The sequence below is a fragment of the Streptomyces fractus genome (genome assembly GCF_049844455.1).
Taxonomy (GTDB): domain Bacteria; phylum Actinomycetota; class Actinomycetes; order Streptomycetales; family Streptomycetaceae; genus Streptomyces; species Streptomyces fractus.
In genome coordinates this window covers 4,097,956-4,155,104 of the sequence record NZ_JBMYHI010000002.1, presented here as the reverse complement: position 1 = coordinate 4,155,104, position 57,149 = coordinate 4,097,956, and the positions used below count along the sequence as shown (strand labels likewise).

At 70.5% G+C, this 57,149-nt stretch carries 51 protein-coding genes (2 of these 51 only partly in view); 39 read left to right on the top strand and 12 right to left on the bottom strand.

Annotated elements, in window-relative coordinates; genetic code table 11:
* A protein-coding gene (locus ACP4E5_RS20640) for a dicarboxylate/amino acid:cation symporter (RefSeq protein ID WP_425830800.1) crosses the window boundary here: on the top strand, positions 1 to 850 show its 3' portion. It extends 470 nt beyond the left edge of the window; only the last 850 of its 1,320 coding nucleotides appear in the window; the start codon falls outside the window, past its left edge; its stop codon occupies positions 848 to 850.
* A gap of 196 nt (positions 851 to 1,046) precedes the next feature.
* A complete protein-coding gene (locus ACP4E5_RS20635) occupies positions 1,047 to 1,700 on the top strand; it encodes a TetR/AcrR family transcriptional regulator (protein ID WP_425841503.1) in 654 nt (217 codons plus the stop codon).
* Here ACP4E5_RS20635 and ACP4E5_RS20630 read toward each other — a convergent pair.
* Positions 1,689 to 2,549 carry a MaoC/PaaZ C-terminal domain-containing protein gene (locus tag ACP4E5_RS20630; protein WP_425830798.1) on the bottom strand — a complete coding sequence of 287 codons (861 nt, stop codon included), beginning with the start codon at positions 2,547 to 2,549 and terminating at the stop codon, positions 1,689 to 1,691. The genes ACP4E5_RS20635 and ACP4E5_RS20630 overlap by 12 nt on opposite strands.
* Positions 2,550 to 2,779: 230 nt before the next feature.
* Positions 2,780 to 4,111: a 3-oxoacyl-ACP reductase gene (locus ACP4E5_RS20625; protein ID WP_425830796.1), complete on the bottom strand. Its 1,332-nt coding sequence runs from the start codon at positions 4,109 to 4,111 to the stop codon at positions 2,780 to 2,782.
* Positions 4,112 to 4,199: 88 nt separating this feature from the next.
* Here ACP4E5_RS20625 and ACP4E5_RS20620 point away from each other — a divergent pair, with 88 nt between their 5' ends.
* On the top strand, positions 4,200 to 5,513 hold the full coding sequence (locus ACP4E5_RS20620; protein ID WP_425830794.1) for an acetyl-CoA C-acetyltransferase: 1,314 nt from the start codon (positions 4,200 to 4,202) through the stop codon (positions 5,511 to 5,513).
* 31 nt (positions 5,514 to 5,544) lie between these two features.
* Here the strand turns inward: ACP4E5_RS20620 and ACP4E5_RS20615 are convergent, their stop codons facing one another.
* Positions 5,545 to 6,429: a helix-turn-helix domain-containing protein gene (locus ACP4E5_RS20615; RefSeq protein ID WP_425830792.1), complete on the bottom strand. Its 885-nt coding sequence runs from the start codon at positions 6,427 to 6,429 to the stop codon at positions 5,545 to 5,547.
* Between the two features lie 222 nt (positions 6,430 to 6,651).
* Here ACP4E5_RS20615 and ACP4E5_RS20610 point away from each other — a divergent pair, with 222 nt between their 5' ends.
* The gene (locus tag ACP4E5_RS20610; protein ID WP_425830790.1) at positions 6,652 to 8,079 is read left to right on the top strand and encodes an MFS transporter; all 1,428 of its coding nucleotides are present in this window, start codon (positions 6,652 to 6,654) and stop codon (positions 8,077 to 8,079) included.
* A gap of 100 nt (positions 8,080 to 8,179) precedes the next feature.
* Here ACP4E5_RS20610 and ACP4E5_RS20605 read toward each other — a convergent pair whose 3' ends face one another.
* Positions 8,180 to 9,004, bottom strand: a complete 825-nt coding sequence (locus ACP4E5_RS20605) for a helix-turn-helix domain-containing protein (RefSeq protein WP_425830788.1) — start codon at positions 9,002 to 9,004, stop codon at positions 8,180 to 8,182.
* A 49-nt stretch (positions 9,005 to 9,053) separates the two neighbouring features.
* Here ACP4E5_RS20605 and ACP4E5_RS20600 point away from each other — a divergent pair, with 49 nt between their 5' ends.
* Positions 9,054 to 9,494, top strand: coding sequence for a DUF2000 family protein (locus tag ACP4E5_RS20600; RefSeq protein ID WP_425830786.1), 441 nt, complete (start codon positions 9,054 to 9,056; stop codon positions 9,492 to 9,494).
* Positions 9,495 to 9,591: 97 nt separating this feature from the next.
* On the opposite strand, the gene ACP4E5_RS20595 is transcribed toward ACP4E5_RS20600, so the two are convergent.
* Positions 9,592 to 10,470 carry a MurR/RpiR family transcriptional regulator gene (locus ACP4E5_RS20595; RefSeq protein ID WP_425830784.1) on the bottom strand — a complete coding sequence of 293 codons (879 nt, stop codon included), beginning with the start codon at positions 10,468 to 10,470 and terminating at the stop codon, positions 9,592 to 9,594.
* A gap of 127 nt (positions 10,471 to 10,597) precedes the next feature.
* Here ACP4E5_RS20595 and ACP4E5_RS20590 point away from each other — a divergent pair, with 127 nt between their 5' ends.
* From ACP4E5_RS20590 to ACP4E5_RS20565, 6 genes are read left to right on the top strand one after another with little or no spacing between them, the layout of a single operon-like run.
* The gene (locus tag ACP4E5_RS20590; protein WP_425830782.1) at positions 10,598 to 11,761 is read left to right on the top strand and encodes a C45 family autoproteolytic acyltransferase/hydrolase; all 1,164 of its coding nucleotides are present in this window, start codon (positions 10,598 to 10,600) and stop codon (positions 11,759 to 11,761) included.
* A complete protein-coding gene (locus ACP4E5_RS20585; RefSeq protein WP_425830780.1) occupies positions 11,758 to 13,410 on the top strand; it encodes an ABC transporter substrate-binding protein in 1,653 nt (550 codons plus the stop codon). Before ACP4E5_RS20590 ends, ACP4E5_RS20585 begins: the two co-directional genes overlap by 4 nt.
* Before the next feature lie 3 nt (positions 13,411 to 13,413).
* Positions 13,414 to 14,385, top strand: coding sequence for an ABC transporter permease (locus ACP4E5_RS20580; RefSeq protein ID WP_425830778.1), 972 nt, complete (start codon positions 13,414 to 13,416; stop codon positions 14,383 to 14,385).
* Entirely contained in the window at positions 14,382 to 15,224 is an 843-nt protein-coding gene (locus tag ACP4E5_RS20575) for an ABC transporter permease (protein ID WP_425830776.1), read from the top strand. Before ACP4E5_RS20580 ends, ACP4E5_RS20575 begins: the two co-directional genes overlap by 4 nt.
* 5 nt (positions 15,225 to 15,229) lie before the next feature.
* Positions 15,230 to 16,225, top strand: a complete 996-nt coding sequence (locus ACP4E5_RS20570) for an ABC transporter ATP-binding protein (protein WP_425841500.1) — start codon at positions 15,230 to 15,232, stop codon at positions 16,223 to 16,225.
* Positions 16,222 to 17,034 carry an ABC transporter ATP-binding protein gene (locus tag ACP4E5_RS20565; RefSeq protein WP_425830774.1) on the top strand — a complete coding sequence of 271 codons (813 nt, stop codon included), beginning with the start codon at positions 16,222 to 16,224 and terminating at the stop codon, positions 17,032 to 17,034. Before ACP4E5_RS20570 ends, ACP4E5_RS20565 begins: the two co-directional genes overlap by 4 nt.
* Positions 17,035 to 17,145: 111 nt before the next feature.
* On the opposite strand, the gene ACP4E5_RS20560 is transcribed toward ACP4E5_RS20565, so the two are convergent.
* Positions 17,146 to 17,349 (bottom strand): cold-shock protein, encoded by a 204-nt coding sequence (locus tag ACP4E5_RS20560; protein ID WP_003998944.1) that lies wholly within the window; start codon positions 17,347 to 17,349, stop codon positions 17,146 to 17,148.
* Positions 17,350 to 17,661: 312 nt separating this feature from the next.
* Between ACP4E5_RS20560 and ACP4E5_RS20555 the strand changes: the two genes are divergently transcribed.
* From ACP4E5_RS20555 to ACP4E5_RS20530, 6 genes are all read left to right on the top strand, one after another.
* Positions 17,662 to 18,513 carry a menaquinone biosynthetic enzyme MqnA/MqnD family protein gene (locus ACP4E5_RS20555; RefSeq protein WP_425841498.1) on the top strand — a complete coding sequence of 284 codons (852 nt, stop codon included), beginning with the start codon at positions 17,662 to 17,664 and terminating at the stop codon, positions 18,511 to 18,513.
* Positions 18,514 to 18,753: 240 nt separating this feature from the next.
* Positions 18,754 to 20,391: a serine/threonine-protein kinase gene (locus ACP4E5_RS20550; protein WP_425830771.1), complete on the top strand. Its 1,638-nt coding sequence runs from the start codon at positions 18,754 to 18,756 to the stop codon at positions 20,389 to 20,391.
* 7 nt (positions 20,392 to 20,398) lie between these two features.
* Positions 20,399 to 21,076 (top strand): prepilin peptidase, encoded by a 678-nt coding sequence (locus tag ACP4E5_RS20545; protein WP_425830769.1) that lies wholly within the window; start codon positions 20,399 to 20,401, stop codon positions 21,074 to 21,076.
* Positions 21,077 to 21,154: 78 nt separating this feature from the next.
* On the top strand, positions 21,155 to 22,354 hold the full coding sequence (mqnC, locus tag ACP4E5_RS20540; protein WP_425830767.1) for a cyclic dehypoxanthinyl futalosine synthase: 1,200 nt from the start codon (positions 21,155 to 21,157) through the stop codon (positions 22,352 to 22,354).
* 7 nt (positions 22,355 to 22,361) lie between these two features.
* On the top strand, positions 22,362 to 22,955 hold the full coding sequence (locus tag ACP4E5_RS20535) for an imidazolonepropionase-like domain-containing protein (protein ID WP_425830765.1): 594 nt from the start codon (positions 22,362 to 22,364) through the stop codon (positions 22,953 to 22,955).
* Between the two features lie 106 nt (positions 22,956 to 23,061).
* Positions 23,062 to 23,757, top strand: a complete 696-nt coding sequence (locus ACP4E5_RS20530) for a demethylmenaquinone methyltransferase (RefSeq protein ID WP_425830763.1) — start codon at positions 23,062 to 23,064, stop codon at positions 23,755 to 23,757.
* A gap of 17 nt (positions 23,758 to 23,774) precedes the next feature.
* Here the strand turns inward: ACP4E5_RS20530 and ACP4E5_RS20525 are convergent, their stop codons facing one another.
* Together ACP4E5_RS20525 and ACP4E5_RS20520 are read right to left on the bottom strand one after the other, a co-directional pair.
* Positions 23,775 to 24,077: a PASTA domain-containing protein gene (locus tag ACP4E5_RS20525; RefSeq protein WP_425841495.1), complete on the bottom strand. Its 303-nt coding sequence runs from the start codon at positions 24,075 to 24,077 to the stop codon at positions 23,775 to 23,777.
* Between the two features lie 159 nt (positions 24,078 to 24,236).
* A complete protein-coding gene (locus ACP4E5_RS20520; protein WP_425830761.1) occupies positions 24,237 to 24,740 on the bottom strand; it encodes a GNAT family N-acetyltransferase in 504 nt (167 codons plus the stop codon).
* A 96-nt stretch (positions 24,741 to 24,836) separates the two neighbouring features.
* Here ACP4E5_RS20520 and ACP4E5_RS20515 point away from each other — a divergent pair, with 96 nt between their 5' ends.
* Positions 24,837 to 26,141, top strand: coding sequence for a geranylgeranyl reductase family protein (locus tag ACP4E5_RS20515; RefSeq protein WP_425830759.1), 1,305 nt, complete (start codon positions 24,837 to 24,839; stop codon positions 26,139 to 26,141).
* 12 nt (positions 26,142 to 26,153) lie between these two features.
* Positions 26,154 to 26,480: a putative quinol monooxygenase gene (locus ACP4E5_RS20510; RefSeq protein WP_425830757.1), complete on the top strand. Its 327-nt coding sequence runs from the start codon at positions 26,154 to 26,156 to the stop codon at positions 26,478 to 26,480.
* 182 nt (positions 26,481 to 26,662) lie between these two features.
* Here ACP4E5_RS20510 and ACP4E5_RS20505 read toward each other — a convergent pair whose 3' ends face one another.
* Complete coding sequence (locus tag ACP4E5_RS20505) at positions 26,663 to 27,493, bottom strand: C40 family peptidase (RefSeq protein ID WP_425830755.1); 831 nt, start codon at positions 27,491 to 27,493, stop codon at positions 26,663 to 26,665.
* A 711-nt stretch (positions 27,494 to 28,204) separates the two neighbouring features.
* Here ACP4E5_RS20505 and ACP4E5_RS20500 point away from each other — a divergent pair.
* From ACP4E5_RS20500 to recQ, 15 genes are all read left to right on the top strand, one after another.
* Positions 28,205 to 28,564, top strand: a complete 360-nt coding sequence (locus ACP4E5_RS20500; protein WP_007383963.1) for an NADH-quinone oxidoreductase subunit A — start codon at positions 28,205 to 28,207, stop codon at positions 28,562 to 28,564.
* A 34-nt stretch (positions 28,565 to 28,598) separates the two neighbouring features.
* A complete protein-coding gene (locus ACP4E5_RS20495; RefSeq protein ID WP_403852682.1) occupies positions 28,599 to 29,153 on the top strand; it encodes a NuoB/complex I 20 kDa subunit family protein in 555 nt (184 codons plus the stop codon).
* Positions 29,150 to 29,911 carry an NADH-quinone oxidoreductase subunit C gene (locus ACP4E5_RS20490; protein WP_425830752.1) on the top strand — a complete coding sequence of 254 codons (762 nt, stop codon included), beginning with the start codon at positions 29,150 to 29,152 and terminating at the stop codon, positions 29,909 to 29,911. Before ACP4E5_RS20495 ends, ACP4E5_RS20490 begins: the two co-directional genes overlap by 4 nt.
* Positions 29,911 to 31,245, top strand: coding sequence for an NADH-quinone oxidoreductase subunit D (locus ACP4E5_RS20485; protein WP_425830750.1), 1,335 nt, complete (start codon positions 29,911 to 29,913; stop codon positions 31,243 to 31,245). The genes ACP4E5_RS20490 and ACP4E5_RS20485 overlap by 1 nt, the downstream gene beginning before the upstream one ends.
* Entirely contained in the window at positions 31,242 to 32,102 is an 861-nt protein-coding gene (gene nuoE, locus ACP4E5_RS20480) for an NADH-quinone oxidoreductase subunit NuoE (RefSeq protein WP_425830748.1), read from the top strand. Before ACP4E5_RS20485 ends, nuoE begins: the two co-directional genes overlap by 4 nt.
* Positions 32,102 to 33,469 carry an NADH-quinone oxidoreductase subunit NuoF gene (gene nuoF, locus ACP4E5_RS20475; RefSeq protein ID WP_425830746.1) on the top strand — a complete coding sequence of 456 codons (1,368 nt, stop codon included), beginning with the start codon at positions 32,102 to 32,104 and terminating at the stop codon, positions 33,467 to 33,469. The genes nuoE and nuoF overlap by 1 nt, the downstream gene beginning before the upstream one ends.
* Positions 33,466 to 35,982, top strand: a complete 2,517-nt coding sequence (locus ACP4E5_RS20470) for an NADH-quinone oxidoreductase subunit G (protein ID WP_425830744.1) — start codon at positions 33,466 to 33,468, stop codon at positions 35,980 to 35,982. Before nuoF ends, ACP4E5_RS20470 begins: the two co-directional genes overlap by 4 nt.
* Before the next feature lie 26 nt (positions 35,983 to 36,008).
* Complete coding sequence (gene nuoH / locus ACP4E5_RS20465) at positions 36,009 to 37,382, top strand: NADH-quinone oxidoreductase subunit NuoH (RefSeq protein ID WP_425841493.1); 1,374 nt, start codon at positions 36,009 to 36,011, stop codon at positions 37,380 to 37,382.
* The gene (nuoI, locus tag ACP4E5_RS20460; protein WP_425830742.1) at positions 37,375 to 38,010 is read left to right on the top strand and encodes an NADH-quinone oxidoreductase subunit NuoI; all 636 of its coding nucleotides are present in this window, start codon (positions 37,375 to 37,377) and stop codon (positions 38,008 to 38,010) included. The genes nuoH and nuoI overlap by 8 nt, the downstream gene beginning before the upstream one ends.
* Complete coding sequence (locus ACP4E5_RS20455) at positions 38,007 to 38,834, top strand: NADH-quinone oxidoreductase subunit J (protein WP_425830740.1); 828 nt, start codon at positions 38,007 to 38,009, stop codon at positions 38,832 to 38,834. The genes nuoI and ACP4E5_RS20455 overlap by 4 nt, the downstream gene beginning before the upstream one ends.
* Entirely contained in the window at positions 38,831 to 39,130 is a 300-nt protein-coding gene (gene nuoK, locus ACP4E5_RS20450) for an NADH-quinone oxidoreductase subunit NuoK (protein ID WP_003974374.1), read from the top strand. The genes ACP4E5_RS20455 and nuoK overlap by 4 nt, the downstream gene beginning before the upstream one ends.
* A gap of 15 nt (positions 39,131 to 39,145) precedes the next feature.
* Positions 39,146 to 41,041: an NADH-quinone oxidoreductase subunit L gene (nuoL, locus tag ACP4E5_RS20445; RefSeq protein ID WP_425830737.1), complete on the top strand. Its 1,896-nt coding sequence runs from the start codon at positions 39,146 to 39,148 to the stop codon at positions 41,039 to 41,041.
* 5 nt (positions 41,042 to 41,046) lie between these two features.
* Complete coding sequence (locus ACP4E5_RS20440) at positions 41,047 to 42,621, top strand: NADH-quinone oxidoreductase subunit M (protein ID WP_425830735.1); 1,575 nt, start codon at positions 41,047 to 41,049, stop codon at positions 42,619 to 42,621.
* Positions 42,618 to 44,267 (top strand): NADH-quinone oxidoreductase subunit NuoN, encoded by a 1,650-nt coding sequence (gene nuoN, locus ACP4E5_RS20435; protein ID WP_425830733.1) that lies wholly within the window; start codon positions 42,618 to 42,620, stop codon positions 44,265 to 44,267. Before ACP4E5_RS20440 ends, nuoN begins: the two co-directional genes overlap by 4 nt.
* A gap of 209 nt (positions 44,268 to 44,476) precedes the next feature.
* Complete coding sequence (gene recQ / locus ACP4E5_RS20430; RefSeq protein WP_425830731.1) at positions 44,477 to 46,435, top strand: DNA helicase RecQ; 1,959 nt, start codon at positions 44,477 to 44,479, stop codon at positions 46,433 to 46,435.
* Positions 46,436 to 46,494: 59 nt separating this feature from the next.
* On the opposite strand, the gene fahA is transcribed toward recQ, so the two are convergent.
* Positions 46,495 to 47,790: a fumarylacetoacetase gene (gene fahA / locus ACP4E5_RS20425; RefSeq protein ID WP_425830729.1), complete on the bottom strand. Its 1,296-nt coding sequence runs from the start codon at positions 47,788 to 47,790 to the stop codon at positions 46,495 to 46,497.
* Positions 47,791 to 48,035: 245 nt separating this feature from the next.
* On the opposite strand from fahA, the gene ACP4E5_RS20420 reads away from it, so the two are divergent.
* The 3 genes from ACP4E5_RS20420 to ACP4E5_RS20410 all read left to right on the top strand — a co-directional run bounded on the left by ACP4E5_RS20420 (position 48,036) and on the right by ACP4E5_RS20410 (position 51,514).
* Positions 48,036 to 49,304, top strand: coding sequence for a carboxylate--amine ligase (locus ACP4E5_RS20420; protein WP_425830727.1), 1,269 nt, complete (start codon positions 48,036 to 48,038; stop codon positions 49,302 to 49,304).
* Between the two features lie 49 nt (positions 49,305 to 49,353).
* The gene (locus ACP4E5_RS20415) at positions 49,354 to 50,553 is read left to right on the top strand and encodes an FAD-dependent oxidoreductase (RefSeq protein ID WP_425830725.1); all 1,200 of its coding nucleotides are present in this window, start codon (positions 49,354 to 49,356) and stop codon (positions 50,551 to 50,553) included.
* A 157-nt stretch (positions 50,554 to 50,710) separates the two neighbouring features.
* Positions 50,711 to 51,514 carry an HAD family hydrolase gene (locus ACP4E5_RS20410; RefSeq protein ID WP_425830723.1) on the top strand — a complete coding sequence of 268 codons (804 nt, stop codon included), beginning with the start codon at positions 50,711 to 50,713 and terminating at the stop codon, positions 51,512 to 51,514.
* 143 nt (positions 51,515 to 51,657) lie between these two features.
* Here ACP4E5_RS20410 and ACP4E5_RS20405 read toward each other — a convergent pair whose 3' ends face one another.
* Together ACP4E5_RS20405 and ACP4E5_RS20400 are read right to left on the bottom strand one after the other, a co-directional pair.
* Positions 51,658 to 53,664, bottom strand: a complete 2,007-nt coding sequence (locus tag ACP4E5_RS20405) for a CocE/NonD family hydrolase (RefSeq protein ID WP_425830721.1) — start codon at positions 53,662 to 53,664, stop codon at positions 51,658 to 51,660.
* Positions 53,665 to 53,673: 9 nt separating this feature from the next.
* On the bottom strand, positions 53,674 to 55,170 hold the full coding sequence (locus tag ACP4E5_RS20400; RefSeq protein ID WP_425830719.1) for a peptide MFS transporter: 1,497 nt from the start codon (positions 55,168 to 55,170) through the stop codon (positions 53,674 to 53,676).
* A 215-nt stretch (positions 55,171 to 55,385) separates the two neighbouring features.
* Here ACP4E5_RS20400 and ACP4E5_RS20395 point away from each other — a divergent pair, with 215 nt between their 5' ends.
* Positions 55,386 to 56,396 carry a polyprenyl synthetase family protein gene (locus ACP4E5_RS20395; protein ID WP_425830717.1) on the top strand — a complete coding sequence of 337 codons (1,011 nt, stop codon included), beginning with the start codon at positions 55,386 to 55,388 and terminating at the stop codon, positions 56,394 to 56,396.
* A gap of 321 nt (positions 56,397 to 56,717) precedes the next feature.
* Positions 56,718 to 57,149, top strand: partial view of a LolA family protein gene (locus ACP4E5_RS20390; RefSeq protein WP_425830715.1) — the start only. Its footprint extends 786 nt past the window's final position; the window shows 432 of its 1,218 coding nt (coding positions 1–432); it begins with the start codon at positions 56,718 to 56,720; its stop codon lies beyond the right edge, outside the window.

Genomic DNA, 57,149 nt, shown 5'->3' with positions numbered 1-57,149 from the left:
GAACGTCCTCCAGATCGTCTTCATGGCCGCCGTCGCCGGCATCGCCATCCTGAAGGTCGGCGAGAAGGCCCAGCCGATCCTCACGCTCTCCGAGTCCGTCCTGGAGCTGCTTCAGAAGGCCCTGTGGTGGGTCATCAAGCTCGCCCCGATCGGCACCATCGGCCTCATCGGCAACGCCATCGCCACGTACGGCTGGAACCTGATCAGCAAGTACGCGACGTTCACCGTCGACATCTACGTCGGCTGCGCCCTGGTCCTCTTCGGCGTCTACCCGCTGCTGCTCGCCACGGTCGCCAAGCTGAGCCCGCTGCAGTTCTTCAAGGGCGCCTGGCCCGCGATCCAGCTGGCCTTCGTCTCCCGCTCCTCCGTCGGCACCATGCCGCTCACCCAGCGGGTCACCGAGCGCCTCGGCGTCCCGAAGGAGTACGCCTCCTTCTCCGTGCCGTTCGGCTCGACGACCAAGATGGACGGTTGCGCCTCGATCTACCCGGCGATCGCCGCGATCTTCGTCGCGCAGATCTTCGGCATCGACCTCAACGTCGGTGACTACCTGCTCATCGCCTTCGTCTCGGTCATCGGCTCCGCCGCCACCGCCGGTCTGACGGGCGCCACGGTCATGCTGACGCTGACCCTGTCGACGCTGGGCCTCCCGATGGAGGGCGTCGGCCTCCTCCTCGCGATCGACCCGATCCTGGACATGATGAGGACGGCGACGAACGTTGCAGGTCAGGCGCTCGTTCCGGTGATCGTCTCGGCCCGCGAGAAGATTCTCGACCGCGACGCCTACGACAACGCGACGTCCTCTCCGGTGGACGAGCCGCAGGAGGTGGCCGTGACGGCCGCCGCCTGACGTCCCCCAGGCTCGTCCCACACGAAGTCCCGCTTTCCGGTCCCCGGGGAGCGGGACTTCGTGCGTTCGCGGTCGATGGTCGTTGGGCGGGGAGGTTCGGTGGGGGAACTGCGTAGGCTGAAGGGTGCAGAGTGGGCGAGGGAAGGTGGCTGGGGTGGGCGGCGAGGGGCGGTCCGGGGTGGTGCGGCAGAAGAGGATGCCGCGGGCCGAGCGGGAGCGGCAGATGCTGGACGCCGCGGTGCGGGTGTTCGGGAAGCGGGGGTACCGGGCCGCGTCGATGGACGAGATCGCCGAACTGGCCGGCGTGTCCAAGCCGTTGGTGTACCTGTATCTGAACTCGAAGGAAGACCTGTTCAGCGCCTGTGTCCGCCGGGAGGCGAAGGCCCTGGTCGACGCGGTCCGGGCGGGCGTCCGCACGGACGTGGCCGCCGACCGGCAGCTGTGGGAGGGCCTGACCGCCTTCTTCGCGCACACCGCCGAGCGCCCCGACGGCTGGGCGGTGCTGCACAGCCAGGCCCGTTCGGGCGGCGACCCTTCCCCGAGCACTCCACTGCGCTCGAGCACGGGAGGCCCCATCGTGGCGGAGGTCGTCGCGATGCGCGAGGAGATCGTCGCGTTCGTGACCCAGCTGATCGCCGAGGCCGCCCGCGAGGCGCACGACAACCCGGAGCTGGCCGAGCGGGAGGTCGCGGGCCTCGCCCAGGCCCTGGTCGGCGCGGCGGAGGCGTTGGCGGACTGGGCGAACGGTGACGCGTCGGTGTCCGCGAAGGAGGCCGCCGCGACGCTGATGAACTTCGCCTGGTCGGGCCTCGGCAACCTGATGGACGGGCGGCGCTGGTCAGCCCGTTAGCGGCCGCACCTCGCCGGTGAGGTGCGTGCGGGAGCCGTCCGCCGAGCGCAGTTCGAAGGCCGGGCCCTGGGCCGCGTACACCACCTCGCCGGGCAGCAGCACCGGCGCCTTGAAGCGGGCCTGTACGTGGACGGGGCCGTGCGCCTTGTGCTCGGCCAGGGAGCGGGCCACCGTCCACATGCCGTGGGCGATGGCGCGCGGGAAGCCGAAGAGGCGGGCCGTGAGCGGGTGCAGGTGGATGGGGTTGCGGTCGCCGGACGCGGCGGCGTAGCGGCGGCCGAGGTCGTCGGCGAGCCGCCAGTGGGCGAGCTCGGGCAGCGGCTCCGCGGGGGCGTCCCGCGGGGGTGCGTCGGCGGTGGCCGGCGCGGAGGTCTTGTGCCGCGCGAGATACGTACTGGTCGACTGCCACACCGGTGCCCCCTCGGCGTGCAGCTCGGTGACGACGACGGCCTCCGTGCCGCGGCGGTGCGGCCTCAATTCCTTTACGTGGACGCCCAGTTCGTATGCCTCCGTGGCCGCCAGGTCGTGCTGCTGCGTGATCTCGATCGACGTGTGGACGAGGCCCAGCACGGGGAGCGGGAACGCGCGCTCCGACATCAGCCGCATGGCCAGCGGGAAGCCCAGGATGTGCGGATACGTGACGGGCAGCTCGGGCCGCTCGGTCGCGAACCCGCAGGCGCGTTCGTACGCGGTGAGGTGGCTCTGCGCGATACGGAGGCCGGGGACGGAGAGCCGGGTGTCGGGCAGCGGTGCGTCGTGGCGTGGCCGTTTGAGGGGGGACAGGGCGGCGCCGCGCAGCATGAGCGGGAGCAGGGAGGGCGTGGCGTCGAGGGCGACGGTGCGGGTCATTGCGGTCCTCGTGAGGGGTTGCGGGAGTGGGGAGTGGGGAGTGGTGGTGTGCCGACGGGGCCGGGGCGCCGCCTTGCCCACCCTGCAGCGCAAGGCGGTGGCAGCCACCCGCTTGCCCGGGCGGCGGGTGGGCCTATCAAGCCCCTGCGGCGATTGAGCAGCGGGGTCCGGGGCGGAGCCCCGAGGCCGGAGGGCGGTCGGCCGTACACGTCCCGCCCGCCCCGGAGGGGTTACGCTCCGAGCAAGGACTGCCCGCACACCCGGACCACCTGCCCGTTCACCGCCCCGGACCCCGGGGACGCGAACCACGACGTCGTCTCCGCCACGTCCACCGGAAGTCCGCCCTGCGCAAGGGAGTTCATGCGCCGCCCGGCCTCCCGGATGAACAGCGGAACGGCCGCCGTCATCTTGGTCTCGATGAATCCGGGCGCCACCGCGTTCACCGTCACCCCGTGCTCGGCGGCGGCCCGCGGCGCGAGGGACCGTACGAGGCCGACGATGCCCGCCTTGCTGGCCGCGTAGTTGGTCTGCCCGGCGTTGCCCGCGATCCCGGCGATGGAGGCGGTGGCGACGATCGAGCCGCCGCGGCGCACGGCCCCCGCCTTGAGCAGCGTGTCCGTCGTCCGCAGCACGCTCGCGAGGTTGACCTCCAGGACCGAACTCCAGCGCTCGGCGGGCATGTTGGCGAGGCGCCGGTCGCGGGTGATGCCCGCGTTGTGCACGAGGACGTCGAGCCCGTCGGGCACGAACTCCGCGATCCGCTCGCCCGCGTCGTCCGCCGTGATGTCGAGCGGCAGCGCGCGCCCGCCGAGCCGCTCCGCCACCTTCGCGAGGTCGGCCTCGGCGGACGGCACGTCGAGCAGGACGATCTCGGCGCCGTCCCGTACGAGGGTCTCGGCGACGGCCTCGCCGATGCCGCGGGCGGCGCCGGTGACGAGCGCGGTGCGCCCGGCGAGCGGCCGGTCCCAGTTCCCGGGGACGTTCAACTCGCCGTCCGTCCCGCCCACTTGAATGACCTGCCCGCTGACGTACGCCGACTTCGGCGACAGCAGGAAGCGCAGGGTCGACTCGGTGGCGGCCACCGGGCCCGCGACGCGCACCAGGTTGACGGTGCGCCCGCGCCCGATCTCCTTGCCGAGCGAGCGCACGAAGCCTTCGAGGCCCTGCTGCACGGCCGCCTGGTGGTGGTCGTCGGGCGACGGCGGCGCGCCGAGGACGACCACGCGGCCTCCCGTGGCGAGGTCGCGGACGACCGGGTGCAGCGCGGCGTGCACTTCGGCGAGGGAGTCGAGGCCGGTCACGGCGGTGGCGTCCACGACGGCCGCGGCGGGCCGCCCGGCGGGGGAGGCGGCCGTCACGACGTCGAGGCCGGTGCCGGCGAGGAGCTTCCCGAGCTCCTCGCGGTGCGTGGATCCGCCCGCCGTGAGGTGCAGCAACTGCCCTTCGAGGCGCGGGTGTTCGGCAGTGAAGCGGTGCAGCGGTGCGGGCTGCGGCAGGCCCAGGCGGCGGGTCAGGAAGCGGCCGGGGGCCGTGCCGGTGAAGTTCAGATAGCGGTCGGCCATTGTCCAGCTCCCAGCTCGGTCGTAAATTTACTACGGAGTAAGGTTACTCAATGGTCAGTACTTGTCGAGAGCTCAGGAGCTGCCGAACATGGCGCGAACCCCGAAGGGCCCTGCCGCCCCCGTCCTAGGAAACGCCCCGCGTCGCGTAGCCGTCGTCGCCGGTAGCCGCATCCCGTTCGCGCGCTCCGACGGCCCGTACGCGACCGCGTCGAACCAGGACATGCTGACCGCCGCGCTCGACGGCCTCGTGGGGCGGATGAAGCTCCACGAGCCGGGCGCCGTCGGCGAGTTCGTCGCGGGAGCCGTGCTCAAGCACAGCCGCGACTTCAACCTGGCGCGCGAGACCGTACTCGGCTCGATGCTGGACGCCCGCACGCCCGCGTACGACATCCAGCAGGCCTGCGGCACCGGTCTGCAAGCGGTGATCGCCGCCGCCAACAAGATCGCGCTCGGCCAGACCGAGAGCGCGATCGCGGGCGGCTCCGACACCGCGAGCGACGCCCCGCTGGGCGTCAACGACGAACTGCGCAAGATCCTCCTCGAGGCCCGCCGCGCCAAGTCGGCGGGCGCCAGGATCAAGGCGCTCGCCAAGGTCAGGCCGGGCCACCTGGTCCCCGACATCCCGCGCAACGCCGAGCCGCGCACCCGCCTGTCCATGGGTGAGCACGCCGCCGTCACCGCGCGCGCGTGGGGCATCGCCCGCGAGGACCAGGACCAGCTGGCCGCCACGAGCCATCAGCGTCTTGCGGCGGCGTACGAGCGCGGGCTCCTGGACGAACTCGTCGTGCCGTACCGGGGACTTGAGCGCGACCAGAACCTCCGGCCGGGTTCGACGGTCGAGAAACTCCGCACGCTGAAGCCGGTGTTCGGGACGAAGGGGCCCAACCCCACGATGACGGCGGGCAATTCGACGCCGCTCACGGACGGCGCGGCGGTCGTGCTGCTCGCGAGCGAGGAGTGGGCCGAGGCGCGCGGGCTCGAACCGCTGGCGTATCTGACCGCCTACGAGACGGCGGCGGTGGACTTCGTGGACGGTGACGTCAAGGGCGGTGAGGGCGACGGGCTGCTGATGGCGCCCGCGTACGCCGTGCCGCGGATGCTGGAGCGTGCCGGGCTCGGGGTCGAGGACTTCGACCTGTTCGAGGTGCACGAGGCGTTCGCCTCGCAGGTGCTGGCCACGCTCGCGGCGTGGGAGAAGGCGGGGCTCGCGCCGGTCGACCGGGACCGGTTGAACGTGGCGGGGTCGTCCCTCGCGACCGGGCATCCCTTCGCGGCGACGGGGGCGAGGATCGTCGCCACGTTGGCCAAGTTGTTGGCTGAGCGGGGTGGTTCGGGGCGGGGGCTGATCTCGATCTGCGCGGCGGGTGGTCAGGGCGTGACGGCGATTCTGGAACGGGCTTGACGCCTCGGGGCTCCGCCCCGGACCCCGCTCCTCAATCGCCGGAGGGGCTTGATGGGGCCGGGCTCGATTGGTCCGGGCTCGATTGTTGCGGGTCCAGTTTCAGGACTGCCTCCTCGTCCGCCGAGCCCGCAGGGGCCTGGTAGACGACCATGCGCTGGCCGCCCGTGCGGGCGAGCTGCATCACCTCGAAGGTGAGCGTCATCGCGCCGACCTTCGGATGCTCGAACGTCTTCGTGCCGCCGCTGCGCTCATGGACGTCGTACCGGTTCCAGATGCGGGCGAAGTCGGGTGACTTCAGGAGGAGTTCGCCGACCAGCGCCGTCATCCTCGGGTCGTCCGCCTCCGTGCCGCCGATGGCCCGCAGGTGGGCGACCGAGGCGGTCACCGTCTCCTCCCACGGCACGTACAGGGTCCGCCCGACGGGGTGCAGGAAGAGGTAGCGGGTGATGTTGCGCTGCTCGGCGGGCAGGTCCCACAGTCCGGGCAGCAGGCGCCGGGCCGCCGGGTTCGCGGCGAGCACGTAGTTGAAGCGGCTCACCACGTACGCGGGCAGCGGGCGCAGCGCCTCCAGCATGCGGTGCACCGAATCGCGCACGGTGTCGTCGGTGGTCGGGCGGGGCTCGGTGTGCCGGCCCGAGGCCATCTCGGCCAGGTCGTGCAGGCGCTCGTGGGCGTCGCCGCGCAGCCGCAGCGCGTGGGCGATGGCGTCGATCACCGCCGGTGACGGGTTGGTCTCGCGGCCCCGTTCCAGGCGCGTGTAGTAGTCGACGCTCACTCCGGAGAGCGTCGCCAGTTCCTCGCGGCGCAGTCCGGGCGTGCGCCGCAGGCCCGTGCCCGCGGGCAGGCCCGCGTCGGCCGGGGTGACCTGCCCCCTGCGGGCCCGCAGATAGCGGCCCAGTTCCGTGGTCTCAGCCATACGTGCATTGTCCACGGTCGTCGAGCGCCGTGGGGGGCCGTGTCAGGGCGTGGAACGCGGCGCCCCGGTGAAGCGCGGCCTGCCACCTTGCGCGCGGTGGCCGCAGAGTTGTCCTCGCTGCGGGTGGCCGGCAGGCAAGGGCCCAGGGAGTGCATGTCACAGGGCCGCGGCCCGTGCCTGCCGCCCACCCGCACTTCGAACACCGCGCCCCAGGAGGACCGTGTGACCACCGTCGCCGACAGAGCCCGTACTCGTACGCAACCCGTACCCGAGGACCCGGCCGTCGCATCCGCACCCCGCCGCACCAACGGCACCGCCGCGCTCCTGGCCGCGCTGCTCGGCTTCGCCGTGATCACCATCGACGTGTCGGCCGTGAACATCGCCCTGCCCGGCATCCGCGCCGACCTGCACAGCGGCATGACCGGACTGCAGTGGGTGGCGGACGCGTACACCTTGATGTTCGCCGGTCTGATGCTGTCCGCGGGGGCGCTGAGCGACCGCACCGGAGCCCGCCGCGCCTACGTCCTCGGCACCGCCCTCTTCACCTTCGCGTCCCTCGCCTGCGCCGTCGCACCCGGCCTCGGCGCGCTGATCGCGGCCCGCGTCGTCCAGGGCGGGGCGGCGGCCATCCTGATGCCGGCGTCGCTCGCGCTGATCCGGGAGGCGTACGACGACGCGCGGCGGCGGGCGCGGGCGATCGCCCTGTGGACGGTCGGCGGTTCGGTGTCGATGGCGGCGGGCCCGGTGCTCGGCGGCGTCCTCACCGAACACGTCGGCTGGCGTGCGGTGTTCTTCCTCAACCTGCCCGTCGGCGCGGCGATCCTGGCCCTGCTCACGAAGGTCGCCCCCTCGCTCCGCCGCCCCGCGCCGCTCGACATCCCCGGCCAGATCACCGCGGTCCTCACGCTCGCCGGGCTGACCTTCGCGGTGATCGAGGGCGGCACCATGGGCCTCGCGGCGCTGGCGGTGGCCGTCGTGTCCGCTCTCACCTTCTACGTGACGGAGAAGCGCCACCGCGCCCCGATGGTCCCGCTGAGCATGCTGCGCGACCGCACGGTCTCCGCGTCCCTCGCGATCGGTTTCTCCGTCAATGCCGGCTTCTACGGTGTGGTGTTCCTGCTCGGCCTCTACCTGCAACAGCTCCGGGGGATGTCCGCGACGGCGGCGGGCCTGGTGTTCGTGCCGATGGCGATGCTCACCACCGCCGCGAACCTGATCTCGCCGCACATCGCGGAGCGCTTCGGCCGCCGCCCGGTCATCGTCATCGGCCAACTCGTCCTGGCCCTCGCGATGTTCGCGCTGCTGCCGCTGACGGCGCACACCCCGATCTGGCTGCTTCTGACCCTCCTCGTCCCGACCGGCATCGGCGGAGCGTTCGCGATTCCCGCGGTGACGGCGATGCTGATGGACGCCGTCCCGGGCCCGCGTGTGGGTACGGCCTCCGGCCTCCTCAACGCCCTGCGCCAGACCGGCGGCGCCCTGGCCGTGGCCCTGTTCGGCTCCCTCCTCGCCGCCAACGGCAACGACACGTTCTCCCTGTGCGGGATGCGGGTGAGCCTGGTGGTGGCGGGTGTACTGCTGGTGGCGACAGCAGGAGCAAGCGGAACGCTGCTGCGCCGTTCAAGCACTTCAGGCCCCGCCGGCGATTGAGCAGTGAGGTCCGGGCAATTCAAGCCCCGCCGGCGATTGAGGCGCGGGGTCCGGGGCGGAGCCCCGCGACGTCAACCACGCCTCGGCGCAACACCACCGCTCACGCCGAACGCCCCCGCGCATACCGCCCGGGCGGCACCCCCACCACCCGCCGAAAACACCGCGTCAAATGCGACTGGTCATAGAACCCGCAGGCCTCCGCCACCTCGGCGGGGGCCTGCCCGCCGAGCAGCAGCCTCCGCGCCCGATCCACCCGCCGCGACATCAGGTACTGATGCGGAGCGATCCCGTACGCGGCCCCGAACGACCGCACCAGATGCGCCGGATGGGCATGCACGAGCCCCGCGGCCTCCCGCAGATCGACCCCCTCGGCGACCCGCGCGTCGAGCAGCTCCCGCAGCGCGACCGCGACCCGGCGATCGGGCGCGGGCCCCCGAGAACCCCGGCCGTCGACGAGCGCCGGCCGCAACCGCTCACGGAGCCGCTCGCCGACGAAGGTGAGCCGCGCCTCGGCCTCCAGCTCGTCGCCCGGCCGGGCGAGCGCGGCGTGCAGCTGCCCGATCCGCCGCCGCAGCAGCGGATCCACCAGGTCGGGCTGGTCCACGGCGGCCCCGATGAACGAGGCGTCGAGCGGCCCGTCGTCCGCCGCGTCCAGGTACAGGACCCGCTTGCGGAACCCGTCGGGCGTGGCGGCCTGCCCGTTGTGCGGAACGTGCGGCGGCAGCAGCGAGACGGTGCCGAGCGGCGTGCCGTGCTCGTGCCGCTCCAGGTCGTAGCGGACCGCGCCCTCGTCGACGATGAGCAGCGTCCAGGTGTCGTGCACGTGCATCGGGTAGGCGTGCCGCGTGAAGTGGGCGTGGAAGACCTCCGTGACGCCCGGCACCCGGGGCCGCCACGCGGTGATCTGTTCACTGCCGGTGGGCATGCAAAAAACGTACAAGACCAGCCGTCCGGGCGACCGGCAGTCTCAACCCATGAGCACCGAGACCACCGCCCCCGCCCCCGTCCGCTTCGACACCAAGATCGCCGTGCTGCTCCGCGACGACCTGGAGACCTGGCAGCGCCTGAACGTCACGGCGTTCCTGGTCAGCGGCCTCGGCCCGGAGGTGCCCGAGGTGATCGGCGAGCCGTACGAGGACGCGGACGGCACCCCGTACCTGCCGATGTTCCGCCAGCCGGTGCTGGTCTTCGAAGGCGGCAAGGACCTCCTGAAGACCGCCCACGAACGCGCCCTGCGCCGCGCGCTGCCCCGCGCCGTCTTCACGTCCGACCTCTTCGCCACCGGCAACGACACCGACAACCGGGCGGCCGTACGAGCCGTCGCCGCCATCGAACTGGACCTGGTCGGCCTCGCGGTCTACGGCCCGCGCAACGCGGTGGACAAGGTACTGAAGGGGGCCCGGATGCACCCGTGAGGCATGTTGCGGCAGCCCGCGCGACTGCGACCCGTACCTGCCCGGCACCACGGAACACGTAGCCGGTCGCCGGGTAGGGCTCACTTCATTCTGGGGCTCACTTCTTCCTTGGGCCCAGCAACTGCTCGCGCAACACCGTGAGTTGGTGGGACGTCTCCACGGCGAGCCCGCCCTCCAGCGTCGTCATCGCCAGGAGCAGCGCGTCCGCCACCACCAGCGCCGTCAGCGCCTCCGTGGTGATCCCCGTGGGCGTGTGCGGGGCCGTGAGCACCGCGTCGACCCGGCCCCCGTACCGCTCGGCCAGTTCGTCCGTCACCAGGACGACCCGGGCGCCGACCGCCCGCGCCCGGTCGATCAGTACCGTCAACTCGGGGAGGTCGCGGCCCGGTTGGAAGATGACGACCGCGTCGCCCTGGCGCAGCCGCAGCAGATGGTCCGCGAGGGCGAACCCCGTGGCCCCGGTGTACTGGGCCCGGCGCCCGACCCTGCCGAGCGCCAACGCCAGGTGCCGTGCGGCGAGCTCGGAGGCCGCGACCCCGTAGCAGTGGATCTCGCCCGCCTCCGCCAGGATCCCCACCGCCGCCTTCAGGGCCTCGCCCGGCGTCAGCCGCCGGGCGTGCTCGATGCGCTCGGCGGCCTCGTCGAACACCTCGCCCCAGATGGCGTCCAGGTCGCGGCCGACATGGTCGATGCGCTGCTTGAGCCGCACCTCGGGGGCGACCGCGGACGTGAGGTCCGAGGCCAACTCCCGCTTGAGCGCGGGCAGTCCCGCGTACCCGAGCCGTTGCAGTGTCCGTACCACGCTCGCGTTGCTGGTGCCGCTCGCCGTCCCCAGCTCCTGCGCGGATGCGAACAGGAGGGCCTCGGCGGGGGCGCTCACCAGGTACTGGGCCACGGCCCGCTCGGACGCGGACAGCTCGTCCCAGCGCTCGCGCACGGCGCCCCGCAGCCGGGCCGCCCCCTCGGTAATTTCCATTACAGCTCTTGACTCTCGTGTGACGACCGTTACTCTCCTGGGCAACACGTTCCAAGTGGAGAGCATCTCGTAATCGACGTTACAGCACGGTTTCGGGAGACGGACCCTCTCCGTGGCGAGGAGAACCATGGCATCCCGGACCCTCCCGGCCATCGACATCAGCGGCGCCCCCCTGGACCGCGGCCGCCAGTACGGCGAGGCCGTGCGTCCCCAACTGCACGCCGCCATCGGCTACTACGAGCAGGCCTTCGGCCAGTCCGCCGGGCTGACCTGGGACCGGGTCACCGCCCGCGCGGCCCGCTGGCTGGAGCCGGTGCGCGACTACGCCCCCGAACTCCTCGACGAGATGCGGGGGATCGCCGACGGGGCGGGCGTCGACGTCCTGGACGTCCTCGCGCTGAACGCCCGCGGCGAGGTCATCTACGACCGGTCGTTCAAGGACATGCGGGCCCCCCAGGAGTCTGAGGGTCCTGAGGAGCCCGCCGAGGGCTGCACCTCCTTCGCCGCCTTCGGCGAGGCCAGCGGCGACGGTCACGTGTGGGCGGGCCAGAACTGGGACTGGCGGGCCGGCGTCGCCGACACCGTCGTCATGATCCGGATCGAGCAGCCGCCCAAGCCCACCGTGATCATGCAGGTGGAGGCGGGTCAGATCGGCCGCCAGGGCGCCAACTCCGCCGGGATCGCCCTCAACGCCAACGGCCTCGGCGGCCGCTTCGACGACGCGATCGGCCTCCCGCAGACGGTCGTCCGGCGCAGCGTCCTCGACACCCACACCGTCACCGACGCCCTCGACGTGCTGTGCCGCACCCGCGCCCACATCGCCAGCAACGCCCTGCTGACCTGCCGCGAGGGCTTCGCCGTCGACCTGGAGACGACGCCCGCCGGCATCGGCTGGCTGTACCCGACGGACGGCCTGCTCGTGCACGGCAACCACTACCAGGCGGGCGTCCCCGCGGCCCTCGCCGTCGGCTATCGGCCGATGTCCTCCGACTCCCTGGTCCGCGTCCCCCGCGCCGAACAGGGCCTCGCCGCACTGCGCCACTCCGCGGGCCCCGACGAGTCCCGCAAGCTGATCAAGGACGCGATGTCGGACCACCTGGGCCTGCCCGAGTCCCTGTGCACCCACCCCGACGCCCGCGATCCGGAGGTCAAGCACTGGATGACGCTCGTCTCGTCCTGCGTGGACCTGACCAGCGGCGACTACCACGTCACCGCCGGCACTCCCTGCGACCGCGACTACCAGCACCTGCCCTGGAACCTCTACGACGGCCCGTACGGAGACGCCCGATGACGCCCATACCCCGAAGAGTGCCCGTCCCGGTCCTGCTCGCCACGGCCACCCTCCTCGCCGCCACCGCCTGCGCGGGCGCCGACCGCCCCGAGGGCGAGGGCGCCGGAACCCCGGCCGCCGACCTCAAGCTGCACGCGACCACTCCGGCCGCCAACGCCCCCGTACAGAAGGCCAATTGGCTCCTGGAGGACGAGCCGGACTCCCTCGACCTGGACTCGCAGGGCAGCAGCGCGGGCCGCGTCGTCCTCACCAACGTCTGCGAGCGCCTCTACCAGCTCCAGCCCGACATGACGACGAAGCCGCAGCTCGCCGAGAAGGCCGAGACGTCCGACGGCGGCCGGAAACTGACCTTCACCGTCCGCGACGACGTCACCTTCCACGACGGCACGAAGCTGACCGCCGACGACCTGCTCTGGTCGCTGAAGCGGCACGCCTCCAAGGACATGGAACAGTCCGACGAGTTCGAGAACGTCACCTCGATGAAGAAGACGGCACCGAACCGCGTCACCGTCGCCTTCAAGACGCCCGACGCCATGTTCCTCAAGGCCATGGCGGGCGACGCGGGCATCGTCTGGAACAAGAAGCAGGTCACCGAGGCGGGCAAGGAGTTCGGCACGCCGGGCCACCCCGACGCCTGCTCCGGACCGTACGAGCTGGGCCGCTGGAAGTCCGGCGACTCGATCACCATCCGCGCCTACGACGGCTACTGGGGCAGGAAGCCCCTCACCCGCGAGGTCGTCTTCCGCTGGGCCTCCGACAGCGCCCTGGTCAACGCGCTCAAGACGGGCGCGGCCGACGGCGCGTACGCCGAGTCCCCGAACACGGCGGCGGCATTGCGCGCCGACAAGGACCTGAAGCAGTACTACGGCCCCTCCACCGCCTCGCTCGCCCTCATCCCCACCGACCGCGGCGGCCTCACCGACCCGAAGATCCGCCGCGCGCTCTCGCTCGCCCTCGACCGCCAGGGCATAGCCGACTCCGGCTACGGCGGCCTGGTGCAGCCCTGGGCGTCGCCGGTCGGCTCGGGCGCCTGGGGCTACGAGAAGGACCGATTCGCGGCGGCGCAGGAGAAGTTGGCGGACCTCGCCCCCGCCTCGCCCACCGCCTCCGACATCGCCCGCGCCAAGAGGCTCGTCAAGGAGGCCGGCGCCCCCACGGAGCCCGTCGTCATCGGCACCGACGCGAGCCAGGGCCGCACCGTCATCGCGAACGCCACCCGCGCCGCCCTCCAGCGCGTCGGCATCCGCGCGGAGATCAAGACCGTGCCGACCGCCCAGTTCGAGGAGTTCTACAGCGACCCGACGGCCCGCGCCGACATCGACGTACTCGCGGGCGACTGGTACATCTCCAAGGCCGACCCGATGGGCTTCTACGACAACGGGCTCTCCGACTCCCCGAACAACTGGGTCGGCTTCAAGAACGCCTCGTACGACCGACAGGTGAAGAAGGCGCTCGGCACCCTCGACGACGCGGCCCGCGCGAAGCTCGCCGTCTCCGTCCAGCACGCCTTCGTCGCGTCGGCGGTGTGGATCCCGGTCGCGCAGGTTCCCACGATCCTCGTCCTGGACAAGAAGCTCACCGGACCGACCGCGTCCCAGTCCTACCTCTACTACCCGTGGGCCGCCCAACTCGGCGCGAGAAAGGGGTAGGTGATGATGAAGAGTCTTCCGTCGCGCGCCGTGGCGCACCTCTCGCGCCGTCTGGCCGGACTGGTCGCGACCCTCGTCGCCGCCTCGTTCGTCATCTTCGCCGCCGTGTACGCGGCGCCCGGCGACCCCGCGGTCTTCCTCGCCGGAGGCCGCGACAAGCTGACGCCCGAGCGGCTCGCGCAGGTCCGCGCGCAGTACCACCTCGACGAACCGCTCGTCGTCCAGTACGGCCGTTGGCTGTGGGACACCGTCCACCTCGACCTCGGCCGCTCCTTCAAATACGGCGACCAGGTGGCGGACCTCATCTCCTCCCGCCTCGCCACCACCCTCGAACTCGTCGCGTACGCGACGGTGTTGTACGTGATCCTCGGCGTCGGCGCCGGGATCCTCGCGGCGGTCCGGCGCTCGACGTGGGTCGACTCGGCGGTGGTCGGCGGCACCACGCTCGCCGCGTCCGTCCCCTCGTTCGTGGCCGCGATCGCCCTGGTCTCGCTGTTCGGCGTGCAGCTCGGATGGTTCCCGGTGACCGGCTCGGGCTCCGGCCTCGCCGGCACCCTGCACCATCTGACGCTGCCCGCCTTCTCCCTCGCCCTCGGCGCGCTCGCCATCATCAGCCGCGTCACCCGGCAGGCCATGGCTGACGCCTCCGCGTCCGACCACGTCGAGGCGGCCCGCGCCTCCGGTGTCCCGGAACGCGAGATCGTCCGCAGGCACGTCCTGCGCAACGCGCTCGGCCCCATCGTCACCATGTGCGGCCTCGTCATGGCGGGCATGCTGGCCGGCACCGTCGTCGTCGAGACGGCGTTCGGCATCAGCGGCATCGGCTCCCTGCTCGTGGGCGCCATCAACACCCACGACTTCCCGGTCGCCCAGGCGGTCCTCCTCCTGATGGTCACGGGATACGTGGTCGTGACCACGCTCGTCGACCTGGTCCACCCCCTCCTCGACCCGAGAGTGAAGGAGGCCCACGCATGACGGCGGCCCTCACCCTGACCCCGGTCGGCACCACACGGCGCCCGCTGGGCGTCACGCTCGCCGGGGCGGTGCTCGCGCTCGTGGTGCTCGCGGCGCTCTCCGCGCCCCTGCTCGCGCCCTACGCTCCCGACGCCATCGACCTCTCCGCCTCCCTCGTCGGCACCGGTGCCGACCACCTCCTCGGCACCGACTCCTCCGGGCAGTACCTGCTCTCCCGGGTGCTCTACGGCGCCCGGTCGAGCCTCGTCGCACCGGTCGCGCTGCTCGCGGTGGCGGCGGCCCTCGGCGTGACGCTCGGGGTGCTCGCCGCCTGGCGCGGAGGCTGGGTCGACACGCTCGTCTCCCGCTTGACGGACGTGATGTACGCCTTCCCGGGCCTGCTGTTCACGGTCCTGATCATCGCGGTGTTCGGCGCGGGCATGACGACCTCGGTCCTCGCGCTCGGCCTCGCCTTCACCCCGACCATCGCCAAGTACACCCGCTCCCTCGCGCTGTCCGAGGCCCGCAAGCCGTACGTCGACGCGTACCGGGTCCAGGGCATGGGCGGCGCCCGGATCTGCGCGCTGCACCTGGTCCCGAACCTGGGCCGGTCGATCCTCGGCTATCTGGTCGTCCTCTTCGGCGAGGCACTGATGTCCCTCGCGACCCTCTCCTACCTGGGCTTCGGCGCCCAACCGCCGTCCTCGGACTGGGGCTTGATGGTCCAGGAGGGCCAGGCCGCGATCGTCCAGGGCGCACTCCTGCCCGCCCTCGTCCCCGGCACGGCCATCGCCCTGGTCGTCGTCTCCTTCAACGTCGTCGGGGTCTGGGCCGCCGACCGCCTCGGAAAGCAGGACTGATGACGATGCTGCTCTCGATCGAGGACCTCACGGTCAAGGTCCCCGGCGCCGCCCGCCCCCTCCTCGACCAGGTCTCCCTGAACGTCGCCGAGGGCGAGGTCGTGGGCCTGGTGGGGGAGTCGGGCTCGGGCAAGTCGACGACGGCGAAGGCGGCGCTCGGCGTGCTGCCGGACGGAGCCACGAGCACGGGAACGGTCCGGGTCGACGGCTCGGACGTCCTGTCCCTGCGCGGAGAGGAGTTGCGGCGGCACAGATCGGACACGGTCGCGATGATCCACCAGGACCCCCGCGCCGCCCTCAACCCGGTCCGCCGCATCGGTGACTTCCTGACGGAACGCGGCGCGACGAAGGACGAGGCACTCGACCTTCTCGCCGCCGTGGGCCTGCCCGACCCCGCCCGGCACCTGCGTCAACGCCCGCACGAACTCTCCGGAGGCATGCTCCAACGCGTCGTCATCGCAGGGGCCTTGGCGTCCCGCCCCAGGCTGCTCCTCGCCGACGAGGCGACCAGCGCGCTCGACGTGACGACCCAGGCGGAGATCCTCACCCAGCTCCGCAAGGCGCGCGAGGCCCGGGGCGCCGGCCTCCTCTTCATCACGCACGACCTGCACCTGGCGGCGGCCTACTGCGACCGCGTCCACGTCATGTACGCGGGCCGTGTGGTCGAACACCGCACGGCGGACGCCCTGTTCACGACCCCGGCCCACCCCTACACCCGCGGCCTCCTCGGCTGCTCCCCGACGCTGGGCGAATCCCGCCCCCTCGCCCCGATCCCGGGCAAACCGCCGTCCCTCTCGGACACGTTCACCGGCTGCCCGTTCGCGGCCCGGTGCGCAGACGCGGAGGACGAGTGCCACACCTGGAAACCCAAGGCCCACGTATCGGAGGGCGCGACGGTGGAGTGCCGCCGCACCGCCGTGGGCGATCTGCCGCCTTGGGCGGCAGGGTGGGCACAGCCCCCGGTGCCGCGCAACGAGAAAGAGGGGGCGAACCCCAAGTGACCACGCAAGCACCACTCCTGGAGGTCACGGACCTCCGCAAGACCTACCCGGTCCCCGGCGGCAGCCACACCGCCGCGGACGCCGTCTCCTTCACCCTCGCCCCCGGCGGATCCCTCGGGATCGTGGGGGAGTCGGGCTCCGGCAAGACGACCGTGGCCCGCATGCTCGTGGGCCTGGTCCGCCCGGACCACGGCACCATCAAGGTCGACGGCACCCCGCGGCCCGCGAAACCCCCGCGCGGAAAGGCCCCCCGCCTGGCCCGCGCCCGCCAGATCCAGATGGTGTTCCAGGACCCCTACGTCTCCCTGGACCCGAGGCTCACCGCCGAGCAGTGCCTGAGTTCCGCCCTGCGTCTGCACGGCCGCGACGAATCCACCGCGGCCGACCTCCTCGACCGCGTGGGCCTCGGCGCACGGGAGGCGAAAGCCCGCCCCCGCCACCTCTCCGGCGGCCAGCGCCAACGTCTCGCCATCGCCCGCGCCCTCGCCGTCGACCCCCGCATCCTGGTCCTCGACGAGGCCGTCGCCGCGCTCGACGTCTCCATCCAGGCGCAGATCCTGCGGCTCCTCGACGAGATCCGCCAGGACACCGCTGTGGCCCTGGTCTTCGTCAGCCACGACCTGGCGGTCGTCCAGCACGTCACGGACGAGGTCCTGGTGATGCGGAGCGGGAACGTCGTCGAGCGGGGGCCCACGCGCCGCGTCCTGAGCGAGCCCACCGATCCGTATACACAGCTGCTGCTGGCGTCGGTGCCGGGGCGGGGCTGGGATCCGGCGGACGCGGTCGCGGCCCGCGCCGCACTCGCGTAGACCGCCGGAGAAAAGGCAGGAGCCCCGCTGCCATAAGGCGCGGGGCTCCTTGGGTACTGCGCTAGGTTCCGGATCAGAACACGGCAACTACCACCGTGTGATCGCGAACGATCAGACGGGGGTGACGTTCTCCGCCTGCGGGCCCTTCGGGCCCTGCGTGACGTCGAAGCTCACGGCCTGGTTCTCCTCGAGGGAGCGGAAGCCGCTTGCGTTGATCGCGGAGTAGTGGACGAAAACGTCCGGGCCGCCGCCTTCCTGGGCGATGAAGCCAAAGCCCTTTTCAGCGTTGAACCACTTCACGGTTCCGGTAGCCATAAGCCCTCCTATGGGCCATAGGGTCGCCCTGCTCCAGAACCTGCAAATGCACTTGCGAACAACTGCAAAAGTCTGAAAACGACGAGAGCCCGCGGTCACATGCTCCGCAGGCTCTGTACTGCAAGGGAAACCAAACTGCAACTTGCGGCGAGCCTAGCACGCAGGCAGCCGAATGCAATAGAGGGCAAGATCACTTCACCCGGAGGTTTGAAGGAGGCCCGAAGGGGGTTGACCCGACGGCGTGCCGGGCCCGGATCCCGCACCGTACCGCATGGGGTTTAGTCTCGCGATGTGGACAATTCTCCCGAGACCCTGAAGGCCGCGCGGCGCACCCGTCCGCGAGTGGGCCACATCCAGTTCCTGAACTGCATGCCTCTGTACTGGGGGCTTGCCAGGACGGGCTCGCTCCTGGACTTCGAGCTGACGAAGGACACGCCGGAGAAGCTGAGCGAGCAACTGGTGAACGGTGACCTCGACATCGGTCCCATCACCCTCGTCGAGTTCCTCAAGGCGGCCGACGACCTCGTCGCGTTCCCGAATCTGGCCGTGGGCTGCGACGGCCCCGTGATGTCCTGCGTGATCGTCTCGCAGGTCCCCCTCGACCAGCTCGACGGCCGGCGCGTGGCCCTCGGGTCCACCTCCCGCACGTCGGTCAGGCTCGCGCAGCTGCTGCTGGCCGAGCGCTTCGGCGTCCAGCCCGACTACTACACGTGCCCGCCCGACCTGGGCCTGATGATGCAGGACGCGGAGGCGGCCGTGCTCATCGGTGACGCGGCGCTGCGGGCCAATCTGCACGACGCCCCGCGGCTCGGCCTCCAGGTGCACGACCTGGGCGCCCTGTGGAAGGAGTGGACGGGGCTCCCGTTCGTCTTCGCGGTGTGGGCGGCGCGCAAGGAGTACGTGGAGCGCGAGCCGGAGATCACCCAGAAGGTGCACGAGGCGTTCCTGGCCTCGCGCGACCTGTCCCTTGAGGAGGTCTCCAAGGTCTCCGAGCAGGCGGCCCGCTGGGAGGTCTTCGGCGAGAAGATCCTCGAGGAGTACTTCACGACGCTCGACTTCCGCTTCGGGCCCGCGCAGCTGGAAGGCGTCACGGAGTTCGCGCGACGGGTCGGCCCCACGACGGGATTTCCCGCCGATGTACGGGTCGAGCTGCTGATGTCATGAATTCCCCCGGAGTGCGCTCATAGGCGGGCGCACTTCGGCGTTCTCCGACGCGGGATTCCGGAACTCCGCACGGGAATTCCGCTTCGGTGGGTGAATTCGGCGTGAATTCACAGTGATCCACCCGGTGCTCCCGATGTGTTCCGAATGTGTTCCGGAGCGTTCGAGAGGCGTGTGCGCGACTGAGGCGCGGGGCTACGCTGCCGGTGCGTGCGTGCGTGCACACGGGGGGAGGTCCGCATCATGCAGCCGCTTCAGACCGGCGAACCCACGGTGGTGGGGCCCTACCGGTTGCTCGGCAGGATCGGGTCGGGCGGCATGGGCCGGGTGTACCTGGGCCGCAGCGCCGGAGGGCGCACCGTCGCCGTGAAGATCGTGCACCCGCACTTCGCGCTCGACGACGAATTCCGGGCGCGCTTCAAGCGTGAGGTACAGGCGGCCCGCCGGGTGGGCGGGGCCTGGACGGCGCCGGTGCTCGACGCGGACCCGGACGCCGAGGTGCCGTGGGTGGCGACGGGCTACGTCGCGGGCCCCTCGCTCACCCAGGCCGTGAGCGCCGGTGCGGGCCTGCCCGAACACTCCGTACGGGTCCTGGGGGCCGGCCTCGCCGAGGCACTCACGGCGGTGCACGGCCTGGGGCTCGTACACCGCGACGTAAAGCCTTCGAACGTGCTGCTGACCCTGGACGGGCCGCGGCTCATCGACTTCGGCATCGCCCGCGCCACCGACGGCACGGCCTCCCTCACCTCGACCGGCGTCTCCATCGGCTCGCCCGGCTACATGTCGCCCGAGCAGATCCTCGGCAAGGGCGTCACCGGCGCCGCGGACGTCTTCTCGCTCGGCGCGGTCCTCGTGTACGCGGCGGTGGGGTCGTCCCCCTTCCCCGGGGACTCGTCGGCAGCGCTGCTCTACAAGGTCGTCCACGAGGAGCCCGAACTGGGCTCGCTGGCCGGTGAATTGCGGGACGTCGCGGCGGTCTGCCTCGCGAAGGACCCGGCCGCGCGCCCCGCCCCCGAGGAGGTCGCCCGGCGCCTCGCCCCGCAGGGCGCGGCGGGCCTCGTGCAGGCGGGGTGGCTGCCGGGGCCGCTGGTGGAGGAGGTCTCGCGTGGCGCGGTGCGGCTCCTGGACCTGGAGGGTTCCGCCACATCCGACGTACTGGACTCGGGGCTCACGGGCTTCAGCAGCCCCTCGGTGACCGGGAGTTCGGCGCCCGCGGGCGTCTTCGGGCCACCGGATCCGGCGTACGCGGCGGTGCCCCCACCTCGTACGGAGGAGCCACCACCCGCCAGGGAGGACGCGCCGCCCGGCCGGCTCTCGGTGTCCGTGTCGGCGACCTCGATCCGTGACACGCCGAACGGCAAGGGCCGCAGGGTCAGTTGCTCGGTGGCGCTCGCCGTGGCGGGCGCGCTCGCGGCGGTGACGGTCGGCGGGGTGTTCGTGTTCAACATGCTGCCGGGCGGGGGCGGCGGTGACGGCGGCAACGCGAGCGGCTCCCGGCCCTCCGCGTCCTCGACGTCGAAGGCGCCCCCGGTGCCGGACTTCTACGTCGGCACGTGGAAGGGGCCGGTGACACAGGCGGGCCTGGACGGCGGCACGTTCCGCGTCGACCTCAAGCAGGCCGCGCCCGGCAAGCAGGTCGGCAAGGTGACCTCGACCGATCCGCTGGGGGTCCTGAAGTGTGTCGACGTACTGACGCTGACATCCGCCGACGACAAGGTCCTGGTGGCGGCGGGCAAGGCCGCGCCGGGCAATCCGGACCTCTGCGCGAAGGGGCCGCACACCGTGCACCTCACCCGGCACGGCAAGTCCCTGAAATACACGTCCCAGTATCCGGACGCGGGCAATCCCGTGGCGGACCTCGACCGGGTCAAGGGCGGCTGAGCGGCCGGTGCGGAGCGGGGACGTACTGATCGCGGCGTTGTGGGGCGCCGCCTGCGGGCTGCTCCTGCCACGGGCCGCGTACCGCCTCTCCGTGGAACAAGGGGAGCCGTGGCGGGCGGCCCGCGGCTGGCTCGGGGTCCGGCCGGGACCGTCGGCGATCGGCCTCGCCGCCGTCACCGCGCTCGTCTGCGCGCTGCTCGCCGCCGCCACCGGCACCCGGCCCGAGCTCGGCGCCTGGCTGCTGCTCGCGCCGCTCGGCGTGCTCCTGGCCACCGTCGACTTCGCGGTGAAGCGGCTGCCGGACGTGCTCACCCTGCCGCTCGCCGCGCTCACCGTGCTCGCGCTCGGCGGGGCGGCGCTGCTGCCGGAGGCCGGCGGGGAGTGGACCGGCGCGCTGTGGGGCGCGCTCGGCCTCGGCGGCGGCTACCTGCTGCTCCTGCTCGTCTATCCGAAGGGGATGGGCTTCGGGGACGTGAAGCTGGCGGTGGGGCTCGGCGCGGCACTGGGCTGGTACGGGTGGGGTGTGCTGTTCCTCGGGGCGTTCGCGGGCGTGCTGTTCAACGGCCTGTACGCCCTGGTGCTCGTGGCGACGCGGCGGGCCGGGCGCGGCACCGAGATCCCGTTCGGCCCCTTCATGATTCTGGGCGCCCTCGCGGGGGTTCTGCTGGGCGCCCTGGGGGCCTGACGTACGCTGAGATTTCAGCTCAGACTCGGCGAGATTCCAGCTCGGACTCGTCGGAATCCTCCGAAAGGGGCTCGCCCGGTGACCGAGAAGGCCGCGCTTCAGTCCGTCCTCGACCGCGCCGCCGACGGTGGGCGGATCACCCCCGAGGAGGCCGTCGCCCTGTACCGCGACGCCCCGCTGCACGCGCTCGGCGCCGCCGCCGACGCGATCCGCCGCCGTAAGTACGCGGGCATCGAGCACATCGCGACGTACATCATCGAGCGGAACATCAACTACACGAACGTGTGCGTCACGGCGTGCAAGTTCTGCGCCTTCTACGCGGCCCCCAAGGACACCAAGAAGGGCTGGTCGCGCGACCTCGACGACATCCTGCGGCGCTGCGCGGAGACGATCGAGCTCGGCGGCACGCAGATCATGTTCCAGGGCGGCCACCACCCGGACTACGGCGTCGAGTACTACGAGGAGCACTTCGCCGCCATCAAGAAGGCGTACCCGCAGCTCGTCATCCACAGCCTGGGCGCCTCGGAGATCGAGCACATGGCGCGGATCTCCAAGGTGCCGGTCGAGGAGGCGATCCAGCGGATCCACACCGCGGGTCTCGACTCCTTCGCGGGCGCCGGCGCGGAGCTGCTCCCCGAGCGCCCCCGCAAGGCGATCGCCCCGCTCAAGGAGTCCGGCGAGCGCTGGCTGGAGATCATGGAGGCGGCGCACAACCTGGGCGTCGAGTCCACGTCCACGATGCTGATGGGCACCGGCGAGACCAACGCCGAGCGCATCGAGCACCTGCGCATGATCCGCGACGTACAGGACCGCACGGGCGGCTTCCGCGCCTTCATCCCGTACACGTACCAGCCGGAGAACAACCACCTGAAGGGCCGCACGCAGGCGACGCTCTTCGAGTACCTGCGGATGATCGCGATCGCCCGGATCTTCCTGGACAACGTCCGGCACATCCAGGGTTCGTGGCTGACGACGGGCAAGGAGGTCGGCCAGCTGTCCCTGCACTACGGCGCCGACGACCTCGGCTCGATCATGCTGGAGGAGAACGTCGTCTCGTCGGCCGGTGCCAAGCACCGCTCCAACCGCATGGAGATCATCGAGCTGATCCGCAAGGCGGGCCGCGTCCCGGCGCAGCGCGCCACGACCTACGAGCACCTCGTCGTGCACGACGACCCGGCGAACGACCCGGTCGACGACCGCGTCACCTCGCACATCTCGTCGACGGCGATCGACGGCGGGACGGCTCACCCCGAGCTGAAGCTCGTCTCCACCAACTGAGCGCGCGTTGCTGACACTTCACGTCGACGGCGACGACTTCTCCGTTCTCGTCGAGGGCGGGTCCGTCAAGGCGCTCGGACCGTACGAGGAGGTGGCCGCCGCCGCTCCGCAGGCGCGGGTGCGGCGCTGGCCCGGCATCCTGACGCCGGGTCTCCTCAACCCGTACGGTCCCGAGATCCTCGAGCACACGTACCACCCGGATCCGCGTGAGGCGGACACGTACGGGACGGTGCCGATCGGCGGGGAGCGGGCGCGGGAGATCTTCCGCGCGGACCCGTCCCGGCTGGGCGCGAGTGCGCGGCGGGGTGTGCAGCGACTGTTCGCGCACGGAACGGTGGCCCTCGCGGGGGAGTTGCGCGCCAAGCCGGTTCTTGAGGTGGTGCAGCGGTCGGGCCTCGTGTTCGCCGCTCGGCCCGATCGGCTGCCGGGGCCGGTGTCGCTGTCGCCGAAGCCGTTGGTGCTGTTGCCGGGGTTGGCGGTGGGCGGGCCCGCGCGGTTCGCGGTGTTCGACGTGGCGGACCGGGAGGAACTGGTGCGGCGTGGGGCTTCCACGTGCGTGGCGACGGTGGTCGGCGGCCGTCTGGTGTACCGCGGTCGGTAACCAGGCCACGGGGCTCCGCCCCGGACCCCGCGCCTCAATCGCCGGCGGGGCTTGATATGCGCACCCGTCACGAAGGCCGCGGCTATGGTGCTGCCACAATGGCCGGGTGACCCGTGCATCCCTGGACAAGCAGCCCCACGAAGTCGCCTCGATGTTCGACGACGTGGCGGAGAAGTACGACCTCACCAACGACGTGCTGTCCCTGGGACAGACCCGGCTGTGGCGCAGGGAGGTCGCCAGGGCCGTCGACGCCCGCCCCGCGCAGAAGGTCCTCGACCTCGCCGCCGGCACCGCCACCTCCTCGCAGCCCTTCGCCCAGGCCGGCGCGTACGTCGTGCCCTGCGACTTCTCCCTCGGCATGCTCCGCGTGGGCAAGCAGCGCCACCCGTGGATGCCGTTCACCGCGGGCGACGGCACGAAGCTGCCGTTCAAGGACGACACGTTCGACGCCGTGACCATCTCCTTCGGGCTGCGGAACATCCAGGAGACCGAGACCGCGCTGAGCGAGCTGCACCGGGTCACCAAGCCCGGCGGCCGCGTCGTCATCTGCGAGTTCAGCCACCCGACGTGGGCGCCCTTCCGCACCGTCTACACCGAGTACCTGATGCGCGCCCTGCCGCCGGTCGCGCGCGCGGTGTCCTCGAACCCGGACGCGTACGTCTACCTCGCCGAGTCCATCCGCGCCTGGCCCACGCAGCCCGAACTGGCCGCGCTGATGCAGAACGTCGGCTGGCAGCGGGTGGCCTGGCGGGACCTCACCGGCGGCATCGTGACGCTGCACCGCGGCTACAAGAAGGCGTGACGCGGACCCGGACCGCGTCACGGACACGGACTGAACGACCCGGCGCGCGCCGGCGGCTCGTCCGGTTCGCCGAGCTCCCTGCGCATGCCGCCGCCCCGTGGCCCCGGCGCCCGCGGCACGCGCACTCCCGCGCCGCCACCGCCCTCGCCGTCACCGAGGTCGAACCAGACCGTGACGACGGCGTCCCGCGGCACCTCGACACCGGGCAGCGGGTACTGGCGCACCACGTACTCCACCGCCACCCGGTCGAAGTCGTCCCGGTCCGCCGCCGCGATCAGCACGCCGTGCTCACGGGCCGCCTGACGCGCGTCGACCGCCATCAGGCCGACCAGCTTCGGCACGGGAACGTCCGGCGGCCCGGCGTCCGGGACCTTGGGCGTCTTGGGTGTCTTCACCACAGATGTCACCCCCAGGAGGTACCGGAAGGGTAGCCCCTGGGGTGTGCCGCCCGGAAGGTCCGGTCAGCGCTGCGAGCCGGGTCAGAGCTCCAAACGGAAGCAGTGACCCTGCTTCCCCGTCGGCGTCACGAACGTCTCGGCCAGCTCCATGCCCAGGCGCCGGGTCACCGCGATCGAGCGCTCGTTGAGGGCGTAGACCATCGCGACGACGCTGCTCGTGCCCGTCTCCCGTACCCGCTCCAGGGTTTGCCGCGCCGCCGCTGTCGCGTACCCCTGACCCCAGTACGCGCGCCCGAGCCGCCAGCCGATCTCGATCTCGCCGACCGGCCCCCAGGTGCCCGGCCAGGGCTGCGCGCCCGTGAACCCGATGACGTCGCCCGCGGCGTCGGTCATCGTCCACAGGCAGAAGCCGTGCTCCGCCTCGTGCCTGCGCTGCCGCGCGGTCAGCTCCTCGTACACGGAGAGCTCCGCCGACGCGCCTCCGTGGAACTCCATGACATCGGGGTGGTCGAACACCCTGTGCCAGGCGAGCGCGTCCTCATGGGTGGGGACGCGCAGGTCCACGGCGGGCAGAACTCGACTCATGGGCTGGCCCTTCGGTCGGGTGATCGCGGTCGCTGAATAGACTGCCCATGTCCGTGCCGGACGGCACACCGTTTTCGAGCCTGGGGAGAACCCGCCGTGACCGAGCAGCCCAAGCGACTCGCCGACAAAGCCGAGTACAGCGCGGACGTGATCGTCGTCGGGGCCGGACCCGCCGGTTCCACGACCGCCTACTACCTCGCCAAGGCCGGCCTCGACGTCCTGCTCCTCGAGAAGACCGCCTTCCCGCGCGAGAAGGTGTGCGGCGACGGCCTCACCCCGCGCGCCACCAAGCAGCTCGTCTCCATGGGCATCGACATCTCCGAGGAGGCCGGCTGGCTGCGCAACAAGGGCCTGCGCATCATCGGCGGCGGCGTCCGCCTCCAGCTCGACTGGCCCGACCTCGCCTCGTACCCGGACTACGGACTCGTTCGCAAGCGCGACGACTTCGACGAGCAGCTCGCGCGGCAGGCCCAGAAGGGCGGCGCCCGCCTGTACGAGCGGTGCAACGTCGGTGCCCCGATCATCGACGAGCGCACGGGCCACATCACGGGCGTGCACGCGAAGCTGGGCGAGGAGAAGACCCCGGTCACCTTCCACGCCCCGCTGGTGGTCGCCGCCGACGGCAACTCCACGCGCCTCTCGCTCGCGATGGGCCTGCACCGCCGCGAGGACCGCCCGATGGGCGTCGCCGTCCGTACGTACTTCACGTCGCCGCGGCACGACGACGACTACCTGGAGTCCTGGCTGGAGCTGTGGGACAAGCGCGGCCCCGGCGAGGACCGCCTGCTGCCCGGCTACGGCTGGATCTTCGGCATGGGCGACGGCACGTCCAACGTGGGCCTCGGCATCCTCAACTCCTCGAAGGCCTTCCGCGAGTTGGACTGGCGCGAGGTCCTCAAGGCCTGGTGCGCGTCGATGCCCGAGGACTGGGGGTACACCCCGGACAACATGACGATGCCGATCCGCGGCGCCGCCCTCCCCATGGCCTTCAACCGCCAGCCGCACTACACCAAGGGCCTGCTCCTGGTCGGCGACGCGGGCGGCCTGGTCAACCCGTTCAACGGCGAGGGCATCGCGTACGCCATGGAGTCCGGCCAGATCGCGGCCGACGTCATCGTGCAGGCCCACGCGCGCGCCACCCCCGCCCAGCGCGAACTGGCCCTCCACCGCTACCCGAAGGTCCTCAAGGACACCTACGGCGGCTACTACACGATGGGCCGCGCCTTCGTGAAGCTCATCGGCAACCCGAAGGTCATGAAGATCGCGACGCAGCGCGGACTGACGCACCCGATGCTGATGAAGTTCACGCTGAAGATGCTCGCGAACCTGACCGACCCGACGGGCGGCGACGCGATGGACCGGATCATCAACGGCCTGACGAAGGTCGCACCGAAGGCCTGACAGGGTGGTGCCATGATTTTCATCGCCGTGAAGTTCACCGCCCGCCCCGAGCACGCCGACTCGTGGCTGGAGAAGACCGCCGCGTTCACCGCGGCCACCCGTGCCGAGGAGGGCAACCTCTTCTTCGACTGGTCCCGCAGCGTCGAGGACCCGAACCAGTTCGTGCTCCTGGAGGGCTTCCGGGACGCCGACGCCGGCGCCGCGCACGTCGGCTCCGACCACTTCAAGGCGGGCCTGGACGCCATGGCTCCGCTCATCGCCGTGACCCCGGAGATCATCAACGCCGATATCCCGAACGAGGGTTGGGGCGAGATGGGCGAGCTGTCGCCGCGGTCCTGAGGACCCGGTTCGCTCCGCGTACGCCGAAGGCCGCCGCACCCCGCGAGGGGAGCGGCGGCCTTCGCCGTGTGTGCAGTGAGGCCCTCAAGGGGTCTCAGGCGGCTGTGTGCGGCCTTTGAGGGCCGCGGGGTCCCGGGGGACCCAGAAGTTCACAGGAACCTCGTAGAACGCTGGGGGAACGCTCAGAGGACGCGCACCGCGCCGGTCGGCTGGTCGTAGGAGAGCGGCTTCTCGACGACACCGGTCGACGAGTTCTGCGCGCCGACGAAGTTGCCGCCGCCCACGTAGATCGCCACGTGGTAGGCGCTGCCGGAGCTGCCCCAGTACAGGATGTCGCCGGGCTGCAGGTTGCCCAGGCCGACCTGGGTGCCCTGCGTGGACTGGTCCTGCGAGACGCGCGGCAGGTCGACACCGGCCTGCTTGTACGCGGCCTGCACCAGACCCGAGCAGTCCCAGGAGCTGGGACCCGTGCCACCGGAGACGTAGGCGTCGCCGATGTGCGACTTGACGAACGACACGACCGCGGCGGCGGAGCCGCTGGCCGGGGCGGGGGCCTCGTCGGACGCGGACGCCGTGGTCGCCTGGAGCGTGGTGCGCTCGCTGGAGCGGGAGGACTCGGCCTTCGCGGCGGCCTCGCGCTTGGCGGCGGCCTCGGCCTTGGCCTTCGCTTCGGCCTCCTTCTGGGCCTCGGCCTTCTTCTCGGCGGCGACCTGGTCCTTCTTCGCCTGGTCCGCGGCCTTGTCGAAGGCGGCGTCGCGCTCGGCCTGGACCTGGTAGTTGGCCGCGGCCTGCTGGGTGGCGTCCGCGGACTGGGCGACCTGGGAAGAGAGGTCGGTGGTGAGCGTGGGCATCTCGATGGTCTGCGTCACCGGCTCGGCGGCGTTGGCCGAACCAGCCGCACCAGCGACTGCCAGGGTGCTGAGGACGCCACCGGTAACTCCGGCGCGCAGGGCCAGCTTCGAGGCGCTGCGACGGGGCTTCCGGTGGCTGGGTATGTGAGCGGTGTGGGACATGAGACCAACCGGTATCAGGGCCTCCCCGATCCCTTCAAGAAACGTGTGGTGCGCCACAGTTGTGAAGCAGGGGGGTCGAAACCCGTGCCCGACAGGCTTTATTGACGCCGTAACGGGCAAATTGGACAGCCCCTCGCACGGCTCTGATCATGGGTTTTCCGCAATACGCCCGAATTGCCCGACGCTTACCACCCGTTGAGGCAGTTGGCCAAGCCCGGTTTCTGACGGTCCGCCGGATGCGTGACGCAGGTCACAAGCCAACCCTTAGGGGGTGCGGTGCACACGTCATGAACACATCTCGCGTCCACTTCCGTTCACACTCATCCCTCCAAGGTGTGAACGCCGCCCACTATCAGCCAACCCCGTCCAGCGCCAATTTGCTTGCAGTCGCCACGTCTTGATAGTGGACACACCCCTCCGACCAGGCGTGACGCGTCAAGTTGTCACCACTGGTGATCACTCAGGTGCTTCGCGTGTGAAGATCACCGCTCATCCGACTTCATGATCCTTCGTCAGGTGGTGGAGATCACAAAGTAGTTGGCGCACCCCGTGTCGCAGATCACAGAGTTGCAGGCATAGGATGCGGGGCAAGTTGGGCTTGTGACCCGCTTCACATGTAGGCGATCTTCGACGGTTCGCGGGGCGTGGGGGTGGGGCGCGAGTTCATGGCAACCGCCAGCAGTCAGTGCCGACTGAGAGGAGCGAGGAGCGGTGAACGCTTATGCGCCCATCCTCGTACTGGGAGCCCTCGGGGCAGGCTTTGCGATCTTCTCCGTGGTCATGGCCACGCTTATCGGTCCAAAGCGGTACAACCGGGCCAAGCTAGAAGCCTACGAGTGCGGGATCGAGCCGACCCCCACGCCGGCCGGTGGCGGGCGCTTCCCCATCAAGTACTACCTGACGGCGATGCTCTTCATCGTCTTCGACATCGAGATCGTCTTTCTTTACCCCTGGGCCGTCACCTTCGACGCCCTGGGGGTGTTCGGGCTCGTAGAGATGCTGCTCTTCGTGCTCACCGTCTTCGTCGCGTACGCGTACGTATGGCGGCGCGGCGGCCTGGAATGGGACTGAGCCCCGTATAGGGGAGACCAGGAGCCACAGACCAATGGGACTCGAAGAAAAGCTGCCGAGCGGATTCCTGCTGACCACCGTCGAGCAGGCCGCGGGCTGGGTGCGCAAGTCGTCCGTCTTCCCCGCCACGTTCGGGCTCGCCTGTTGCGCCATCGAAATGATGACGACGGGCGCGGGCCGCTACGACCTGGCGCGGTTCGGGATGGAGGTCTTCCGCGGATCGCCCCGCCAGGCGGACCTGATGATCGTGGCCGGGCGGGTGAGCCAGAAGATGGCGCCCGTCCTGCGCCAGGTCTACGACCAGATGCCGAACCCCAAGTGGGTCATCTCCATGGGCGTCTGCGCATCGTCCGGCGGGATGTTCAACAACTACGCGATCGTGCAGGGCGTCGACCACGTCATCCCGGTCGACATCTATCTGCCCGGCTGTCCGCCCCGGCCCGAGATGCTGATGGACGCGATCCTCAAGCTCCATCAGAAGATCCAGACCTCGAAGCTCGGCGTGAACGCCGAGGAGGCGGCCCGCGAGGCGGAGGAAGCGGCGCGCAAGGCGCTCCCGACGATCGAGATGAAGGGGCTGCTGCGGTGAGCGACGCGCACAGCGACAACAGCGACAAGGGATCGAACGGGGTCAACCCCGAAAAGGATCTCAGCGCTTCCAACCTTCCTGGGCAGCGCGGCGACCAGGGCGAGGAGATCCGCGTCCAGCGCGGCATGTTCGGCGCCAACAACGGCGGCGACACCTCCGGCTACGGCGGCCTCGTCCGCTCGATCCGGCTCCCCGGCGAATCCTCCCGCCCCTACGGCGGCTGGTTCGACGAGGTGGCGGACGAGCTGGAGGGCGCCCTGGAGGAACAGGGCCTCGTCCCCGAGAACGCCATCGACAAGACGGTCGTCGACCGCGACGAGCTCACCTTCCACATCGAGCGCGAGCACCTGGTCCGCGTCGCCCGCATCCTGCGCGACGACCCGGCGCTGCGCTTCGAACTGTGCACGGGGGTCTCGGTGGTGCACTACCCCGGGGACAAGGGCCGCGAGCTGCACGCCGTCTACCACCTGCGCTCGCTCACCCACAACCGGCTGATCCGCCTCGAGGTCTCGGCGCCCGACGCGGACCCGCACGTCCCGTCGCTTGTCCCGGTGTATCCGACGAACGACTGGCACGAGCGCGAGGCGTACGACTTCTTCGGGCTCGTCTTCGACGGCCACCCCGCGCTGACGCGGATCATGATGCCGGACGACTGGCAGGGCTTCCCACAGCGCAAGGACTACCCGCTCGGCGGCATCCCCGTCGAGTACAAGGGCGCCCAGATCCCGGCTCCGGACCAGCGGAGGTCGTACAGCTGATGTCTTCCACTCCTTCTGCCTCCTCCGCGTCGCCGCGCGAGACCACCGAAGGCGCCGTCTACACGGTCACCGGAGGTGACTGGGACGAGGTCGCCGAGGCGGCGGTCAAGTCCGACGACGAGCGCATCATCGTCAACATGGGCCCCCAACACCCCTCCACGCACGGGGTGTTGCGCCTGATCCTGGAGATCGACGGCGAGACGGTCACCGAGGCCCGCTGCGGCATCGGCTACCTCCACACCGGCATCGAGAAGAACCTCGAGTACCGCACGTGGACGCAGGGCACCACGTTCGTGACGCGCATGGACTACCTGACGCCGTTCTACAACGAGACGGCGTACTGCCTCGCCGTCGAGAAGCTCCTCGGCATCGAGGACGAGATCCCGGACCGCGCCAGCATCATCCGCGTGCTCCTCATGGAGCTGAACCGGATGTCCTCGCACCTGGTGGCCATCGCCACCGGCGGCATGGAACTCGGCGCGACCACGATCATGATCTACGGATTCCGCGATCGTGAACTCGTTCTCGACATCTACGAGTTGATCACCGGCCTGCGCATGAACCACGCGTACATCCGGCCCGGCGGACTCGCCCAGGACCTGCCGCCCGGCGCGGTGGACCAGCTCCGCGAGTTCGTCAAGAAGATGAAGAAGAACCTTCCCGAGTACGACAAGCTCGCCACCGGGAACCCCATCTTCAAGGCCCGCATGCAGGACGTCGGCTACCTCGACCTCGCGGGCTGCATGGCCCTCGGCGCCACAGGACCGATCCTGCGCTCCGCCGGCCTGCCGCACGACCTGCGCAAGGCCCAGCCGTACTGCGGCTACGAGAACTACGACTTCGACATCCCGACCGCCGACACCTGCGACTCCTACGGGCGTTTCCTGATCCGCCTGGAGGAGATGCGCCAGTCGCTGCGCATCGTCGAGCAGTGCCTGGACCGCCTGGAGCCCGGCCCGGTCATGGTCGGTGACAAGAAGATCGCCTGGCCCGCCCAGCTGGCCCTCGGCCCGGACGGTCTCGGCAACTCGCTCGACCACATCAAGAACATCATGGGCACCTCCATGGAGGCCCTCATCCACCACTTCAAGCTGGTGACCGAGGGCTTCCGCGTCCCGCCGGGACAGGCGTACGCGGCCGTGGAGTCGCCCAAGGGCGAGCTGGGTGTGCACGCCGTGTCCGACGGCGGCACCCGCCCGTTTAGGGTCCACTTCCGCGACCCGTCTTTCACCAACCTTCAGGCCATGGCGGCGATGTGCGAGGGCGGCCAGGTCGCCGACGTCATCGTCGCCGTCGCGTCCATCGACCCCGTGATGGGAGGCGTCGACCGGTGACCACCAGTTCTTCGGAGCAGGGCGTCAGTCTGGGCATGCCCCAACTGCCCGCGCCCGCCTACCCGGACGACGTCCGAGGCCGCCTGGAGGCCGACGCGAAGGAGATCATCTCCCGCTACCCCGGCTCCCGCTCGGCGCTGCTTCCGCTGCTGCACCTCGTGCAGTCGGAGGAGGGGCATGTCACGCGCACCGGCATGCAGTTCTGCGCGGACATGCTCGACCTGACCACAGCCGAGGTCACGGCCGTCGCGACCTTCTACACGATGTACCGCAGGAAGCCGAGCGGCGACTACCAAGTGGGCGTCTGCACCAACACGTTGTGCGCCGTCATGGGCGGCGACGCCATCTTCGAGTCGCTCCAGGAGCACCTCGGCGTCGGCAACAACGGCACCACGGACGACGGCAAGATCACGCTGGAGCACATCGAGTGCAACGCCGCTTGTGATTTCGCTCCCGTGGTGATGGTCAACTGGGAGTTCTTCGACAACCAGACGCCCGATAGCGCCAGGCAGCTCGTCGACGACCTGCGCGCGGGTGCGCAGGTGTCACCCACGCGCGGCGCCCCCTTGTGCACCTTCAAGGAGACCGCGCGCATCCTGGCCGGATTCCCCGACGAGCGGGACGGCGCCGTCGAGGCCGGCGGCAGCGCGGGGCCCGCCTCGCTGATCGGGCTCCGCCTGGCCAAGGGCGAGACGGAGCCCGCGCGCGTGGTCCACCCGCGCGGCGAGGGCATCGAGGGCGAACCGGCCCACGACCCGTCGCCCACCGAGCACTTGAGCTCGCACGACGCGCCGCAGGACACATCGGCATCCGACCCGCAGCACCCAGCGGGACCGACCGCCGAGGAGGGGGAGTGATGACCTTGGCAGCCGAGATCGACAACAACGACACCAGCCCGGAGAAGCTGCTCGCTCCGGTCCTGTCGGCCTTCTGGGACGAGGACAAGTCCTGGTCCCTGGACGTGTACCGCCGGCACGACGGATACGAGGGACTGCGCAAGGCCCTCGCCATGGCTCCGGACGACCTGATCGCCTATGTGAAGGACGCTGGCCTCCGCGGGCGTGGTGGCGCCGGGTTCCCGACGGGGATGAAGTGGCAGTTCATTCCGCAGGGAGACGGCAAACCGCACTATCTAGTTGTCAACGCCGACGAATCGGAGCCGGGGACCTGCAAGGACATCCCGCTCCTCTTCGCGAACCCGCACAGCCTCATCGAGGGCATCGTGATCGCCTGTTACGCGATCCGTTCCGAGCACGCGTTCATCTACTTGCGCGGTGAAGTGGTCCCCGTACTGCGGCGCTTGCACGAGGCCGTGCGCGAGGCCTACGCCGCGGGGTATCTCGGGCAGAACGTCCTCGGGTCCGGTCTCAACCTCGAACTCACCGTGCACGCGGGCGCCGGCGCGTACATCTGTGGCGAGGAGACCGCACTCCTGGACTCGCTCGAAGGCCGGCGTGGTCAGCCACGACTCCGTCCTCCCTTCCCTGCGGTCGCGGGCCTCTACGCGTGCCCCACTGTCGTGAACAACGTCGAGTCCATCGCATCAGTTCCCGCGATCATCAATCGGGGCAAGGACTGGTTCAAATCGATGGGGAGCGAGAAGTCCCCGGGCTTCACGCTCTACTCGCTCAGCGGCCACGTCGCGAGCCCCGGCCAGTACGAGGCCCCGCTCGGTATCACGCTGCGCCAGCTGCTCGACATGAGCGGCGGCATGCGTCCGGGCCACCGCCTCAAGTTCTGGACCCCGGGCGGCAGTTCGACCCCGATGTTCACCGAGGAACACCTCGACGTACCCCTCGACTACGAGGGAGTCGGCGCCGCCGGATCGATGCTCGGCACCAAGGCGCTTCAGTGCTTCGACGAGACGACCTGCGTCGTGCGCGCGGTCACGAGGTGGACCGAGTTCTACGCCCACGAGTCCTGCGGCAAGTGCACGCCGTGCCGCGAAGGCACCTACTGGCTCGTGCAGTTGCTCCGTGACATCGAGGCAGGCAAGGGCACGATGTCCGACCTCGACAAGCTGAACGACATCGCCGACAACATCAACGGCAAGTCGTTCTGCGCCCTCGGTGACGGCGCCGCCTCGCCGATCTTCTCCTCGCTCAAGTACTTCCGCGACGAGTACGAGCAGCACATCACGGGCAAGGCCTGCCCCTTCGACCCGGCCAGGTCCACGCTGTGGGCCGGCCGGGGCGACAAGCACCGCACGGAGGTGAACGCATGACTGTGACCGCTGGCGCTCCCTCCGGGGGCGGTGAGGCGGCGGTTCCGCCCGAGGACCTCGTCTCGTTGACGATCGACGGCATCGAGATCAGCGTCCCCAAGGGGACCCTGGTCATCCGGGCCGCCGAGATGCTCGGCATCGAGATCCCGCGTTTCTGCGACCACCCGCTGCTCGACCCGGCGGGTGCCTGCCGGCAGTGCATCGTGGAGGTGGAGGGCCAGCGCAAGCCGATGGCGTCCTGCACCATCACCTGCACCGACGGCATGGTGGTCAAGAGCCAGCTCTCCTCCCCGGTCGCCGAGAAGGCGCAGAAGGGGGTCATGGAGCTGCTGCTCATCAACCACCCCCTCGACTGCCCGGTCTGCGACAAGGGCGGTGAGTGCCCGCTGCAGAACCAGGCGATGTCGCACGGCCAGGCCGACTCGCGCTTCGAGGGCAAGAAGCGCACCTACGAGAAGCCCGTCCCGATCTCGAAGCAGGTGCTGCTCGACCGCGAGCGGTGCGTGCTGTGCGCCCGCTGCACCCGGTTCTCCAACCAGATCGCGGGCGACCCGATGATCGAGCTGATCGAGCGCGGCGCGCTCCAGCAGGTCGGCACGGGCGAGGGCGACCCCTTCGAGTCGTACTTCTCCGGGAACACGATCCAGATCTGCCCGGTCGGCGCGCTGACCTCGGCGGCGTATCGCTTCCGCTCCCGCCCCTTCGACCTCGTCTCCTCGCCGAGCGTGTGCGAGCACTGCGCGGGTGGCTGCGCGACCCGCACCGACCACCGGCGCGGCAAGGTCATGCGCCGCCTCGCGGCCAACGACCCCGAGGTCAACGAGGAGTGGATCTGCGACAAGGGCCGCTTCGGCTTCCGCTACGCGCAGAAGCCCGACCGGCTCACCCACCCCCTCGTACGGGACGCGGAGAGCGGTGAGCTGCGGCCCGCTTCCTGGCCGGAGGCGCTGGAGACCGCCGCGCGCGGGCTCGCCGCCGCCCGCGGCAGGACCGGTGTGCTCACCGGTGGCCGCCTCACCGTCGAGGACGCCTACGCGTACAGCAAGTTCGCGCGCGTGGCGCTCGACACGAACGACATCGATTTCCGCGCGCGCGTGCACAGCAGCGAGGAAGCCGACTTCCTGGCGGCGCGCGTCGCGGGGCGCGGACGCGACCTGGACGGCAGCGGCGTCACCTACAAGGCGCTGGAGAAGGCCCCCGCGGTCCTCCTCGTCGGGTTCGAGTCGGAGGAGGAGGCGCCCGGCGTCTTCCTCAAGCTCCGCAAGGCATGGCGCGGCCACGGACAGAAGGTCTACTCGCTCTCCACGCATGCGACGCGCGGCCTGGAGAAGGCTGGTGGCACGCTGCTGCCCGCCGCTCCCGGCACCGAGCCCGAGTGGCTGACTGCGTTGTCCGAAGGCGTGCTCGCCTCCGGTGTCGGCCTCGAAGGCGGCGGAGCGGACGCAGCGCAGGCGCTGCGCGGTGAGGGCGCCGTGATCGTCGTAGGGGAGCGGCTCGCGGCCGTGGCGGGCGGTCTCACCGCCGCCGTACGGGCCGCGTCCGCGACCGGGGCCCAGCTGGTGTGGATCCCGCGCAGGGCCGGTGAGCGCGGCGCCGTCGAGGCGGGCGCGCTGCCGTCGCTGCTGCCGGGCGGCAGGCCCGCGACCGACCCGCGCGCGCGGGACCAGGTCGCCGCCGCCTGGGGTGTGGCCGAACTGCCGCACAGCTTCGGGCGGGACACCGGGCAGATCGTGGAGGCCGCGGCCACCGGCGAACTGGCGGCCCTTGTGGTGGCCGGCGTCGAGGTCGCCGACCTGCCGTCCCCGGTGCGCGCGCGTGAAGCCCTTCACGAGGTGGGTTTCCTGCTCTCCCTGGAGCAGCGGCCCAGTGAGGTCACCGACCACGCCGACGTCGTCCTCCCGGTGGCCGCGGTCGCCGAGAAGGCGGGCACGTTCCTCAACTGGGAGGGCCGCGCCCGGATGTTCGAGGCCGCGCTGAAGCCCGACCAGATGACGCGGCGCGTCGCGCCCACGGACGCGCGCGTGCTGCAAATGGTGGCCGACGCCATGGACGTCCACCTCGGGCTTCCCGATCTGCGTTCGCTGCGCGGCGAGTTGGACCGCCTGGGCAACTGGGACGGGCCGCACGCCACTGAGCCCCTGGAGACGACGGGTCAGCTGCCGCGCCCCTCCTCCGGAGAGGCTGTCCTCGCCGGACATCGGCTGCTGCTCGACCTGGGCCGCCTCCAGGAGGGCGACGACGCGCTCGCCGGCACCCGGCACGCCGCCCACGCGCGCGTGTCCGCCGCGACCGCCGCGGAATCGGGCGTGAAGGACGGCGACGTACTGACGGTCACCGGTGCGCTGGGCAGCGTCGCGTTCCCGCTCCAGGTCACCGAGATGCCCGACCGCGTCGTGTGGCTTCCGCTCAACTCCGAGGGCGGCGGCGTCGCTTCGGACACCGGTGCCGTCCCCGGCGACCTGGTGAAGATCGGCCCGGCCGTCGCCGCCGGGGCCCCGGAGGTGCAGTCATGAGTCCCATGGCACTGAGCCCGACGACATTGAGCCCACTGGCTCTTGAAGACCTCTCCATGTTCGGCCGCGACCCCTGGTGGCTCGTCGTCGTCAAGGCGGTCTTCTGCTTCGCCTTCCTGATGGTGACCGTGCTGTTCTCCATCGTGTGGGAGCGCAAGGTCGTCGCCTGGATGCAACTGCGCATCGGCCCGAACCGGCACGGCCCCTGGGGCATGCTCCAGTCGCTCGCCGACGGCATCAAGCTGATGCTCAAGGAAGACGTGATCGTCAAGCGCGCGGACAAGGTGGTCTACATCCTTGCGCCGGTCGTCGCCGCGATCCCCGCCTTCATGGCGATCGCCGTGATCCCGTTCGGCCCGTCGGGCAACGAGATCTCGATCTTCGGCCACCGTACGACGATGCAGCTCACCGACCTGCCGATCGCGATGCTCTACATCCTCGCGGTCGCCTCCGTCGGCATCTACGGCATCGTCCTCGCGGGCTGGTCGTCCGGGTCGACGTACCCGCTGCTCGGCGGCCTGCGGTCCTGCGCGCAGATGATCTCGTACGAGATCGCGATGGGTGCCGCGTTCGCCTCGGTGTTCCTGTACTCGGGCTCGATGTCGACCTCGGAGATCGTCGCCCAGCAGCACGACCGCTGGTACATCGTCCTGCTGCCCGTCTCGTTCCTGATCTACATCGTGACGATGGTCGGCGAGACGAACCGCGCGCCGTTCGACATGCCGGAGTCCGAGGGCGACCTCGTCGGCGGCTTCAACACCGAGTACTCGTCCATCAAGTTCGCGATGTTCATGCTCGCCGAGTACGTGAACATGGTGACGGTCTCGGCGGTGTCGGTGACGCTCTTCCTGGGCGGCTGGCGCGCACCGTGGCCGATCTCCACGTTCTGGGAGGGCGCGAACCACGGCTGGTGGCCGATGCTCTGGTTCGTCATCAAGGTCCAGGTGCTGCTGTTCGGCTTCATCTGGCTGCGCGGCACGCTCCCACGCGTGCGCTACGACCAGCTGATGAAGCTCGGCTGGAAGGTCCTCATCCCGGTCTCCGTGGTGTGGCTGATGCTGGTGGCGACCGTGCGGACGCTGCGCAACGAGAACTACGACTTCGCCTCCATCGCCCTGTACGTCGGCGCCGCGATCCTTGTGATCCTGCTCCTGTCGTTCGTCGTGGACATCTTCCGCGACCGCGGGGCCAAGCAGCGGGAGGCCGCGGAAGAGCCCGTCGCCTTCGACCCGATGGCGGGCGGATTCCCCGTGCCGCCGCTGCCCGGACAGACCCTGCCGCCCGTGCCGCGCAGGCGGTCCCGCCGGGAGCGGGAGCTGATTGTCAGTGGTGGCCCCGATACTCAGAGTGACGAGTCGCTGGGTGGATCTCGAGAAGGAAAGGAGGCGTCCGATGGCTGACGAGAGCAGCTCCGGCCGACAGAAGGACACCGAGCCGGGGTTCCAGAACCCCGTCGCCGGCTTCGGCGTGACCTTCAAGGCCATGTTCAAGAAGCGGCTGACCGAGCAGTACCCGGAGCAACCGAAGACCACTGCTCCCCGCTTCCACGGCAGGCACCAGCTCAACCGCCATCCGGACGGCCTGGAGAAGTGCATCGGCTGCGAGTTGTGCGCCTGGGCCTGTCCCGCGGACGCGATCTACGTGGAGGGCGCGGACAACACGGAGGAGGAGCGCTACTCACCGGGCGAGCGCTACGGCCGCGTCTACCAGATCAACTACGCCCGCTGCATTCTGTGCGGACTGTGCATCGAGGCGTGCCCCACGCGCGCGCTGACGATGACGAACGAGTTCGAGCTGGCCGACAGCAGCCGCGCCAACCTCATCTACACCAAGGAGCAGCTGCTCGCCGGGCTCGACGAGGGCATGGTCGACAGCCCGCACTCGATCTTCCCCGGCACGGACGAGCAGGACTACTACCGGGGTCTCGTCACCGAGGCGGCGCCCGGCACGGAGCGCCAAGTGGCCGTCTCCAAGGGCGAGAAGCCAGACGAGGCGGTCGCCGAAGAGGCAGAGGAGGTGGACGTATGAGCGCGCAGCTCGCGGCATCGGTCACTTCCACCGGCGAGGCCTTCCAGTTCTGGGTCCTCGGCACGGTCGCCGTCATCGGCGCCCTGTGCACGATCCTGATGAAGAAGGCCGTGCACAGCGCCCTGTGTCTGGCCGGCACCATGATCATCCTGGCGATCTTCTACCTGGCCAACGGGGCGTACTTCCTGGGCATCGTGCAGATCGTCGTCTACACGGGCGCGATCATGATGCTGTTCCTCTTCGTGGTCATGCTCGTCGGCGTCACCGCGGCCGACTCCCTCACCGAGACCATCAAGGGGCAGCGCTGGCTCGCCGCCCTGTGCGGGCTCGGCTTCGGGGTGCTGCTCATCGCGGGGATCGGCCACGCCTCGCTGAAGCAGTTCAACGGACTGGGCAAGGCGAACGCCGGGGGGAACGTGGAGGGGCTCGCATCCCTCATCTTCACCAAGTACGTCTTCGCCTTCGAGATCACCGGCGCCCTGCTGATCACGGCCACCGTCGGCGCGATGGTGCTCACGCACCGCGAGCGCACCGAACGGGCCAAGACGCAGCGCGAGTTGGCGCAGGAGCGGGTGCGCGAGGGCAAGCACCTCCCGCCGCTGCCCGCCCCGGGTGTCTACGCCCGGCACAACGCGGTGGACATCGCGGGACTGCTGCCCGACGGCACGCCCTCGGAGCTCACGGTCATGCGGACACTGCGCGAGCGCGGCCAGATCCGGGACGTCTCCGGTGAGGCGATGAGCGATCTGAAGGCCCTGGAGCAGCGGTCGGCCGACCGTCTGGAGCGCTCGGACGCCGAGCGGGCCGAGGAGGCGTCGAAGTGAATCCGGTCAACTACCTGTATCTCGCCGCCCTGTTGTTCACGATCGGCGCCACCGGCGTGCTCATCAGGCGGAACGCGATCGTCGTGTTCATGTGCATCGAGCTGATGCTGAACGCGTGCAACCTCGCGTTCGTCGCGTTCTCCCGTATGCACGGCAATCTCGACGGCCAGATCATCGCGTTCTTCACGATGGTCGTCGCCGCCGCGGAGGTCGTCGTCGGGCTCGCGATCATCGTGTCGCTGTTCCGTTCCCGCCACTCGGCCTCGGTCGACGACGCCAGCCTGATGAAGCTGTAAGGGGTCGGAGATAACGTGGAGAACCTGATTGCGCTGCTGGTAGCGGCGCCACTGCTCGGAGCGGCCGTACTGCTGTGCGGCGGGCGGGCGTTGGACCGGGTGGGTCATCTGCTCGGCACGCTGCTCGCGGCCGTGTCCTTCGTGATCGCCGTCGTGCTCTTCTCCGACATGCTCGGCAAGGGCCCCGACGACCGCACGCTCAGCCAGCACCTGTTCAGCTGGATCCCCGTCGAGGGCTTCCAGGCGGACGTCGGCTTCCATCTCGACCAGCTGTCGATGACGTTCGTCCTGCTGATCTCCGGTGTGGGCACGCTGATCCACCTGTACTCGATCGGCTACATGGAGCACGACGAGCGGCGCCGCCGCTTCTTCGGCTACCTGAACCTGTTCGTCGCGGCGATGCTCCTCCTGGTCATCGCCGACAACTACCTGCTGCTGTACGTCGGCTGGGAGGGCGTGGGCCTCGCCTCGTACCTGCTCATCGGCTTCTGGCAGCACAAGCCGAGCGCGGCCACGGCCGCCAAGAAGGCGTTCCTGGTCAACCGTGTCGGCGACATGGGCTTGTCGATCGCCATCATGCTGATGTTCACGACGTTCGGGACGTTCACCTTCGGGGACGTCCTCGGCGGCGTCGGGGACACCAGCGAGGGCAAGCTCACGGCGATCGGCCTGATGCTGCTGCTCGCCGCCTGTGGCAAGTCGGCCCAGGTGCCGCTGCAGTCCTGGCTCGGGGACGCGATGGAGGGCCCGACCCCGGTCTCGGCCCTCATCCACGCCGCGACGATGGTGACCGCCGGCGTCTACCTGATCGTCCGCTCCGGCGCGATCTTCAACGGGGCGCCGGACGCGCAGCTCGTCGTCACCATCGTCGGCGCGGTCACGCTGCTGTTCGGTGCGATCGTCGGTTGCGCGAAGGACGACATCAAGAAGGCCCTCGCGGGTTCGACGATGTCGCAGATCGGCTACATGATCCTCGCCGCGGGCCTCGGCCCCATCGGCTACGTGTTCGCGATCATGCACCTGGTCACGCACGGCTTCTTCAAGGCGGGCCTGTTCCTCGGCGCCGGTTCGGTCATGCACGGCATGAACGACGAGGTCGACATGCGGAGGTTCGGCGGCCTGCGCAAGTACATGCCGGTCACCTTCGTGACGTTCGGCCTCGGGTATCTCGCCATCATCGGCTTCCCCGGCCTGTCCGGCTTCTTCTCCAAGGACAAGATCATCGAGGCGGCGTTCGCGAAGGGCGGCTCCGAGGGCTGGATCCTCGGCTCCGTCGCCCTCCTCGGCGCGGCCATCACCGCGTTCTACATGACCCGCGTGATGATCATGACCTTCTTCGGCGAGAAGCGCTGGCAGCCCGATGCGGAGGGCCATGAACCGCACCCGCACGAGTCCCCGTCCTCCATGACGATCCCGATGATCGTGCTGGCGGTCGGCTCGGTCTTCGCCGGTGGCTTCTTCTCCATCGGGGACCGCTTCCTGCACTGGCTGGAGCCCGTCACCGGGCACAGCCACGGGCACGCGCCCATCAGCGCGGGCGTGGTCACCGGAGCCACCATGGTGTGCCTGGTGATCGGTGTGGGTCTCGCCTGGGTCCAGTACGGGCGCCGCGAGGTCCCGGCCGTCGCCCCGCGCGGCTCGCTGCTCACCCGCGCCGCGAGGCGTGACCTGCTCCAGGACGACTTCAACCACGTCGTCCTGGTGCGCGGCGGCGAGCACCTGACGCGCTCCCTCGTATACGTCGACCACACTTTGGTCGACGGGGTGGTCAACGGGACGGCGGCCTCGGTCGGCGGCCTCTCCGGTCGGCTGCGCAAACTCCAGAACGGCTACGTGCGCTCGTACGCCGTCTCGATGTTCGGCGGCGCGGCGGTCATCGCCGCGGTGACCCTGCTGATGAGGGCGGTCTGATACCGATGTCCTTTCCTCTGCTGACAGCGACGGCGGTACTGCCGGCCGTGGGCGCGATCGCCACGGCCGCCGTGCCGGCGAAGCAGCGCACCGCGGCCAAGTGGCTCGCGCTGCTGTTCTCGCTCGCCACCCTGGTGCTCGCGGCGGTGGTCGCGGTCCGCTTCGACCCGGGCGGCGGACGCTTCCAACTCACCGAATCCCACGCGTGGATCAAGGACTTCGGGGTCCGCTACGAACTGGGTGTGGACGGCATCGCGGTGGCGCTGATCGCGCTCACTGCGCTGCTGATCCCGTTCGTGATCCTCGCGGGCTGGCACGACGCCGACCCGCAGGAGACCGGCAACACACGGTGGCGGCCGACCCAGGGCTTCTTCGCCCTGATCCTCCTCGTCGAGGCGATGGTGATCATCTCCTTCGAGGCCACCGACGTCTTCGTGTTCTACATCTTCTTCGAAGCCATGCTCATCCCGATGTACTTCCTCATCGGCGGCTTCGGGGACCGGGCGGGTCCGCACGGCGAGAAGGAGGCCGCGACCCAACGTTCGTACGCGGCCGTCAAGTTCCTCCTCTACAACCTGGTCGGCGGCCTCATCATGCTGGCGGCCGTCATCGGCCTCTACGTGGTGGCGGGGAGCTTCTCGCTCCAGGAGATCGCCGCCGCGCGGGCCAGTGGCTCGCTCGACATGGCGACCAACACCGAGCGGCTGCTCTTCCTGGGCTTCTTCTTCGCCTTCGCGGTGAAGGCCCCGCTGTGGCCGCTGCACACGTGGCTGCCGAACGCGATGGGGGAGGCCACCGCCCCGGTCGCCGTACTGATCACGGCAGTTGTCGACAAGGTCGGCACGTTCGCGATGCTCCGCTTCTGCCTCCAGCTGTTCCCGGAGGCGAGCAAGTGGGCGACGCCGGTGATCCTGGTGCTCGCCCTGATCAGCATCGTCTACGGGGCGCTGGTCGCGGTCGGCCAGCGCGACATCAAGCGCCTTGTCGCCTACGCGTCGATCTCGCACTTCGGCTTCATCATCATGGGCATCTTCGCGATGACCAGCCAGGGCCAGTCCGGGGCGACGCTCTACATGGTCAACCACGGGATCTCGACGGCGGCGCTGATGCTGGTCGCCGGCTTCCTGATCTCGCGGCGCGGCTCGCGGCTCATCGCGGACTACGGAGGCGTGCAGAAGGTCGCCCCGGTGCTCGCCGGCACGTTCCTGATCGGCAGCCTCGCCACACTCTCGCTGCCGGGCCTCGCGCCCTTCGTGAGCGAATTCCTGGTCCTGGTCGGCACGTTCACGCGTTACCCGGTGATCGGCATCATCGCCACCGTCGGCATCGTGCTCGCCGCGCTCTACACGCTGGTCCTCTACCAGCGCACCATGACGGGCCCGGTGAAGCCGTCGACCGAGGGCATCGGCGATCTGCGAGTGCGTGAGCTCGCGGTCGTGGTCCCGCTGATCGGCGTACTGATCTTCCTGGGCGTCTACCCGAAGCCGCTCACCGAGCTGGTGAACCCGGCGGTCAAGCACACCCTGTCCGACGTCCACAAGAAGGACCCGAAGCCGGAAGTGGAGGCGGCTCACAAGTGACTACGTCAGCCGTCCACAGTCTGTGGACAACTGCCGCCGACCCGATCTCGAAGATCGACGCACCGAAGATCGAATACGGGCAATTGTCCCCGACCTTGATCGTCCTCGGTGCCGCCGTCGTGGGGATCCTGGTCGAGGCCCTGGTGCCGCGCCGGTCCCGCTACTACGTGCAGGTGTTCCTCGCCGTCGTCGCCCTCGCGGCCGCCTTCGCGGCGGTCGTGGGGCTCGCGGCCGGCGGGTACGGGACGACGAAGGCGCACATCGCGGCCATGGGCGCGATCGCCGTCGACGGCCCGGCGCTGTTCCTGCAAGGGGTCATCCTGCTGTCCGGCCTTGTCGCGATCTTCACGTTCGCCGAGCGGCGGCTCGACCCGGAGGCACACGGCAACCGCGTTGACTCGTTCGCCGCGCAGGCCGCCTCCGTGCCCGGCAGCGACAGCGAAAAGGCGGCCATAAAGGCCGGGTTCACCACCACCGAGGTGTTCCCGCTGGCGCTCTTCGCGATCAGCGGCATGCTGGTCTTCCCCGCGGCGAACGACCTGCTGACGCTGTTCATCGCCCTGGAGGTCTTCTCGCTCCCGCTGTACCTGCTGTGCGCCGTGGCCCGCCGCAAGCGGCTCATGTCGCAGGAGGCCGCGGTCAAGTACTTCCTGCTCGGCGCCTTCGCGTCCGCCTTCACCCTGTTCGGCATCGCGCTCCTGTACGGCTACGCGGGCTCCGTCTCGTACGCCACGATCGCGAGCGTCGTCGACGGCTCGATCCAGAACGTGGACCCGGCCCTCGCCGACACCATGGGCAACGACGCGCTGCTGCTCATCGGCATGGCGCTCGTCGTCATGGGCCTGCTGTTCAAGGTCGGTGCCGTCCCGTTCCACATGTGGACGCCGGACGTGTACCAGGGCGCGCCGACACCGGTGACCGGGTTCATGGCGGCGGCCACGAAGGTCGCGGCCTTCGGCGCGCTGCTGCGGCTGCTCTACGTCGTGCTGCCGGGGATGCGCTGGGACTGGCGGCCGGTCATGTGGGCCGTCGCCATCGTCACGATGCTGGCCGGCGCGATCGTCGCGATCACGCAGACCGACATCAAGCGGCTCCTCGCGTACTCGTCGATCGCGCACGCCGGCTTCATCCTGGCCGGTGTCATCGCGACGACACCCGACGGCGTCTCGTCCGTCCTCTTCTACCTGGCCGCGTACTCCTTCGTGACCATCGGCGCCTTCGCCGTGGTGACGCTGGTGCGCGACGCGGGGGGCGAGGCGACGCACCTGTCGAAGTGGGCGGGCCTCGGGCGCAGGTCGCCGCTGGTGGCGGCGGTCTTCGCGGTGTTCCTGCTCGCGTTCGCCGGTATCCCGCTGACCTCCGGGTTCGCGGGCAAGTTCGCCGTGTTCAAGGCGGCGGCCGAGGGCGGTGCGGGCGCGCTCGTCGTGGTCGGTGTCGTGTCCTCCGCGATCGCCGCGTTCTTCTACATCCGCGTGATCGTCCTCATGTTCTTCAGCGAGCCGAAGGCGGACGGGCCGACCGTGGCCGTGCCGTCGCCGCTGACCATGACGACGATCGGGGTGGGCGTGGCCGTCACGATCGTGCTGGGCCTCGCGCCGCAGTACTTCCTGGACCTGGCGAGCCAGGCGGGAGTGTTCGTGCGATAGCGGCGGCGGCGCAGTCGTCGTGTTCTTCGTGGGAGCCCGGTCCCTTGGTGGGGCCGGGCTCTCGCGCGTATGGGGAGCGCGGAGGAAGCGGGGCGCGACCCCCAACCTGTGGATAACTTTCCGGGGTGTCAGTCCGGACCCCTATCGTTACTGGAGAAGTCGAGACGAGCTGGACGCACGGGGGCAGGGCGATGGACGGGACACAGGTTATGAGCGAGGTGACCGGGAGCGAGGCGCTGGCCACGCTCCATCGGGTCTTCGGGTACGACGCTTTCCGCGGCGAGCAGGAAGCGATCATCGATCACGTGGTGGGCGGCGGGGATGCCGTCGTACTCATGCCGACCGGTGGCGGCAAGTCGCTCTGCTACCAGATCCCGGCGCTGGTCAGAGCGGGCACGGGGATCGTCGTGTCGCCCCTGATCGCGCTCATGCAGGACCAGGTGGACGCGCTGCGGGCGCTCGGCGTGCGCGCCGGGTTCATGAACTCGACGCAGGACTTCGAGGAGCGCCGCCTCGTGGAGGCCGAGTTCCTCGCGGGCGAGCTCGACCTGCTCTACCTGGCGCCGGAGCGGCTGCGCCTCGACTCCACGCTCGGCCTGCTCTCCCGAGGCAAGATCTCCCTCTTCGCGATCGACGAGGCGCACTGTGTGGCGCAGTGGGGCCACGACTTCCGCCCCGACTACCTGACCCTGTCCGTGCTCGGTCAGCACTGGCCCGACGTGCCGCGCATCGCCCTGACCGCGACGGCGACGCACGCCACGCACCAGGAGATCACCGAGCGCCTCGGCATGCCGGACGCCAAGCACTTCGTGGCGAGCTTCGACCGGCCCAACATCCAGTACCGGATCGTCGGCAAGAACGACCCGAAGAAGCAGCTGCTGTCCTTCCTCAAGCAGGAGCACGAGGGCGACGCGGGCATCGTCTACTGCCTGTCCCGCAAGTCCGTGGAGGCGACCGCCGAGTTCCTCAGTAAGAACGGGATCGAGGCGGTCCCGTACCACGCGGGCCTGGACGCGGGCACGCGCGCGAGGCACCAGTCGCGGTTCCTGCGCGAGGACGGCCTCGTCGTCTGCGCGACCATCGCGTTCGGCATGGGCATCGACAAGCCGGACGTACGGTTCGTCGCCCACCTCGACCTGCCGAAGTCCGTCGAGGGCTACTACCAGGAGACCGGCCGCGCCGGGCGCGACGGGCTGCCGTCGACGGCCTGGATGGCGTACGGGCTGCAGGACGTGGTGCAGCAGCGGAAGCTGATCAACATGGGGGAGGGCGACGAGGCGTTCCGGCGCCGCGCCTCCGCCCACCTGGACTCGATGCTCGCGCTGTGCGAGACGGCGCAGTGCCGCCGGGCCCAGCTGCTCACGTACTTCGGGCAGGAGGGCGCCGAGTCCTGCGGCAACTGCGACACGTGCCTGTCGCCGCCCGAGACGTGGGACGGCACGGTCGCCGCGCAGAAGATCCTGTCGACCGTGGTGCGGCTGGAGAGGGAGCGGCGGCAGAAGTTCGGCGCGGGCCAGATCATCGACATCCTGCTGGGCAAGCGCAGCGCCAAGGTCATCCAGTTCGACCACGACCAGCTCTCCGTCTTCGGGATCGGCGAGGAGCTGGCCGAGGCCGAATGGCGGGGCGTGGTGCGGCAGTTGCTGGCGCAGGGACTCATCGCGGTCGAGGGCGAGTACGGGACGCTGGTGCTCACCGAGGAGAGCGGCACCGTGCTCGGGCGGCAGCGGGAGGTGCGGCTGCGCAAGGAGCCGAAGCCGGCGCCGCGTGCGGCGGCGGCCCGTGAGCGCAAGGCCAAGACGCCCGCCGTCGAGCTGCCGGCGGAGGTGGCGCCGGTCTTCGAGGCGCTGCGGGCCTGGCGCGGGGCGCAGGCGAAGGAGCACGGGGTGCCGGCGTACGTCATCTTCCAGAACGCGACGCTCAGCGAGATCGCGCTGCAACAGCCAACGTCCCTCGCCCAGTTGGGCACGATCGGCGGGGTCGGAGAGAAGAAGCTGGCGACGTGGGGAGAGGGCGTGCTTGGGGTTTTGGCGGGTTTGCGGGGTGAGGCCCCTACCGGGGTGGCGCCGTCCTCCGGGGCAGGGCGGGGCGACGAGCCCTGGCCCGACTATGTGGGCCAGGAGCCGCCGCCCGAGGGCGAGCCGGTGCCGGAGGATGTCGACTGGTAGGACGGGGTTGCGGTCACGGGGCTCTGCCCCGGACCCCGCGCCTCAATCGCCGGCGAGGCTCAGAGTGCCGATGGCACGATCCGGCCAGTGACCTCGCCCAGTTGGACCCTCGCTCCGTCCGGGCCGGGGGCCCAGGCGGAGAGGGTGACCACGTCGCCGTCCTCCAGGAAGCCGCGCTTGCCGTCGGGGAGGTCCAGCGGCTGCTGCCCGTTCCAGGTGATCTCGATCAGGGAGCCGCGCTCGTTGTCCTCCGTGCCGCTGATCGTGCCTGAGCCGTAGAGGTCGCCGGTGCGCAGGGAGGCGCCGTTGACCGTCATATGGGCGAGCATCTGGGCGCCCGTCCAGTACATGCCGGAGAAGGGGGGCTCGGAGATGACCTGGCCGTTGAGGGTGACCGTGATGCGCAGGTCGTAGCCGGCCGGGTTGGCGGTCGCCTCGGGGTCGCTGTCGTCCAGGTACGGCAGCAGCGGCACCGTCCGCTCCGGCGGGCCCACGCGGGCCGCGTCCAGGGCCTCAAGTGGCGTGATCCACGCGGAGATCGACGTGGCGAACGACTTGCCGAGGTGCGGGCCGAGCGGCACCGTCTCCCAGTTCTGGATGTCCCGCGCCGACCAGTCGTTGAGGAGGCAGAGGCCGAAGACGTGGTCCCGGTAGGAGGACAGCGGGACCGGGGTGCCCTGCCGCGACGGGACGCCGACCACGTAGCCGACCTCCGTCTCGATGTCGAGGCGGACGGACGGGCCGAAGACCGGGGCCGGGTCCGCCGGGGCCTTGCGCTGGCCCGAGGGGCGCACCACGTCCGTGCCCGAGACGACGACCGTGCCGGAGCGCCCGTGGTAACCCACCGGCAGATGCTTCCAGTTGGGCTTCAGGGGCTCCTCGTCGGGACGGAAGAGGCGGCCGAGGTTCGAGGCGTGGTTCTCGGACGCGTAGAAGTCGACGTAGTCCGCGACCTCGAACGGCAGGTGCAGGGTGACCGAGGAGAGGGGGTGCAGGAAGGGGCGGACGACCTCGCGGTGGGCCGGGACGGTGACCCACGCCGTCAGGGCGCGGCGCACGTCCGACCAGGTCGTACGGCCCGCCGCCAGCAGGGAGTTGAGGCTCGGGCGGGCCAGGACCGTGACGTAGGGGGAGCCGAGGGCCGCGGCGGCGGCGCCCGCGTCCAGGACGTGATCCCCTATCCGGACGCCCACCGAGCGCTCGCCGCCCGAGGCGTCGTCGGTGAGGGAGAAGACTCCGTACGGAAGGTTGTGCGGGCCGAAGGGGTGGCCTTCGGGAAGGTCGAGTGGGTCGAGACGGTCGAGCGGGGTGTGCTCGGAGGGGGTCTCGGACGCGGAGGTGGCTGCGGGTGCCATGCCTGCGGGCCTCACTTTCCATTCGGGTGCGCCACACGTTACGTGGGAGGCGCGGGTTCGCGGCAGTGCCTAAAGAGTTCGCAATGTCCGAATGACCCGTTGATGGAGTGGTGGGTTCCGGCTTAGCGTCAATGTCCGGTGGGCACGGACGGGGCTGGACCCCGTATTCAAGGTCCGGGTCCGAGGGGGGACACGTGGGGGGACCCGTGGCCGGGAGCACCGGGAGTGTCGGCGGCGCTGGAGGCGTGCCGTTCGCCGTGGACCGTGATGTCCCGGGCCTGATCGTGAAGTTCGGCGACTACCCGCTGCATCACGGAGGGGTCGGCGCGATCCGCAGCCTGGGTCGCCTCGGCGTGCCGATGTACGCGATCACCGAGGACCGCTACACACCCGCGGCTGCCTCGCGCTATCTCCGCCGGGCCTTCCCGTGGCGTACGACGGGGACGGAGGAGCCGGAGCGGCTCGTCGACGGTCTGCTGCGCGTCGCCCGCGGGATCGGCCGGCCGACGGTGCTGATCCCGACGGACGAGGAGGCGGCGGTCCTGATCGCCGAGCACCAGGACCCGCTCGCCGCCGCGGGCTTTCTCTTCCCGCGCGTGGAGCGGGAGTTGCCGCGCCGTCTCGCGAGCAAGCAGGGCCTGCACGAACTGTGCGTGGAGCACGGCATCCCGTCGCCGACGGCCGCGTTCCCGGATTCGTACGCGGACATCGAGGAGTTCGCGGTGAAGGCCCGATTCCCGGTCGTGGCGAAGAACCGGGAGGCGTTCACGCGGCGCTCGCGGCCCGCGGTCAACGGGACCACGAGGATCGCGACCCCCGAGGCGCTGCGTCAACTCGCCCTTGACTGGGGCGAGAAGCCCGGCGTGATCCTCCAGGAGTATCTGCCGCGCGAGGACGCCGAGGACTGGATCGTGCACGCGTACTTCGACCAGGACTCCACACCGCTCGCGATGTTCACCGGCGTCAAGGTCCGCTCCTGGCCGCCGCACGCGGGCATGACGGCGAACGCGTATGTCGTCGACAATCCGGAACTCGCGGACGTCGCCGCACGTTTCATCAAACAGATCGGCTTCACCGGAATCATCGACCTCGATCTGCGCTTCGACCGGCGCGACGGACAGTACAAGCTGCTCGACTTCAATCCGCGGATGGGCGCCCAGTTCCGCCTCTTCGAGAACGAGGCGGGCGTCGACGTCGTCCGTGCCATGCACCTCGCACTCACCGGCCGCACCGTTCCGGAGGGGGAACAGCGGGCGGGACACCGCTACGTCGTCGAGAACATCGACCTGCCGGCCCTGCTGGCGTACCGGCGCAGCGGCTATACGACCCCGCACGCCCCGTCCCGCGCGAGCGGCACGGAGCTTGCGTGGTGGGCGGCCGACGATCCGCGGCCGTGCTTCACGATGCTCGCCCGGCTCGTACGGCCCGGGGCGAAGCATCTGTACCAGCTGTGGCGGGCAGGCCGCCGCGGCGGCAGTACCGGTTCGGGCGGCGGACGCGGCGGCCGGACCTGACCGAAGCAGGCGAAGCAGATGGCATGACGTCGTCCTGGGGAGGGGCTTCGTGAATCATCCGGTAGCAGTCATAGGTGCGGGCCCCTACGGCCTGTCCACCGCCGCCCACTTGAGGGCGCGCGGCATACCCGTCAGGGTCTTCGGGGAACCCATGGTGAGCTGGCGCTCGCACATGCCCGAAGGCATGATCCTCAAGTCCGTGCCGTCCGCGTCGAACATCGACGCGCCGCAGCGCGGACACAAACTGGTCGACTACTGCGACGCGGCAGGGATCAAGCGGCTCGTCACGGACGAGGACCTGATATCCGCCGACACGTTCGTGGCGTACGGAGACTGGTTCCAGAAGAAGCTGGTGCCCGAGCTCGAGCGGGTCCGGGTCGTCTCCGTGGACCGGCGCGGCCGCGAGGGCTTCGAGCTGAAGCTGGACTCGGGCGAGCAGTTCACGGCGCGGGCGGTGGTCGTCGCCACCGGCCTGTCCGGCCTGGAGCATCTGCCGGGGGAGTTCGCCGCGGCCGTGCCGGACGGACCCGCCCCCACGGGCCCTGTCTCGCACAGCGCGCAGCACCACGACCTGACCCGGTTCGCCGGTAAGGAGCTGATCGTCGTCGGCGCGGGCCAGTCCGCCCTGGAGACGGCGGCGCTCGCGGCGGAGGCGGGCGCGAGCGTGAAGGTGGTCGCGCGCGGCAAGGGCCGGGTGCGCTTCGGGGCGCCACCGTGGAACCAGCCGAAGTTCCGCCCGGAGACCCCGTTCGGCAACGCGTGGTCGCTCTACGCGCTCACGTACTACCCGCACCCGTACCGCCATCTCCCGCCACAGGCACGGCACTTCCTGGTCAGGAGGGTGCTCGGGCCGCTGGGCGCGTGGTGGCTGAAGGAGCGGTTCGAGGGCAAGGTCGCGGTGCGCGACGTCGCGGGGATCGAGCGCGTGACGGTGTCACAGGGCGCGCCCGTCCTGAGCGTGCGGACGCTCGGCGGCCGCTCCGACGATCTGTCGGCCGACCACGTCATCGCGGCGACCGGATACCGGGTGGACCTGGCGGCGATGCCGTTCCTGGGGGAGGGGCTGCGCACGCGGCTCGCCACCAGCCGGGGCACGCCGCGGCTCGGCGCCGGCTACGTCTCGTCCGTCCCGGGCCTGTACTTCACGGGCATGCTGGGCGGGTCCTCGTACGGGCCGGTCATGCGCTTCGTCTGCGGTACGGAGTTCGCCTCGCCCCGGCTCGCCGCGCATCTGGCGTCCCACGCGTGACGGGTGCTGCCTGCAACTACCGCGGCGTTCAACCCGGTTGACCGCGCAGGGGCGTAACCCGTACAGATGACACGACCACGTCGTGACCGGCCGAACCTCGCCAGGGCGGCCGGTACGCGACGGGTCGAGGGGGCGGCCGGTCCGTATTCTTCGGATCATGTCCGCACCCGCATATGCACTCATCGCCACTGACCTGGACGGCACGCTGCTGCGCGGCGACGACACGGTCTCCGACCGGACCCGCGACGCCCTGGCGGCGGCCGTCGCCGCGGGCGCCCGGCACATCGTGGTGACGGGGCGGCCCGCGCCCCGCGTGAAGCCGATCCTCGACGACCTCGGCGGGAGCGGGCTCGCCGTGTGCGCGCAGGGGGCGCAGCTGTACGACGGGGTGCGGGACCGGCTGCTGTGGTCGCTCACGATCGACCGGGACCTCGCCGAGCAGGCCCTCGGCAAGATCGAGGCCGAGGTCGGACAGGTGTACGCGGCCGTCGACCAGGACGGGGTGGAGGGCCTCACGCTCATCGAGCCCGGCTACCTCATGCCGCATCCGACGCTGCCCGCCGTACGGGTGCGGGGGCGGGCCGCGCTGTGGGACCGGCCCATCAGCAAGGTGCTGCTGCGCCACCCGTCCCTGTCCGACGACGAGTTGGCGGCGGTGGCGAGAGCCGCGGTGGGGCCGCTCGCCACCGTCACCATGTCCGGGCCCGGGACGGTCGAGTTGCAGCCGCGTGGTGTCACCAAGGCGACCGGGTTGAGCCTCGCCGCGGAGCGGCTTGGCGCCGGGGCCGCCGACACGGTTGCCTTCGGCGATATGCCGAACGATGTGCCGATGTTCGTGTGGGCGGGGTGCGGGGTGGCGGTGGCCAACGCGCATCCGGAGCTCAGGGCTGTCGCCGACGAGGTGACGTCGTCGAACGAGGAGGACGGGGTTGCGGTGGTCCTGGAGCGGCTGTTCCGGTGAACCGGTCCCACGTCACGGGGCTCCGCCCCGGACCCCGCTGCTCAATCGCCGCAGGGGCTTGATATTTGCTCACCCGCCGCTGACGAGCTTGGTCAAGCCCACCAGGCGCTGGTGGGCTTGACCAAGTCGGGGTCGATGGAGGGTCAGCCTGCCGTGCGGGGGATGCGGTGTTCCCAGGTGCGGTGGAAGAGGACCTCGTCGCCGTCGCGGCACACCACCTCGCTCGACGTGAGGAACTCGTCGGCCGTGCAGGTGATCTCGGAGCGGGTTTCCACGTGGGCGTCCCAGCCCGTGTCAGGGCGGTGCAGGCGGATCGTCCAGTCGGAGCGGGTGCGGGCGGACAGCGGGTCGGACTCGTTGATGACGTACGTCTCGAGCGCGTCCTCGGTGAACTCCAGGCCGTCCGGGTACAGGCGCGTGCCGCCGTAGCGCGGGTCGACCTCCAGGCGCCATTCGCCCTTGGCCACGTCCCGTACGACGAGGCGCTCGGGCCGCGGCCCCTCCAGCGTCTCCGGGTAGACGACGCCCAGGGGTTCGGACTGCTCGGGGGCGCCGAAGGTGATCTCGCCGCCCGACTCGGCGCCGCGCACCGGCAGTTCCAGCGTGCTGCCCACCGGGTCGAGCGTGAACCCGGCCTCCGAACCGGCCTGCGGCCAGATCCACGGCCAGTACGCGGACGAGACCGCGAGCCGGATGCGGTGGCCGGCCGGGAAGGCGTGGCCGATGCCGTTCAGCTCGAAGGTGACGTCCTCCGTGGCGTCCGGCTCCCACGGCACGTTCTTGGAACGGCCGTGCCGCGACGACAGGTTCAGCACGCCCCGCGTCACGAGTGTCGAGGAGCCGTCCGGTGCCACGTCGCACACCCGCGCCACGACCTGCCCGCGTTCCACCGGGCACGTCAGCCGCAGCGTCACGCGCGGCCGGCCGAGGACCCGTACCTCCTGCGGCACCTCGAACTCGAAGCACGCCGACTTCGCGTCCTCCTCGCGCTGGTCGGGCGGCAGGTCCGCGTCGTTCCCGAACGGGAAGAAGCGGCCCGCGTCCACGCCCGTGTGCTGCGGTGAACGCACGATCTGGGGCGGGCCCTGGAGCGCGTACGAGGCGGGGGCGACGTTCGGCGAGGGCCACGACGGGTCGCCGACCCAGCGGCCCGGCAGTTGGTCGTAGACGGTGGCCGGCGGGTGCGAGTCGCTGATCCAGGAGCGGAGCTTCGGCTCGGCCATCACCCCTGTGTCGTCGCCCTTCAGCCAGTGGTCCCACCAGCGCAGCGTCTCCTGGAGGAAGCCGATGGCCGGGCCCGGCGGCAGGCCGCGGTCCGGGTACTGGTGCGACCAGGGGCCGATGATGCCGCGCATCCGCTCGTCCGGGAGGTGCTCGGCGAGGCGCAGCACCGTGTCCCGGTACGGGTCGTGCCAGCCGCCGACCGCGAGCACGGCCGCCTTGATCGCGGAGTAGTCCTCGCAGACGCTGCCGTGCCGCCAGTAGTCGTCGCGGGTCTGGTGGTCGAGCCACGTGTGGATGAACGGGTCGACGGCGTCGAGCCGCTTCGTCCACATGTCCTTCCACCCCTCGCCCACGAACTGCGGGTCCGGCGGCCGGGACACGAACGCGAGCATCGTCGCCGCCCACGCGTGCATGTCCACGGCGAGCACGGAGCCGCCCATGTAGTGCACGTCGTTGTCGTAGCGGTCGTCCGCCGAGCAGACGGTGATGATCGCCTTCAGTGGCTCGGGGGCCAGGGCCGCGATCTGGAGGGAGTTGAAGCCGCCCCAGGAGATGCCGAACATGCCGACCTTGCCGGACGACCAGGGCTGAGCGGCCAGCCAGTTCACGACCTCGACGCCGTCGGCGAGCTCCGTCTCGGAGTACTCGTCGGTCGGCATCCCCTCACTGTTGCCGTGTCCGCGCACGTCGACGCGCACGGAGGCGTAGCCATGACCCGCGTACCAGGGGTGCCGCTGCCAGTCGCGCGGCGCCGTCCAGTCGGAGAGCCGGTACGGGAGGTATTCGAGGAGGACGGGCACCGGTTCCTCGGTCACCGGGCGCCACACGCGGGCGAAGAGCGTCGTCCCGTCGGAGAGGGGTACGCGGATGTCCTCGCGGACCGTTCCGAAGGGGAACTCGGTCCTGATGGTGGGAGTCGTCGTCATGGGAGAACCTCAGTGAACGGGGTGCATGGTGCGGCGCAGCCACGGCGCCAGGGCGATCACGGCGACACCGACCGCGACCGCGATCGCGCCGTTGACGCCGAAGTAGGCGGGGTTGGAGACCTCGCCGTAGAGCTTGACGACCTGGGCCTGGATCCCGTTCGCGAGTGCGAGCGAGAGGAACCACAGGGCCATGGTTTGGCTGGCGAAGGCCTGCGGCGCGAGCTTGGTCGTCGCCGACATGCCCGACGTCTCGACGAGGATGTCGCCGAGCCCGAGCAGCAGATACGAGCCGACGATCCACCAGACGGCCATCTTGTACGTGTCGTCGCTGTGGCCCGAGGTCGGCAGGGCCATCAGCAGGAACGACAGGCCGCCCAGGACCACGCCGATCGCGATCTTGTTGGAGGCGTGCGGCTGGCGCGGGCCCATCCGCGCCCAGACGGCGGCCACGACGGGCGCGAGGGCCACCTCGAAGGCGCCGAGCGCGGAGGCGTACCAGCTGGCGGGGAACTCGAAGCCGAGGATGGTCGTCTCGGCGTTCGACGCGGCGAGCAGCATCATCGTCGAGTACGCCTGGAACAGGATGAAGTTGAAGGCGACCGAGGCGATGAAGAGGACCAGATACGGCTTGAGCCGGCCGCGTTCCTCCGCCGTGACCCGCGGGCTCTTGAACATCACCACGAAGTACACGATCGGCGCGATCACCGAGATGTACGTGAGGACGTCGACGAAGCGGCCCATGGTCAGCCACCCGGCGAGGGCCAGGGCCACCGCGACCGCGGCCACCACGACGGCGCCCACGATCATCAGCCGCACAGCCCGGCGCATCCCCTCGGGCGGCAGCGCGTACTCGGCGGCCTCCGTGCGCCCGGCCAGGTGACGGCGGCCCGCGACGTACTGGATAAGGCCGAACGTCATGCCGATCGCGGCCGCGGAGAAGCCCCAGTGCCAGCCCTTGTGGTCGCCGAGCCAGCCGGTGATCAGCGGGCCCGCGAACGCGCCGATGTTGATGCCCATGTAGTAGAGCGCGAAGCCGGCGTCGCGGCGCTCGTCGTCGGTCCGGTACAGCTTGCCGACCATCGAGGCGACATTCGGCTTGAGCAGGCCCGTACCGGCACTGATCAGGCCGAGTCCGACCCACGTCATCGTGGGTGTCGGCACCGCCATCGAGTAATGTCCGCAGGCGATGAGGATGCCGCCCCACAGGACGGCGCGGTACGAGCCGAGGATCCGGTCGGCGAGCCAGCCGCCCGCCACCGAGACGAGGTAGACGAGCGTGCCGTACGCCGCCGAGACCGAGGCCGCGTTGCCGGGGTCCATGCCCATGCCGCCGTGCGCGACGGTGTCGGCGAAGTACAGGACGAGGATGGCCTGCATGCCGAGGAACGAGAAACGTTCCCAGACCTCCAGGCCGGAGAGCGTCAGCAGCCCCCTCGGCTGGCCGAAGAAGGCCGTGTCGTCCTCGGGGGGCGGTGCGCTGCCCGTGTCGTTCTCGGTGCGGGACAAAGTGCGTACTCCAGGTCGTCTGTGCTGATCAAGAACATACCGGTGGTGTCGCGAAGCCGCCTGGTCCAGGGTGTTCGGGCGGGCGCCACCTGTGATCGAAACGCGACCGGATACGCTGACTTGAGTGATGGCAGCGACACATCGACAAACCGTGTCATCGACCGAATGATCGACCGAGTTCGCCATGTGATCGTCAGCAGACAGGAGACCCACTCGTGACCGTCGTCGGGACTTTCGGTCTTAGCGTGCGGGACCAGGCTCTCGAAGCCGATGTCCAGGCCGGATTGGCGGCTGTCGAGGAGGGACTGCTCGAAGCCACCAAGAGCGAGGTTCCCTTCATCACGGAGGCCGCCCGGCACCTGGTGCGCGCCGGGGGCAAGCGGTTCAGGCCGCTGCTCGTGACCCTCGCGGCCCAGTTCGGTGACCCCTACGCACCGGGCGTCGTGCCCTCCGCCGTCGTCGTCGAGCTGACGCATCTCGCGACGCTCTACCACGACGACGTGATGGACGAGGCGGACGTGCGGCGCGGGGTGCAGAGCGCCAACCAGCGCTGGGGCAATTCGGTGGCCGTGCTCACCGGCGACTTCCTGTTCGCGCGGGCCTCGCACATCCTCGCCGACCTCGGCCCCGACGCCGTCCGGATCCAGGCGGAGGCGTTCGAGCGCCTCGTCACCGGCCAGATCCTGGAGACGGCGGGCCCGGCCGACGGGCGCGACCCCGTCGACCACTACCTCGACGTGCTCAGCGGCAAGACCGGCTCGCTCATCGCGGTGGCCTGCCGGTTCGGCGCGATGATGTCCGGCGCGGACGAGACGGTCGTCGATGTCCTCACCCAGTACGGGGAGCGGCTCGGCGTCGCCTTCCAGCTCGCCGACGACGTCCTCGACATCGCCTCCGACTCGCACGAGTCCGGCAAGACGCCCGGCACGGATCTGCGTGAGGGCATCGCCACGCTGCCGGTGCTGCGGCTGCGTGAGAGGGCCGAGCGGCTCGGTCTCGCCGAGGACCGGGAGCTGGTCGAGCTTCTCGACTCGGACCTGAGCGATGACGCGCGGCTGGCCGATGCGGTGGCGCGGTTGCGGGTGCATCCGGCGTTGGAGCAGGCGCGGCGTGACACGGTTCGCTTCGCGGAGGAGGCGAGGGCGGCGCTTGTGCCGTTGGCGGAGTGCCAGGCCAAGGTGGCGCTCGGGGAGTTGTGCGACGCGGTGGTGCATCGGGCGGGCTGACCTCCGCCGGTCTCGGGGCTCTGCCCCGGACCCCGCTGCTCAATCGCCGCAGGGGCTTGATGTGCGGCTCTGCCCCGGGCCCCGCTGTTCGATCGACGCAGGGGCTTGGTGGGGCGTCCCCTAGGTGGGGCCGGGGTGTGTCATCCCGTAGGCGTACGCGGAGTTGATCCCGGGGGCTGACGCTTCCCTGTGGCCGGTTTGGTCAGATTGGGTACACCACTCCAGACCAATCCGGGTGAGAATGGCGGCTCGGGGTGGACGCAGACTGGACGAGTGCACAGGACGGTAAGCCGCCGCCGATCACGGAGGTAGGGCAAGAAGATGGCACCGTACGCATCCGAAGACAGCGAGAGCGGCGCGCGCCGCCGCAAGGCCGTGCGCTACGCGGTCCCCGTCGCCGTGGTGGGGGTGGCCGCGGCGACGATCGGGCTCGTTCCGGCGCTCGCCAGCTCGGGCGACCCGAACCTTCCCGACATCACCGCGCGGCAGCTCATCGAGAAGATCGCGAAGTCGGACACCGAGCAGCTCTCCGGCACCGTGAAGATCCAGACGGATCTGGGCCTGCCCTCGGTCGGCGGCTCCGCGGGCGGCGGCCTGATGGGCGGCGGGGAACACGAGGGCGGCAAGTCCTCGGCCGACCCGCAGTCGAAGCTGACCGAGCTGGCCACCGGCTCGCACACGCTGCGCGTCGCGGCGGACGGCGCGGACCGGCAGAAGCTGTCGGTCCTCGACGACGCGTCCGAGTACAGCGTG

Coding starts and splice junctions, on each gene's coding strand:
- ACP4E5_RS20495 (WP_403852682.1), top strand. CDS start 28,599: ATGGGACTCGAAGAAAAGCTGCCGAGCGGATTCCTGCTGACCACCGTC.
- ACP4E5_RS20580 (WP_425830778.1), top strand. CDS start 13,414: ATGATGAAGAGTCTTCCGTCGCGCGCCGTGGCGCACCTCTCGCGCCGT.
- ACP4E5_RS20405 (WP_425830721.1), bottom strand. CDS start 53,664: ATGACGACGACTCCCACCATCAGGACCGAGTTCCCCTTCGGAACGGTC.
- recQ (WP_425830731.1), top strand. CDS start 44,477: ATGAGCGAGGTGACCGGGAGCGAGGCGCTGGCCACGCTCCATCGGGTC.
- ACP4E5_RS20615 (WP_425830792.1), bottom strand. CDS start 6,429: ATGGCTGAGACCACGGAACTGGGCCGCTATCTGCGGGCCCGCAGGGGG.
- ACP4E5_RS20410 (WP_425830723.1), top strand. CDS start 50,711: ATGTCCGCACCCGCATATGCACTCATCGCCACTGACCTGGACGGCACG.
- ACP4E5_RS20510 (WP_425830757.1), top strand. CDS start 26,154: ATGATTTTCATCGCCGTGAAGTTCACCGCCCGCCCCGAGCACGCCGAC.
- nuoI (WP_425830742.1), top strand. CDS start 37,375: ATGGCTGACGAGAGCAGCTCCGGCCGACAGAAGGACACCGAGCCGGGG.
- fahA (WP_425830729.1), bottom strand. CDS start 47,790: ATGGCACCCGCAGCCACCTCCGCGTCCGAGACCCCCTCCGAGCACACC.
- ACP4E5_RS20625 (WP_425830796.1), bottom strand. CDS start 4,111: ATGGCCGACCGCTATCTGAACTTCACCGGCACGGCCCCCGGCCGCTTC.
- ACP4E5_RS20520 (WP_425830761.1), bottom strand. CDS start 24,740: ATGAGTCGAGTTCTGCCCGCCGTGGACCTGCGCGTCCCCACCCATGAG.
- ACP4E5_RS20485 (WP_425830750.1), top strand. CDS start 29,911: ATGTCTTCCACTCCTTCTGCCTCCTCCGCGTCGCCGCGCGAGACCACC.
- ACP4E5_RS20595 (WP_425830784.1), bottom strand. CDS start 10,470: ATGGAAATTACCGAGGGGGCGGCCCGGCTGCGGGGCGCCGTGCGCGAG.
- ACP4E5_RS20560 (WP_003998944.1), bottom strand. CDS start 17,349: ATGGCTACCGGAACCGTGAAGTGGTTCAACGCTGAAAAGGGCTTTGGC.
- ACP4E5_RS20525 (WP_425841495.1), bottom strand. CDS start 24,077: ATGGCGGTCGACGCGCGTCAGGCGGCCCGTGAGCACGGCGTGCTGATC.
- ACP4E5_RS20635 (WP_425841503.1), top strand. CDS start 1,047: ATGCCGCGGGCCGAGCGGGAGCGGCAGATGCTGGACGCCGCGGTGCGG.
- ACP4E5_RS20590 (WP_425830782.1), top strand. CDS start 10,598: ATGGCATCCCGGACCCTCCCGGCCATCGACATCAGCGGCGCCCCCCTG.
- ACP4E5_RS20630 (WP_425830798.1), bottom strand. CDS start 2,549: ATGACCCGCACCGTCGCCCTCGACGCCACGCCCTCCCTGCTCCCGCTC.
- ACP4E5_RS20575 (WP_425830776.1), top strand. CDS start 14,382: ATGACGGCGGCCCTCACCCTGACCCCGGTCGGCACCACACGGCGCCCG.
- ACP4E5_RS20570 (WP_425841500.1), top strand. CDS start 15,230: ATGCTGCTCTCGATCGAGGACCTCACGGTCAAGGTCCCCGGCGCCGCC.
- ACP4E5_RS20605 (WP_425830788.1), bottom strand. CDS start 9,004: ATGCCCACCGGCAGTGAACAGATCACCGCGTGGCGGCCCCGGGTGCCG.
- nuoF (WP_425830746.1), top strand. CDS start 32,102: ATGACCTTGGCAGCCGAGATCGACAACAACGACACCAGCCCGGAGAAG.
- ACP4E5_RS20585 (WP_425830780.1), top strand. CDS start 11,758: ATGACGCCCATACCCCGAAGAGTGCCCGTCCCGGTCCTGCTCGCCACG.
- ACP4E5_RS20455 (WP_425830740.1), top strand. CDS start 38,007: ATGAGCGCGCAGCTCGCGGCATCGGTCACTTCCACCGGCGAGGCCTTC.
- ACP4E5_RS20505 (WP_425830755.1), bottom strand. CDS start 27,493: ATGTCCCACACCGCTCACATACCCAGCCACCGGAAGCCCCGTCGCAGC.
- ACP4E5_RS20470 (WP_425830744.1), top strand. CDS start 33,466: ATGACTGTGACCGCTGGCGCTCCCTCCGGGGGCGGTGAGGCGGCGGTT.
- ACP4E5_RS20620 (WP_425830794.1), top strand. CDS start 4,200: ATGGCGCGAACCCCGAAGGGCCCTGCCGCCCCCGTCCTAGGAAACGCC.
- ACP4E5_RS20550 (WP_425830771.1), top strand. CDS start 18,754: ATGCAGCCGCTTCAGACCGGCGAACCCACGGTGGTGGGGCCCTACCGG.
- ACP4E5_RS20600 (WP_425830786.1), top strand. CDS start 9,054: ATGAGCACCGAGACCACCGCCCCCGCCCCCGTCCGCTTCGACACCAAG.
- ACP4E5_RS20440 (WP_425830735.1), top strand. CDS start 41,047: ATGTCCTTTCCTCTGCTGACAGCGACGGCGGTACTGCCGGCCGTGGGC.